Raw genomic sequence first — 53,186 nt, 5'->3', positions numbered from 1 at the left:
ATTGAGGCTCACAAAAGGGAAAAATCGCTACTTAACGTGGCGATTTTTCTTTTTATAGGGTGCTAATCCGGTGATAGGACGGGAATAAATAACTACGGGAATGATTCTTATCGTTTTTCTGTAAAAAAATACCTGCAGAGCTACAGGTATTTTGTTTACTATACTTGTTCTTCTAAACTTGGAAGGAAAATGGTCCGTTTGACCCCATCCTTATCTACAAGTCGAACAACTTTGCTTGTTGCATCATATTCGAAAGCTTCAAAAGAAACTTTGTAACGGTCTGAGAGCGTGACCAGACTTTTTTCAAAGGTTTTGAAGTCCATGCCAAACTCTTCTGCTCTTCGTTTTAATTCTTCTGTAAACTCGTCAATTTCCTCAGTTTCTTCAGAAATAATTTCTTCATCACTTTCTTCCATCTCTGTTTCTTCTGTTGATTCAGATGGTGTACTTGGTGTAAATACTCCCCAGCTATCGTCTGAAACAGGGCGTTCTTGTGGATTAGTCATGTAGTATTTAACCGTTGCTAGGAAATCTTCTAGACTATACCCTTCAGGACTTCTTGCACTGTCTTGGTCAAACCATTTAAAGGATACATAGTGATAGTGATCTTGATGCGGAATCACTAGAGTCCCGTTGCGTACTTCGGTCGCATAGCCAGCATTGTAGGTCAGTGCTTCAAAAGGAACGACTTTCTTCGCTTCAACTCGGTTGTAAATTTCCTCTGCTGTTTCTTTGGCAACTTGTGGCTGTTCTGGCGTTGTTGTCTCGCCTGCAGTTGTTCCTGTTTCAGTTGGTGCAGGTGTTGACGGTGAACTAGAATTAGATTTCTCACGTTGAGCTACCATAGCCTCTGCTGGGATCAGCTCGCTTAAGTAATTCAAATCACTCTTGTTAATCCGACGGTAACCATCTGTAATCACACGTGGGATGCGATAGTTATCCGTACCTATTTTCACTTTTGGATCTAATAGGTCTGCCGGGTCAAAAATATAGCCGTCTTTCGTTGTATATTTTCCTGCTGCCTTAGCTTCTGCCAATTCTTCTGCCGAGTGAACAATTTGCCAATTTTTCAAACCTGCACGTTTCTCAATTGGTGTGACATTTTTAGCCAATTCTTCCGCATCTCGTTTGTCAAGAAGAGCTTGAACAGCCTCCAATTCTGCCTTGGACAAATCTTTCTTCGACACTGAACGGAGTGAACCACCCGTTGCTCTTGGTAAGCTAAAGGCTTGACTAAAGACAAAACTTGCTGGATCCAAGACGTCTTCAGCTGTAAAGATATACCCATCATTGGTTGCAAATTTTCCTTGAGCACGCGCAGCCATCACTTCTTCTGCTGTATAAATAATTTGCCAGTTTTTCAAACCTACACGATTGGTTTTTGGTGTTGCATTTAAAATAGGCGGTACAATGTCTGTTGCTTCTCCATCACCATGTCCACTTGATGTCCAGGCGGACGGACGAATGTCAGGATGTTGCATGATATAACGGATAGTAGCAATTTGCTCTTTGCTGAGCCATGTGTAAGGCAGGACATGTATGTGGTCGATGTGTGGAATAATAAAGGATTGACCCGTATCATAGGTTGCATTAGCACCTTTCATCGGAATGTGATCCATACTAACCAACATAGCCGGTTTAAGATCTCCCTCTGCAAGCGGTGCAACATCAAATACATACTGCTTATCTTTTTCTGCCAATGTTAATTCAGCAAATGAAATGTTCATTAAATCCAATTCATTTCGAGAATATGAGTAGGTTTTGCCATTTAACTCCACATCATAAATCACTTTTTCATCTTGACTGCGTTTCGCAATGACATGCTTGTATTCAAACGCCGGTCTATCTGCTTGTATTGTATCATCAGGTTTTACAGGAGTCTCTTGAATAGGCGTTGAGGGCTTAGACTCATTTCCTTGAGCAGAATCCGTTGGCTTAATGTTACCACTAGCTTGTTCAGTAACCTTGGTCGGATTCTGTTTCCCAGCTTTCTCATTTACCCATTCTTCTACCTGCTTGATTTCGAAATCTTCTAGCTCTCCAAATCCAACATAATGGAAATGATCACCATGACTAGCCACCAAACCTTGGTCATCAACTGAGGTAATAGATTTTTTACTAAAGACATAACCGTCACTAGTGAAATATGACTTACCATCCAACCCTTTCCCATAAGCAGGAATCTGGCGTCCCATGTAAGAAACCATTTTCCCTGTTGTCTGCTTGGGTTTAGTTGGTGATACTGGTAATGTTGGAACCGTCCCAATTGGTCTGACTGGATTGGTTGGTTGTGTCGGTGTATGCTGAGGCTGCCTTGCTTGTTGAGTAGAAGAAACCCCTGATCCATTTAATCCAATCATTCTGGAAATTTTCTCCTCCAGAGGAGACATCTGGCTATAGGGAACAAAATGATAATGGTCGCCATGTGGAACGATAACACCTGTTGCTGTTTTCTTGGTGATTACTCTCGGATCAAAGACCAGGCCATCAGCCTCTACATGGCGCTGAGATAAAGGTGTGGCATCTAATTGAGCCAGCAAACTAGACAAATCTTGTCCTTGCACCACCTGAGTGGTAGCAATCTGCTCTTGTTGACGACTACCCCCACCATATTGATGACCACGAGCTGTATTGACAGTTCCCTTTTGATTCCAGAAGTCTTGAGCAGCCTTTAATTCCGATGCAGAAAGATCCTTTTTCGGAATGAAATGAAAATGGCTTCCATGAGGAACAATAAATCCATCACCTGTATCCTCAATGACATCCGTAGGGTTAAAGACATACCCATCATCGGTTCTATAGCGACCATCCGCACCAGCCTGACCTGTGGCTTGTTTTTTACTATCTGCTGACGAGATTCCCTTTTGTCGCTCTACTTCCTCCTTACTACGGACATTTTTATGCTTGTTGGCATCTTTCAAATAGAGGTAATACTTCCCATCAACTTTTATAACATAGCCATCTTGCACTTCATTGACAATGTGACGATCTTGAAGGACATAATTTGGATCCTTCATCACCAATTCTTCACTAAAAATTGCATCGAAAGGAACCTTTCCATTATAGTAATGAAAATGATCTCCATGTGACGTCACATACCCCTGATCAGTAATCTTAACAACAATCTGTTCCGCATCGATATTTTCCTTGGCAGAAATTTGATCTGGCGTCAGATCTTCCGCAACCGTACTTTGTTCACTCTGACCACCTTCAACATAGGCCACTCGGTTCTTCTGTTCTTCCATAGCTTGGAAACGGCCAAGCTGATAACTACACAGACTCATCCCTAAAACAAGGGTTGCAACAGAACCAACAACAACTTTTTTCTTCATATTCTCCCCTTTCGGTTATTTAAATCTCTTATTTCAACTCCTTAGCCAAAGTTTCTAAAACCTGCTCTAAATTTTCTAAATACGTCGCATTATTTTCAGGATCTGCTTCAAGAGGATCCAATACTTTCAAATCCACTCCAGTCGAACTGGCCAATGCTTGAGCAAGCTTATTTGAAACACCTTTTTCCGTAAAAATCGTTTTAACGTGGTAGGTATCCACAAATTCTTTGACTTCTGCCAGCTGTCTTGGACTCGGTTCTTCCTCTGAAACACCGGCTATTCCCAACTGATTCAACCCAAAACGTTGTGCAGTATAAGAGAAAGCCGTATGTTGGGTTACAAATGTTTTTGAACTTGCTTTAGAAAATACAGTAACATATTTATCAGCTAACTGTTGAGCCTCTTTCTCTAAATCCTTAGCATTTTTTCGGTAATAATCTGCATACTCAGGGTCACTTTCTGCTAACAGTTCCCCAATCGCAACAGCTTCTTGTCCCACCAAAACGGGATCCAACCAAGTATGTGGATCATATAGACTCGCCTCATCAATCCCTTGACCAGCTTCTACATCTTCCAAGCCTGGAACCTTTTTCAAGGGTAGAGTTGTTGAAGCCTCTAAGACTTTGACGGATGACCCTTGTAAATTCGGTTCCAACCGATTCGCCCACGACTCCAGAATCCGTGAGTGATAAATAAAGACATCGGCGTCATAAATAGCCTTAATATCTGCTGCCGATGGTTCATAAGAATGAATCCCCTGCCTTGAACCAATCATTCGGATATCATTCCTTTCACCAGACACTTCCTTAACCAGTGAATAAATTGGGTAAAATGAAGTGACAACCTTCAATCCAGACTGAACCTGACTTGACTCCTTCTGCACTGAACAAGCAACAAGAAAAAAACCAAGTACCATTAAGATACTGCAATGGATTATTTTCTTTATCATAATCTCCTCCTTTTTATTAACCAGTTAACTATACCACAAGATAATTAACCAGTCAAGTATTTGTTTGGATTTATTTACATCAACCAATCCAACATCAAACTATTGCTCAAGAACGAACAAGCCCAGTATTCCTATCCCTTATAGAAACAAGTTAGATCAATTTCATTCCTATTTGCAAACGGTATTTCCTAACTCTCTACAGTTTCCCAAATCATGACCACCCGTCAAACGGGTGGTTTGAACAAGGGCTATAAGCCCACATCACCAGCCAGCGCCTAAAGACGCTGGCTTTCACTTTGTTCAAGCCTCACTGCTTTTGACTCGTCACTAGCCTCTTAAAGAGGCATTCATACTACTTGCCATTATCCCTAAAGGGATCTTCATACTCTTTTACACTTAACTTATCAAGTGCTATATCATGTTTTTCCTGTTCTTGTATATATTTCTTAATTGTGGCTTCATTAAGTCCAACTGTACTTACATAATATCCCTCTGCCCAGAAATGACGATTGCCAAATTTATATTTGAGATTGGCGTGTTTATCAAACATCATAAGAGCACTCTTGCCTTTTAAATAGCCCATAAAACTTGATACACTTACAAGGAATATAAAGCAAATCCTTCTGATAAGGCATTTTTTGAGGAGCATAAGGCTGAAATCACACGCTACGAAACGGCTCTTGCAAAACTAAAAAAGTCCTATTCAAAGCTACCTGATTCAAAGGATATTTTAGATAAACTTGATAAATTGCAAGAAAAAAAGAATACCCTAATGCAAGAGTATTCTTCTACAAAATCTACTATGGACGAGCTTTATAAAATACGAAAGAATTATGGAATTTACATGGGTAAGGAGATGGAGAGATAGTGTTCTCTCCTCTTTTTAAATTTATAAATTTATTTTCATAACTATTTTTTACGAACTCTCATTTTCTTTAGTATTCTATGTGAAATAAAACAGCAACCAATATTTACGATTATGCTAATCAGCAATTCCATAACTGGTGTTTTATATAGTCCCGATAAAACGAATACAGATGATATTGGATATATGGCTCTTACAACTTCCTTTGAGGCAAAGAAAATTCCTATAAAGGAGTATATTTCAGCGATAATCAGAGCTATCCAGTAGCTTCTTTTTACAAGTCCAACGAATGCAATAATTGGAGATATTGCCATAAAAACACCTATTCCAGTTAATACATATACAACAAAATAATGAACTACTTCACTCATGTTTACCGCATTTAAATGCAATACCGCTTCTATAATTAAAGATACCATAAACAATATTAGATAAACAAAAATGCTACCCAACAGAGTAATTACCATTTTTGCAGTAATCATATTACTTTCATCTATCGGTATTAACTTTAATGATTTGAGTACATCTTCTTGTTCCTCACGACAAATAATATATCCTCCAAACAATGCTATCAAACTTGGCAATACAAAATATGTTGTTAAAGACTGCACTTGTAAAATATACCATCCAAATGTGTCTATATACTTTTTCCCACCAAATGAAAATTGTCCTTGAAGAAATACAACTCCCAAAGTCATCATGAGTGCAAATACAAGCAAAAATATCAATTTTGATCTGTGAAGTTTTTTATATTCAGCTAATAAAAGGGTCTTCATTTACCATCCTCTCCTTTTCAATAATAATTTTGTAACTATTGTAAATCCAACTACCCATCCTCCTATACAAAGAAGAGAATAAACTATATTTATATCTTGATTTAATACTATTCCCGGAACATCTCTCAAAACAATTGCTGTAGAGCTCGATAATGGGTGTACATACATATTAACCATCAAAATTACAAATCCCGAAAAAGCATAAACAATCGTCAAACAAATAGGTAAAATATATTTTTTTGTCAAAAATGCGATAGATAAAATGGGAAGCATAGAAACTGCTAAAAGTACACTAATCTCAAAACACTTTCTAATAAGAAAAATACACAAAGAGTAATCTATCTCTATATGATGAATAAATTTCCCAAAAAGAAGTGTAAAGAAAATTGACAAACTCATAAATACTAAAGTGTAAATAAGCATAATTACAAATTTGCTAATCAAAAGCTTCGTCTTTTGTATAGGAACAATCCACAATATCTTAAAAGTATCATTCTCATACTCTGCTGACACAATCATTGTGGAAAATATTCCTAATATAATTGGCAAAATCAGCCATAAATTATAACTAAAGATTGTCCATTTGAAATATTTCATTGCATTATCTGAAAGATCTATATTCCCAAAATATATAGTGGCAAGCAATGGCATTAAGAGTGTTGCCAGAAACATCATCCAAACAATCTTTTTCCTTTTCAATTTAAGAAACTCTACTTTAACTAAATTAAGCAATTCCCTCTCCTCCGGTTATTTTCTTGAAGTAATCTTCCAAAGACTCATTGCATGTTTGTGATGAAATCACTGATATTTCATTCATAACCAACAACTTATTAATTTTTGCCATATCTAATCCATGACTATATATCCTTATATGATTATTATCTTCAACGGAATAATTTGTTATTCCAAACTCTTTTTCCAAAATAGTCGCAGCTTTTGATACATCTGATACTTCCAAAATAATGTACTTTCTATTTTTCTTATTTAATTCTTCCATACTGTTTTCTTCTAATAAAACTCCTTTATCTATAATGCCCACTGTATCAGCAAGGAGTGTTATTTCAGATAGAATATGACTGGAAATCAAAATTGTTTTTCCTTTTTTTACACTCAAATCTTTTATAAAATCTCTAACTTCTGCTATACCTATTGGATCTAATCCATTTGTCGGTTCATCTAAAATTAAAACCTCAGGATCATGTAAAATTGCATTAGCTATTCCCAGTCTTTGTTTCATTCCTAAAGAATAATTTCCAAAGAGTTTTTTATCTTTATATGGCAGACCAACTACTTCTAAAGCATTTTTAACCGCATTAGGAAAAGCCGTTCCTCTTAACATTGCAAATATTTCCAAATTTTCTGTCCCTGTAAGATTAGGATAAAATCCGGGTGTTTCAATAATTGCACCAATTCTTGGATAAATCTTTTTCTCGTTACCTTTTATGTTTTGATTGAAAACACTTACTTCACCATTCGAAATATCCGTAAGACCCAATATCATCTTCATAATGGTTGTTTTACCTGCTCCATTTCGACCTAATAACCCATATATGGAACCTTTTTTGATGTGCAAATTTACCGAATTTACAGCCTTTTGTTCTCCATACACTTTTGTTAAATTCTTTGTTTCAATAATATAATTTTTCATTTTATTTTTCTCCTTAATAATTTTGTCTTTTCATAGATTTTATAGAGAACACAAAAAATAGTGTTCCAATTGTTAAAATAGGTAACAAACAACTAAACTGCGATACATTTAACGAATATCCACCGATACTGTTTTCTACCATTTCTTTGGCAGCCGATGATACATTTTGATAAACCCCTAATAAACTTGCAAGCGGATGTATATGAACTAATATCGAAGCTCCAAATATCCCAATTCCTAAATAAAGCAAGCACATAGAAATAGGTAAAACATAACTCTTAGAAAAAGTAGCAATGTAAATCACTGGAAGCATTGCAATCGGAATTAACAAAGCTGCAAGCACATATAATATTGCTGCCTCTTTTAATGTAATTAAATTAAAATCTATAAAGCCTCCACTTATTACTGCACCAAATACAGATGATATATATGTTAATATCATTAAAAATATAGTTAATAACTCAATCAGAACAAATTTCACCAAAAATACTTCAAATCTACTAACCGAAGTTATTAGTACATTCTTTAAAGTATCATTCTTTTTTTCATCGAAAAATAACATAGTGGAAATTATTCCAATTACGATTGGCAAAAATACAAAGGTTAAATTCTTAAATGCCAAACAATATAAGTCCCCAAAGCTATCCATGATGGGACTTTCTCTTGAAATCGCAAATGCCCTTTCAATTGCAAACAAATTTAAGATAGCAGTTAATATAATAATGCCTATCAAAATTTTGTTTCTCTTCCATTTTTTTATTTCAGCTTTTATTAAAAACATTTTGCACCTCCTTAACAATAAATACTATAAATGATTAACCTTGCCATAATCTTGCGACACCCTTGTTTTTATCTTGTTTCAATAAAAAAAGCCCCAAAAAGAGGCTTTCTAAATCAGCTACTTACATTGCAAACTCCACAGTAAAGACAGTTTTTATGTTAGGTATACTACTTACCCTTATTTTGGCATTATTCACTCTTAACAATTCTTTAGCAATTGATAAGCCAAGTCCCGATCCTTTTGTTAATCTTGAACTATCTGCCTGATACATTCTATCAAATATATATGGTAAGTCCTTTTCACTTATACCATTTCCATTATCTAAAATCATCAAAGTAGCTTTTGTATCCGATTCTTCTAATTTCAAGTGTACTCTATCACAATTACTGTGAATAATAATATTGTTTATAATATTGTTTAAGCTCCTAAAATAGGCATTTTCATCTATCTTTATATAGAATTCCTGTTCCGGAATTTCAATTTCATAACTTATATGTTTTTCTTCAAAAATAGGAATCCAGTCGCTTATCACATTTCTTGTTAATTCATTCAGGTCTTTATCTACAAAAGAAAACTTCCATTCTCCTGAATCCAACTTTACCCAATCAAAGAGTTTTTCTACAAAATCCTTCAAGTAATGTGCCTTACTTAAAGAAATTTTTATATAATCATCCTTCTCATCTCCCGTAACAATTCCCTCTTGCACTGCTTCTAAATATCCAACCAAAGAAGCTAATGGTGTTTTCACATCATGAGACAAACTTGTCATAAGCGATTTATACGCCTGTTCTGACTGCTTTTGTTCTATTAGCTTGTTCTGACTTTGTAGAGTTATCTCATTTATATCATGACAGATCTTTTCTGTAGTTTCATTTTTCTTAATTAAAATTCTGCGATTGTAATCACCATTTTTTATATCAACGAGTACTTCCTGAATCCTGTTTATTTCTTTTTTTATGTTCGTAATTTTTTTTAACAAACAAAAAATTACAAATATCAATAATAAGATTATGATGATTTTTACATCCATATATCATACCCCCTTACTAAAACGATAACCCACGCCCCTAACTGTCAAAATATAAATTGGTTCTTCAGGGTTAGGCTCTATTTTTTTTCGAAGCTTACTGATAAAGGACATGATATTACTATCATCAAAAAGATAATCTTCTTCCCAAACATTCGTATATATTTGTTTTTTTGTAAAAATCCTCCCTTTATTAGACGCAAGAAAATACAATAAATCAAATTCTTTATTTGTTAATTCTATGTTATTATCACTTATTTTTACAGTTCTATTTTCCTTATCTATTTGCATACCATCTATTGTGAGTATATCAGACTGGTCTGTGCTTTTCTGATTGAAATCTATATATCTACGAACCATAGCTTCAACTCTTGCCTTAAGTTCATTTATATTAAATGGCTTTGTCAGATAGTCATCAGCACCTTGTTTAAGTCCATAAATTTTTGAATCATCATCAGACTTCGCAGTCAGCATTAAAACCGGAATAGTGCATTCTTCCCTTATCATCTCCAGAACTTGAAACCCATCAAAATCAGGAAGCATAATATCTAATAAAATCAGACACAAATTATTTGCATTTCGTATTTTCTTATATCCGTCTAATCCATTATTGGCAATATCAACAGAATATCCATCAGTACTTAAACACTTTTTAATTAAATTACATAATGCAATATCATCATCTATAATTATTATCTCTCTCATATCTCATAACTCCATACTTCTTATTCAATATAATTATCATCAAAGGAAAATACATCATTCGGTGTACAATCTAAAGCCTTACATATTTTTTCTAAGTTTTTAAGTGTTATAGGCTTATTTTTTCCCATCTGTGCCATAACATTAGTGGTAATCCCTGCCATAACTATTACATCTGTTTTCTTCAAACTTTTCTTCGCCAATAGTATCCATAATGGTTTATAATTCAATGCCATACTAATCCTCTTTTCTTTGTAACGATTCTCGAAGTAATTATATCACTTTCATTGATTATATTCAATTTTTATTTGATTTTTAAAAGATTGCTTACAACCATTTTTTACATTTTGTCTTTATACAGACTTAATAAACTGAACAAAAAAAGAATACCCTTATGCAAGAGTATTCTTCCTCAAAAAACACAATGGACGATCTTTACAGGATACGAAAAAACTATGGAATTTATATGGGCAAGGAGATGGAGAGATAGTGTTCTTTAGTTTTAATCTGTCTTGCAACCATTTTGTAACTGCCTGATAAGTTCTTTTTGCATCGTAGTAATTACGGCAAAATATCTTAAAATCATCAGCATACCTTACAATGTATATTTCTTTTAGGTTGCTTGTTCTTAAAGCTCTGTAGGTATGGCTTTTTATCTCTGTTCCTTGACTGTTCGTTCTCTGTTTATATGGATAATGCGTGGGCATTGTCAGCCACTGGGAGGACACCCACCAATCTAATTCGTTCAAGACTACATTAGATAATAGCGGTGATAATATTCCGCCTTGTGGTGTTCCCTTTGTCGGTGTAATTACCTTTTTATCGGGCATAACAATATCTGCTTTCAACATTTCCTTAATGATACAAAGTAACTTTTTGTCTTGGATTCCTAAATTCCAAAGTTGCCTTATGAGCTTTGCATGATATACATTGTCGAAAAATCCTTGTATATCAATATCAACCACATAATGTAAGTGCTGTATCTGCATTAGTCTTGCACATTCTGCGATTGCATGTTCCGTACTCCTGTTAGGTCGAAACCCATAGGAGCTGTCATGAAACTTGGCTTCACATATCGGCTCCAATATTTGCAAGATACATTGTTGTACAATTCTGTCTACAATAGTCGGTATTCCTAAAGGTCTTATTTTCCCGTTAGGCTTTAGTATCTCCACTCTCTTTACAGGACGTGGTTTATACCAATGAAACTGTTTTTGTATGAGAGAAATGTATTCTTCTTCATTTAGCCTTGATATTCTCTCTTACTATACTTACTCTTATTATTCTCTATATAGTTAGAGTCAAGATTTTGAACTTCCTGAAGTTCATTTTCTTTACTTCTGAGGTTAAAATCTTTTACTTCTGAAGTTAAGTTTTTTGACTTCTGAAAGTCATTTTCTTTTACCGCTAATATGCTCATAAAGTCTTTAACATATATGACATTCGGCTTACCAAGCCCAAGCCTTACTCTTTCAATCAGTCCGATTCCTTTCTTCATATCGAGTTCATCTAATGTTTTTATAGCTGTCGGCTTTGAGATATTTCTTCTTCTCATAATTTCTTCAACAGTAAAATAGATAAATACCCTGCCATCTTTGTCTATCCAGTTATTCTTAAAAGACATTCCTGTCCGTTTAAGAAGCATTGAATAAAGGATAATCGCTTCAGCGGATAATCCCTTAAATTCTTCTCCGTCTACCAATATTTCAGGTACTTTTAGAAAGTTAAATCTTTCTGCTTCTCTATTATAGAAATAGTCAAAGTCCATCGCTTCACCTCCCTCCTTAAAAATTGGCAAAGAAAAAGACGATAGTTTTTCTTCTATCGCCTTTGGTAACCATTTGTATGAATTTTTTTAGATTGATTTTATTGCTTCATTGATTCCCTGAAGGAATGCTATAACAGCTGCTCCGACCATCGGTATTCCATAAGGACTTAACAAAAATCCTAATACCAATGCCTCAATGCCAAGTGATATATCTTTTTGCATAAATGATCCTATTGCAGCAACTATACACATCAGCATTAAGAAATACAGAATAGTTGTTCCAACGCCAAGTAAAAATGTTAGAAACGCTGTAAATATGCTCAATAGCAGACTTATTGGAAAAAGGATTATTTTTATTATCCATCTCATTTATTTTTCACCATCCTTGCAAAAGGGAGTCAAGATATAGTTAACTCAATCACTTTCTTATATCTTGTGAAACCTCCATTTCTCTTTCTTCTATAAATTTTAAAATAGGGATACAGTGCTGAAAGCCCCGAATTATCAAGCTTTTTTCTCTGTATCCCTATTATATCTCAAGCCCACTTTGTATGTGATAAACTATGTGCCTTTTGCGCCATATTTTTCTCCTTTCGCTTTACAATAGGCTTGAACACCTTTATTGTATCGCGTTTGGAGTTTTTTTGGTATAACCTTCGTCGCGCACCCGCATAGCGGGTGGTTAATTTGTCACGCACCTTACGGAGCGTGACGGACTAAAAGTCACATAATAAAAAACCCGACCATAGGTCGAGTTTTATCATAACCAATTATTTTACAGTTGCAGTGCTTGTGATCACTTCTACTGCTTTCTTCACAGCGATATCGTGTTTAAGCATTTCTGATGAAAGCAAGTTGCGAACTTGTTCCACTTCCATGTTGTATGTTGCTGCCAAGTCTTCGATTTCTTTGTTGATTTCTTCTTCAGTTGCTTCAAAGCCTTCTGCTTGAGCTACTGCTTCAACAACCAAGTTTGTCTTAGTACGTTTTTCAGCATCGGCTTCGTATTGTTTATGCAAGTCATCTTGAGTTGTACCAGTGATTTGGAAGTACATATCAGGTGATATACCTTGTTGTTGCAAACCACCTAAGAATTCGTTGATTGCACGATGAACTTCTTCGTGAATCATTTCTTCTGGCAATTCAACGATTTCAGCGTTTTCAACTGCCAATTCAAGAGCTGCTGATTCAACTGCATCATCAAATGCAATTTCTTTTGCTGTTTCTAATTCTTTACGGTATTTCGCTTTCAACTCATCAAGTGTTTCAACTTCTTCGTCAATATCTTTAGCTAATTCATCGTCTAAAGCTGGAACTTCTTTTGCTTTTACTTCATGGATTTTTGTTACGAAGAGTGCTGGTTTACCTGCAAGGTCAGCTGCTTGATAGTCTTCTGGGAAAGTAACTTCAACATTTACTTCTTCACCAGCTGCATGACCTACCAATTGTGCTTCAAATCCTGGGATGAATTGACCTGAACCAAGTCCAAGTGAGAAGTTTTCACCTTTACCACCGTCAAATTCAACACCATCAACAGAACCAACAAAGTCGATGACAACAGTGTCACCTTCTTCAGCAGCACCTTCTTTGATGACCAATTCTGCCAAGTTATTGCGTTCACGTTCGATTTTCGCATCTACTTCTTCATCAGATACTTCTTTAGTTGCTTCTACTGAAACTGTCAAGTTTTTGTAGTCACCCAATTTTACTTCAGGTTTTGTCACAACTTCAGCATTAATAGTCCAGTCTTGACCTTTTTCCATAGATACAACGTCGATTTTTGGTTGTGCAACGACTTCAAGACCAGCTTCAGTAACTGCTGCTTCATAAGCTGCTGGTAAAAGAGCGTTAACTACATCTTGGTAAAGTGCTTCTTCACCAAATTTTTGGTTGAAAACGGCACGTGGCAAGTGACCTTTACGGAAACCTGGAAGATTGATATCTTTCTTAACTTTGTTGAAAACGCGGTCCAATTCTGGTTTAATCGCATCTTGACCGATTGTGAAAGTCAATACACCGCGGTTTGTTTCTTTTGCTTCAAATGATACAGACATTCTGTCATTCTCCTTAAAATTTTATTGCATACTCTTCATTATAACACAATTAGCAAGGATTTCAACGATTTTATAACGGACTTTTGGGAAATGGCAGAGCTGGGAGCTAATCTGGTTGTTGTCCGTCATGGGCCAGCCACTTGCAGTCTGTCAAGCTCATTTCGGAGAAGACCGCTTCAAAAGAAGAATCTTCTGGCGAGCAGGCATAAATACCGAAATGGATTTTACCACTGCCTTCATGTAAGTGGCAAATCCGCATCTGCTCAAAATGGACACCGTCTTTAGAGTTTTCAATGCAGAAATCGCTACCTCGTCGGCTCAAACGGTAATAGATAGACTTGACAGAAGCAGGAATTTCCTGAGTTGCCCAGTCTGAAAAACCGTGATTGGTCACGACACTGCCCAAGTGCTGAAAGTCTTCATTTTCATACTCAATCGAGCCCTTAATCCAGTTTTCCGAGTCCTGATAGACCACGACACCACACTGGTCAAAGCGGGTATGACTATTGGAAAAATCCGTCTTAACAGTGAAGGAGAAATACTCTTCCTCCGTATCCATCAAGAGCAGGGGAGCATTGTCATTGACAAAATGGTAATAGGTCTTCTGCCACAAGTCCGTATGAGCTTGGGTTGTGATTCTGATTTCCTTATCTGAAATCTGGTAGTTTTCTGGTTCTCGTACCCAGTAAAAATTCTTGGTGTTCATTTGATTTCCTTTCATTTTTAGACCATTATACAGGCAAAAGAAAAAGAAGACAAGTAACTCAATCAACTCTTTCAAGAGCAAGCTGGGGTGATTTTGGGGACTTTGCAGGCCTTGTATCGTCAAGAGTAGTTGGTACTATTCCTCCAAAAAGGCTATCAAGGCTGTTGAAAAGGCCTCTGCATTTTGGAAGATAGATCCGTGACCCGCATTTGGATAGATGATCAGTTGGCTGTTTTTGATTTTCTCATGCATGATATAAGAGTTCTCAGTCGGAACTTGCATATCCTTGTCACCGTTGACGATCAGCGTTGGTTGCGTGATAAAGGCCATATCTTCTTGAGGAACTCTCCCCCAGCGTTTGATAGCCTTCAGCTGGGTTAAAAATCCTGGAACATTCATGTCATTGTCTGCATACTCAGCTTTTCTTTCTCCCATACGACCCAGAACTTTTTCAGCTTCCAGTCGGCCTGCTTCATCATGATTGTAGAAGATGTAGCGTTTTGGATCCACGCGCTCCAGACCTGCCTTCAGCATATAGCGGAAGGTTTTTCCTGTCACCTTATCCACTTCAACACCGCCACGAGGTCCTGTTCCTGCTAGAATCAAGCGGTTAACCATTTGACTATCAAGACGAACGATTTCTTGGGCGATAAAACCACCCATAGAAAGACCGAGAAGGTTTATTTTCTTATATCCGAGAGCCTTGATAATGGCAACTGCCTGCTCTGCCATTCCTGGAATAGTAGGAGCTACCTTGCCTTGACTGGCTCCGACGCCAGGCAGGTCAAGAACAATGACATGCTCTTTTTCAGCTAGTAAATCTAGCAATTTGGGATCCCAGTTATCCAAGGTTGCGGCCAAATGGACCAACATGACCAAGGGAAGTTTGGACTTACCCTTGCCTAGTTCACGGTAGGCAATCTGATTGCCTGCGACAGTAATGTATTGGTTTTTGGTATCGATATAAGACATGACTTCTCCTATTTTTCAAAACAGAGGACAGTTTTTCCTCGTGAGCGACCGTTGGCTACCTTGTCCAAGGCTGCGTTGACTTCTTCAAATGGATAAACGGTATCGATAGACGGTTTGATTTCCAACTTGCTGAAAATATCTGCTACTTCTTGTAGCTGTTGACCATTACTTTCAACGAAAATGAAATGGTAGTGTACGCCGTAGCTTGCCGCCATCTTGTCAAACTTGCGTCCGACTTGACCAAATAGGATTTGTTTGCATTTTGGCAGGTTCATGCGTTTGGCAAATTCGCCATTTGGCATGGCACGGAGGGAAACCAGGTGACCACCTTTTTTCATGATAGACATCTGTTTCTCAGTTTCTGCACCGCCAAGTGTGTCCAAGACATAGTCGATTTGGGAAAGGGTTTGGGTATAATCTTCTGTCTTATAGTCGATAAACTGGTCTGCTCCCAATGCCAATACTCGCTCTGCATTTGCCCCGTCACCGTTGGTAATAACGGTCAAACCCATGGCTTTAGCAATCGGAATAGCCATACCACCGACACCACCAGTACCACCTGAGATGAAAATGGTCTTGCCAGCTTCTGCACCCATGAGGCTTAGTGCCTGCATAATTGTCAAGGCTGTCAGAGGAACAGCTGCCGCTTCCACATCCGTCAAATAGGCAGGAACTTTGGCAAGGGCAGTAGCCTCCACCGCTACATACTCGGCAAAGGCACCAATATTGTCGAGAGGAAGACGACCAAAGACACGGTCACCAACCTCAAACTTGGTGACACTTGAGCCGACTTCTTCCACCAAACCAACGATTTCATTTCCCGCTGTTTGTGGCAATTTGTAAGGGACAATCATCTTGACATCTCCACGAGAAATCATGTTATCTAGAGGATTGACACCTGCCGCGGTCACTTTGACAAGAACCTGGTCTGGTTTGATGTTCGGTTTAGCAATGTCAGTTAGGTTAAGTGCGATATTGTTTTTGTTATAAGATGTGTGTTGTGCTGCTTTCATGGTTTACTCCTTTTATTTGTAGACTTGTATCTAATACAAGTCTAAGTTATGCTAAATAGAAACTGACTTGTGAAAGTCAGTTGGATTTTTTTGCCTCTTGATACAAGTTAGCAATGACCTGGGCCAAGCTTTCTTGGGATAATCTGTCCTGCAAATCCTGCTCAATGGTCGCAAAGATTGGTTGGACAGCTCCTGCAATGTGCCGACCAACTGGGCAAGCTTGATTGGCGTGTTGGTGCTGTTGAAAGAGCTGGATATGCGTGACTTCCTGGGTGGCATAGTAGATGTCCAGGAGGCTGATGTCCGCCGGATCCTTGCTCAACTCATAGCCAGCCTTGCCCTGCTGGGACTGTATGATGCCTGCATTCTTCAAGAGAGCGATGACCTTGCGGATATAACTGGCATTGGTACCAACACTTGTTGCCAAGGCCTGCGACGTCATGACATCACTACTCTCGCTAATCATGGTCAAGATATGCAGAGCTACTGAAAATTTGGTATCCATGGAAATCCTCCTTCTGAACTTGTATCAACCACAAGAACAAGTTTGGCATAATAAAATCTACTTTGCAAGGATTATATTTTCAAAAAAATCACAACCATTTGGCTGTGACTAATTTTTCCGTATCTGATCTTCCTGATAAGCCGCACGGGCTCCACCAATCAATTTTGGTCGGCTAGCAAGTGCCGTAACATGGGCTTGTCCAATTTCACGAAGGCTTGGTCTAACTGGAACCTGCACATGTTTGACATGCATGCCGATAGCCGTATCACCGATATCCACGCCCGCCTGAGCAGTGATAAATTCCACTTCGACTGGATCCTTCATATACTTGAAAGCTGCCAGCTGTCCAGAACCACCTGCATGAAGATTAGGCAAGACATTGACTATTTCCAAGTCTTTCTGAAACGCCAATTCCCTTTCCACAACCAAGGCACGATTGAGGTGTTCACAACCTTGGACTGCTAAATAAATCCCCTTCGGCTCCAGGATGTCCAAAATCGTTTCAACAATCACCTCACCGACCTCCAGACTGGAGTTTTTGCCGATATGCCCACCGATGACCTCACTAGAAGACAAACCTAGTACAAAAATCTGACCCTTTTGAAGATTGCTGAGCTCTAAGACTTCCTCCACAATTTGCTGGGTTTGCTGTTTAATTTCGTTTAAAGACATGATTTACTGCACCAATTCTTTCTGCCGCCTGAGCTAGTAAATACCCCAGAACGAGACCTACTACATTTTGCAAGATATTTGCTACAAGACCCGTTACAGCATCTGCAACATTATACATTAAACTAGATGCTACAAAATAGCCACCGACCATGGATACAGTCGCCAAAACAAGACCAAGCAGCTGTTTCTTGCCTGTCCAACCAGCAAAGTAACCTTGTGCACCGTGAAAAACTAGACTAAAGAAAGCCCACTGGGGATAGCCCAACAGAAAATCGATTAAGAGACCTGACAATCCACCAACAATTGCTCCTTCTTTCTTGCCCAAGTAAAAGGCTGTAAAGAAAATACCTACATCCAATAGGGTAACAAAGCCTGTCGGAGTTGGCACATGAATAAAGGCCAAAACCAGGCTAAGCGCCGTCAAAATCGCTAACAAAACGACATCCTGTGTTTTCTTATTTCTCATATTGAACCACTCCATAATCATCAGACGTCTCGATTGCCCGGAAGACAAACTCTTTCGATAACCGAACAGCCTCTAAAGAATCCTTGCCAAGTAACAGTTGACTGGCAATGCTTGAAGCAAAGGTACAGCCCGCACCGACATTATTACTGGTCAAAATTGGTGATTCCAACACCTCAATCGTTTGCCCATCATAATAAACATCAATCGCCTTATCTTTATCTAAACGATTACCACCCTTAATCACCACATGTTTAGCCCCTAACTCGTACAAATCACGCGCCGCTTGCTTCATCTCTTCGACAGTTTTAATGTCTCTTTGGATCAATAGCTGAGCTTCTGCCAAGTTTGGAGTGATAATGGTCACATATGGGAAAAATTTCAAGAGTTCGTCACGCAATTGGCTAACCTCTGTATCATGCGTTTCCTTGCAGACCAAAACAGGATCTAGCACCACAGGAATATCTTGGTGGGCTTGAATGACTTCCAAAGCCTGCTCTGCAATTTCAACATTTGGAAGAAGTCCAATCTTAATTGCTGAGAACGGAACGTTCTTCAAGCTAGTAAGCTGATGAGCGAAAATAGTCGAATCCGTAGGAAATACTTCGAATCCCTTCTCTGTCATAGCTGTCAAACAGGTGACAGCAACAAAGCCATGCAATTTATGAACAGTATAGGTTGTTAAATCTGCATGGAGTCCACCACCGCTGAAAATATCATTACCTGAAAGCGCCAAAATATAATTAGTCTTCATAAATAATCTCCTTTAAATATAAGCCATTACCAGCAGCAGTAGGTCCAGCCAAATCGCGATTTTTTTCTTCTAAAATTCTCTTAATTTGGTGAACAGGCATGCGACCATTCCCAATTTTTAGGAGGGTGCCCACCATATTTCGAACCTGCTTATATAAAAAGCCATTGCCCGAAAAAGTAAAAATCAAAAATTGTCGTCGCTGGTCATATTCTAGTGTTGCAGACGTGATGGTTCGCACCTTATTTTCTACTGAAGTCCCAGAAGCTGTAAAACCAGTGAAATCATGCGTCCCCTCTAAGTCTTTGATGGCTTCTCTGATCAAAGAAAGGTCCAGATCATAAGGATAAAAGGTAGCATAATGCCGCATCATGGGATTTTTAGGTCGACCGATATCCACTAGAAATTCATAAGTTTTACTATGTTTGGCATAACGACAATGAAAATCATCCGCTACCTGCTCCACCTTGACCACATCGATATCCTCCGGAGTTTGCGTATCTAGGGCAAAACGAAGCCTTTCCTCATCTCGAGTACCCAGCAAGTCAAAATGTATGACCTGGCCATAAGCATGCACGCCTGCATCTGTCCGACCTGCACCATGCACTGTTACTGAGTGACCACTGTTCAACCGTTTCAAGGTTTTCTCGATTTCTTCCTGAACTGTTCGAGCATGAGGCTGACGTTGAAAACCAGAAAAATCATGCCCATCGTAGGAAATAATTGCTTTATATCTTGTCATGTTCTGATTGTAGCATAGGTGTATAGGATGAACAATACAGAAAAAACTCAACTGTCCTATCACAGATTTAATCCCATCTATTTTGACTTTTCTAAAATACGCATAATAATGAAGTCAAAAGAATGACATACCGTTCATCAATTTTTCCTGATACCTAGGTACCTCTGTTGAACAACAAATCATAACACTTCAAGAACCCCGCATTACAATAAATTAGGTGCTCACTTCGTCCACAACCGAGTCCATCGTTGACACCTCTTGTAAAAAGGATTATAATGAAATTGCACTTGATTAGAATTATTCTTAAAAAGAGGAGGAGGTACGAATGGAATTACATTCTCATCTTAATGCAGAACACCAGACCGCCTTTGAACATGTTATTCAACATCTGAAAGAAAAGAGAATTCGGATAACCGAAACCAGGAAAGCTGTTGTTGCCTATATCATTGAAAGCGACGATCATCCTAGTGCGGAGATGATTTATTCGGATCTTTTACCTAACTATCCGAATATGAGCTTAGCGACAGTATACAATAACCTCAAGGTTTTGTTAGAAGAAGGTTTTGTTACTGAGCTGAAACGTGCGAATGACACTACTACCTACTATGATTTCATGGGACACGAACACCTCAATGTTATTTGTGAAAAATGTGGAAAAATCACGGATTTTATGGATGTGGAAATTCCTAGCCTCAAGAAAGAAGCACATGAGCAAACTGGCTATAAAAAAACTAAAGAAGTCTTATCTATTTATGGAATTTGTCCAGAATGCCAACAGCTTAAAAAATAAATAGTGAAGTGACCGTATCGCACTTCTCATTCAGACAAGCATTGTAATGATGTTTGTCTTTTTGTTTTCACCAATCATCTTTGCCAAAAATCTTAGAATTGTCAAAATTTTGTTATTTAGAATTGTTATAATTAATCTTGACAATTTAATTATAACTGTTATAATTAAATTATAAATAATAATTATTCTAATTAAGGAACTACGATTATGAAACTAGTAACCCTTTTTAAAAACAATATACATATTCTAACGACCAGTCTTTGCCTACTCTTTATTTTGATTGGTGTCTTGTTACTTCATATTGGTCTAGAACCATTTGCTGCACCAGCATTCATTCTAGCTTTTCTAATTGGTGGGTATCAGTCCGCCAAAGATGGTCTTTCCGAACTCATTTTTGATAAACATTTATCAGTTGATGTTCTGATGATTTTAGCTGCTATTGGATCTGGGATTATTGGTTACTGGATGGAGGGGGCCCTTCTCATCTTTATCTTCTCTCTTTCAAATACTTTGGAAGAATTGGCGATGGAAAAAAGTAGAAATGCCATCGCTTCACTGATGAACATGACACCACCCACAGCTCGTAAAATCGAAGAAAATGGGGACATTACAGTTTTAGAAACAGCAGATATTCACATCGGTGATTTCTTACAGGTTCGTAAAGGGGACACTGTTCCCTTGGACGGACGGTTGATGAGCGGTCAATCTATTTTTGATGAGTCAATGATCACTGGTGAGCCTTTGCCTGCTGAAAAATTGATGGGCGCCACAGTTATCGGCGGAACCATTAACCAAGGTCCAACTGTAACCATTCAAGTAACAGCTGAAAAAGGTGATGCTTTGTTTGACAAAATTGTTCAGATGGTTGAAAATGCACAGGAATCAAAGTCCAAAACGGCTACCTTCATTGAAAATATGGAAGATACCTATGTCAAAGTTGTACTCGTAGCAGTTCCCATTTTTATTCTCTTTGTACACTTTGCATTAGGATGGGACTGGTTGAACTCCTTCTATCGTGGTATGATTCTGTTAACCATTGCATCCCCATGTGCACTAGTCGCTAGCTCTTCACCTGCGACACTTTCTGCCATCAGCCGTGCGGCGCGCAAGGGCATGATTATCAAAGGCGGTGATATTGCGGATAACATTGCCAACTTAGAAGCTATTGTTTTCGATAAAACAGGTACATTAACCATTGGGAAACCAGAAGTTGTCGGGGCAACCTATCTTGGCGATGAAAAGCTAATCAATGAAATTGTTCAAGCAGTTGAAAAACAATCTAGCCATCCTATCGCTCAAGCTCTTCAGAATTATACCGTTGACAGCTCTGCTATTGTCCTCCAAAACCTTAAAGACCTAACTGGTAAAGGTTTGGAAGCCGAGTACGAGGGAAATCGCTGGAAAATCGGTAAATCTGGCTTTGTGGTAGAAACGCTGGTCAAACCACTTTCTACTGACTTGATTGCACACATTGATCAAGCAGAAGGCACGGGTAAAACCTTGGTCTATGTCAGCCAAAACGATCAACTAATGGCTATCTTTTTCATTGAGGATCGTGTAAAACCAGAGACTAAAACCCTGATAAGTCAATTGAAGGACATGGGAGTAACGCCTATACTCCTAACTGGGGACCAAGAAAAGACAGCCCGATATGTAGCTAGTCAAGTCGGTATCGAACGCGTCATTGCCAATTGCCTACCAACCGATAAGGCCTCAATCATCCAAGAGTTGCAAAAAGAGTTTGCTTCCGTTGGTATGGTTGGAGATGGGATTAACGATGCCCCAGCTCTTGCTCAAGCTAATGTCAGCTACGCTATGGGAAGCGGTACAGATATTGCGATGGAATCAGCGGATATTGTTCTCATGGAAGACTTGACTCGGATTCCGTATTCTGTCCGCCTATCTAAAAAAATGCGTGGAATTATCAAACAAAATATCATTTTTGCCCTCTCAGTCATCGCAGTTCTCATCATCTCTAACCTCTTCCAATCAATTAATCTCCCACTCGGAGTAGTTGGTCATGAAGGCTCCACAATTCTTGTGATCTTGAATGGACTGAGACTCCTGTATTTTAAATAGCTTCAAACCGCCAGGTAGTTGGCGGTTTTCTTATTATTCTTTTTTTAAAAAAACGCTTGCATTCCAAAAATTATTGTTTTATAATAATTTTGAAGATGATATTATCATAAAACAATAATAATTGGAGGTTTGCTATGAAAACCAATCTACTCAAAACAGCTGGACTATTAGCTGGTTGTGTTCGCTATTTCTTCTATTTCACGATTGCTCTTTATACCATCTTTACATTGGCTGGTCTTGGAGGCGACTCATTTGTGATAGGCTCTTGGGAATACACCTTTAACAAACCCATTGACCAGATTAGTGTTTGGCTCATTCTTTTAACGACTGGATTGATTCTAGTTGTCTTAGTAGCACTCAGTCATATTGCCTACCTGATTCAAAAGCTATGCAAGTTATTTCTGGAAGAAGATTATTTCGCTTCAGCTAGTCTGGAACTTTATCAGAAACTCTTCATCAGTTTGCTCGTCCTGACTGCTGGGCAATTTTGCCTAACCAGCTTGATCGCCTTGACAAATGCTGCTGGAGCAAACAACTTCCTCAATCTGCGTTGGTCAGATTTCATCCTCAATGCCCTCTTTATCTTCCTGACATATTTTGTCTGGACCTTAGTACAAAAGGGGCAACAACTTGAAACCGAGAACAGTGAGTTTATCTGATATGGAAATGATTCGCGTAAACTTAGACAAGGTCCTCAAAGATCGGCAAATGACTTCCAAGGACCTAGCAGAGCAAGTCGGCATCACCGAAGCCAACCTGTCCATTCTCAAGACAGGCAAGGCAAAAGGTATTCGTTTTAATACCTTGATGAGCATCTGCCGCATCCTAGATTGCCAACCAGGAGATATTTTGGAATATGTGAATGAGGGGGAATAGCATGAACAAAAAGATATTTTTCAACATCGTCATACAGTTGCTAACGTTTATTCGTTATGGATTGATTGCCTTAACGGGACTGATAATGTTGGCACTTCTTATTCTACTTATAGGCGGGAAACCTATTCAAAATAGTCTACAATTAGATGTCCCCTTGCCTATCATTGTTATTATTCTAATCATAAGTATCCTATTGGTAGCCTGCTTTATCTACATGGCCACCATACTCAAAAAATTGCTCATCAACTTTCAAACCGGAACTATTTTCTCAACTGAAAATGTGGTCTATACAAAGATAATTTTAGGAACCTTAATCGTATGGACGAGCATACAATTTGCAAGTGCTTTTTTCCTATCTTACCTAGATTTAAAGAATGTAAGTGATCTATATGATTTTTCACTTAGTGACTACTTCATAAATGGTGTGCTGATTATTATTGCACTACTAGCAAAGATGGTGTTGGAAAAAGGTGTGCTTTTACAAGCTGAAAATGATGAAATTATATAAAGGAGCCCATGATGAAAAAGTATATTTCCCTCATTGCACTCTGCATGATGATACCTTGCTTAAGTGCTTGTCACTCTGTCACTTCAGAAGTGAATAAAGAAGTGCAAAACGAGCTAACAGCAGCTTCCATTGAAACAGAAAAAGCTCTAAAAACAGATGAACATCTGGCTAAGATTGAGAACTTTCAGCAAATTTTCGAAATCACCGCATCCAAAGGAGAGTTCTCTCTTGAATCACTTTTCTCTGGTAAGGTCTATTTAATGGCAACAAAAGAAAATCTTGAGAAACTCTCAAAAGAAGAGTTTACTCTGAATGAAAAGAGCTTCTCAACTATCGATGCTGGTAGTAGCAGCGATTTTAATATCCGCTACAAAAATCAAACTTACTTTACTGTTCAAAGCTTATCCGTGCAAGATCTGGAGGATTTCGAATACACCAAATCCTCTTCCACTTCTGCTATTCTTGTCTTCTATCCAGACTAGCAAAAATTCCTCGGTTCTCTTGAATCGAGGAATTTTTTTAATAAGTCACCAAGCGTTTTTCTAAATGAACTTGCCCAACCGCATAAAGGGTACAAATTAGCCAGTAGATAAGAGCCACACAGATATAGACTGTCATATAATCAGACTTGGCTCCTCCGACAATTTTTGCCTTATTGAAAATCTCCGGAACCGTAATCATAGCAGTTAGGGAAGTACTCTTCACCATGTCTAATAAAACATTACTTAGAGGCGGAAGAGCAATCCGAAAGGCTTGAGGAATGATGATTTTTCGGTAAATCACATTTGTTCTCAAGCCAAGCGACTTCGCTGCCTCCCATTGTCCTTTATCTATTGCTGAAAGAGATGCACGAATAATTTCAGAAATATAGGCACTAGACATTGAGGTAAAGGCAATGATAGAGGCAGAAATTGCATCCAATTGTAGTCCCATAAATGGGAGACCAAAGTAAATGAAGAAGAGAAGAACCATAAGTGGGATGCCACGCATGAGTGAGATATGCAGCATCGCTAACCAGCGTAATGGTGTAATCTTGGACATTCGTAACAATGCGACGAAAAAGCCACAAAAAGTCCCTAATGCAAATCCAATCAATGACAGGGAGAGTGTATAAGGTAAGCCTTCCAGAATCTGAGGGATTGCTTCCCATGCAATTTCTGCATTAAATACTGCCTGCCAATTGATAGTCATCTTTTCCTCTCTTTTCTTAAAACCTTAAACTGAAACTTAACAATGACCAACATCGACAAGATTGTTGAAGGTTAGCTACTTTTGCTTTTCATTGGGCATTACTCTACATCAATAACTGGCAATTCATCCGCATTTTCAACTGGCACTGTCAAGTCTTGACCACCATAGTATTTCTCAGAGATAGATTTTAAGGTCCCATCTGCTTTCATAGCCTCTATGGTTTCATCCAGTTTTTCTTTCAAACTATCATCTGATTTGCTCATCACAATCCCTTGTTCTGTTGGGTTGTATTTGGCATCTCCCATTTTTACTTTAATGTCCGGGAAGTTCGATTTCACCCATTGAATCGCCATAACCTGAGTGAAGTAGTCATTTGGAATAAAATCTGTACGACCTGTCGATACATCGCGGAGATACACATCATTTGTCACATTGTCATAAATAACTGGCTCTGCACCTTGTTTTTCAGCAATTTTCATATACTGAGTACCAGCTCCACCACCTGCTTTTTTACCAGCCCAGTCACTTAAGTCTGCAGCTTCAATACCAGAAGATCCATCTTCACGAACGATGTAGCCGCCAACTGAATACTTGTAAGGGATAGAGAAGTTGTACTTTTCCTTACGTGCTTCTGTCATATCAAAGTTATTCACAGAAATATCAACCTTACCACTATCTACAGCAGTGAATGCTTCTGCTACACCAATTTCTTGATATTCGATTTCAAGATCCAATCGCTTACCGATTTCGTTGATCATGTCAATTTCATAACCAACTAGTTCCTTATTATCATTATAGTATGACGTTGGGAACAAAGTACCTGGTGTTGCTACTTTCAATACACCAGCTTCTTGCACTTTTTCCCACTGCATTTGTTCAGCAGAGGAACTATTTGTGCTCGAACTACTACTAGAGCATGCTGACAATGCTAGAGCAGAAACCAGAAGTACTGAGGCTAAAACTTTTTTCAACATAAATAATCTCCTTTGGAGCCATTGCCCCTATAATCTTTTTTGGTGTTACCTCACCAACTTTTATAGGTTAACATTAAGAAATTGTTTTTGCAAATAATTGAACCGAAAAATGTATTCCCTTACATTTCCCAACACTTTGAGACCTCCAGAGTTTCAGCCACTTGAAGTAAGATATCTTCCCTTCCTTTTGCAGCTGTCAATTGAACACCGATTGGTAGCCCATTTTTAGTGTGGTAGGTTGGTAAGCTGATTGATGGTTGACCTGTAATATTGGCTTGTTGGGTAAACGGTGTCCAAGCTAAACTATCCTCGAACATGTCCCAAATTAACTGTTGTTGTTCCGACATTGATAATTCCTGCGAATGCAATAAGCGATTTACCATCTGATCTGTGGGAATAAATTGCTCTAAGGTTGGTGCAACATCTGCCACTGTTGGTGTCAACAATAGATCATAGGATTCATGAAAAGTTGCCATTTTTGCACTGTATTGGTCCCAATCTTGTAAGACTTTAGAGTAAAGTTTTGCTGGAATAGTTTGTCCACTTTGATAGATAGCCCATGTCATTGGTTCCATATCCTCCACCGTTATCTGCCGTCCGATAAATGCTTCAATATCGTCAAACATTTGGGCAGTCTCCACGCTATTCATGAGATAATAGGCTTTCATCACCTCAATGCCATCTAAAATTGGTGTTTTTAGCTCTTCCACCTCGTATCCAAGCGCCTCTAATTGTGGTAAAAGCTGGATAACAGCATTTTTTGCATCGTTTGAAACCAACGTTCCAATTGGAGATTGAAGGCTAAAAGCGATTTTAATTGGCTTTGTCATCGGACAAAACAGGGAATCTTTGACTAAAGGAGCAAGTGGAAAGGGAGCCTCAACCTGATAGGTTTGTAAGTGAAAAAGAAGACGCTTGGTATCTCTTATGGATTTGGTCAATGCAAAATTGCTGGAAGCACCCTGCCAACCACGATAGGAAGAAGGTCCTACAGGAACTCGTCCTCTACTTGGTTTGAGCCCAATCAAGCCATTAAATGAAGCAGGAATTCGAATGGATCCTCCTCCATCAGAAGCTGCCGCAATTGGGACCATTCCTGAAGCAAGTGCTGCCGCTGCACCACCACTTGACCCTCCTGCATTTCGGGTCCTATCAAGTGGTAACCTTACAGGTCCATGAAGGCTTGAATCAGAAATATTTTTAAAACCAAATTCAGGTGTATTTGTGCGCCCCAAGATAAGGAACCCCATGTTTTTAAGGGCTTGTACAAAATAATCTGTTTGGCTAGCAATGCTAGCTTTAAACAATCGTGATCCAGATGTAGAAGGTTGACCACTTTCATTTTGCCCCAAATCCTTCAATAGGAGAGGAACACCCAAGAATGGTTTATCTTCACCACCATGACGATCAAGGTTATCTGCTTCAGCTAAGGCAGTTTCATACTGTTTTGAGACAACAGCATTATAAAGAGGATTTAATTTCTCAATGGTTTGGATAGCATCCTCAACTAATTCTCTTGAAGAAATTCGTTTTTCTCTAATTGCTTGGGACATGGCTGTCGCATCTTTAAATTCCATTTGTTACCTCACTTCTCCCTTTAAGGGTAACATGGATAGAAAAAATCAGCAAGTAATCCTTACTGATTTTTCCAATTATAATTCATCAAACGCATCTTTTACTTTATCAAAGAAGCCTTTTTTCTGTGGTTTTACATCAATATTCCCAGCTGTAGCGAATTCTTTTAGAGCGGCTTTTTGACGATCGTTTAATCCTGTCGGAGTCACAACATTGACGGTAACATACTGATCGCCCATCGCTCCACCACGAATGCTAGGCGCACCTTTTCCTTTTAGACGGAATGTTTTACCAGTCTGGGTACCTTCTGGAATAACCATGTCAACATCACCGTGAACAGTTGGTACATGAACAGTGTCACCTAAAGCTGCCTGAACAAAGTTCAGATTCAATTTATAGTGAATCGTTGTTCCCTCACGCTCAAACTTGTCTGAGGCTTGAACCTGGATAACTACATAAAGATCTCCATAAGGACCTCCATTAAAACCAGCTTCCCCTTGACCTGCCAAGCGAATACGTTGACCTGATTCAACACCCGCAGGAACTTTAACTGTTACAGTATGAGCTTGTTTTTCATGACCAGTACCATGACAAGTTGTACAGGGGTCTTTGATTTGTTTCCCTCGACCGTGACAGACATCACAAGTCATTTGGCGACGCATGGTTCCAAGAGGCGTTTGTGTATCCACATTAATAACACCAGAACCATGACAGCGACCACAGGTTACTGGACTAGTTCCAGGTTTTGCACCAGAACCTGAACAGGTCCGGCAGGTTGCTTCACGATTGTAGGAAACTTCTCGTTCCACACCAAAAATCGCTTCTTCAAATTTCAAGTTGACTGCATACTGCAAATCATCCCCTTGACGAGGTGCATTAGGATTACGGCTTGCGCCGCCTCCACCAAAGAAGCTTGAGAAGATATCTTCAAAACCGCCGAAACCAGCTCCATCAAATCCACCAAAACCACCTGCTCCACCACCGAAGCCACCATTGGCTCCTGCAGGACCATATTGATCATAGGCAGCCCGTTTTTGAGGATCGCTCAAAGTTTCATAAGCCTCTTGAACTTCCTTATATTTATCCTCCGCACCCGGATCCTTATTAATGTCTGGATGGTATTTTTTTGAAAGTTTCCGATATGCTTTTTTTATCTCGTCCTGAGAAGCATCCTTAGAAACCCCCAGACGATCGTAAAATTCAGTATTGTTCATATAAGATACCAAGCCCGTTAAAAGCAAAGTGAAAATAGGAAATCGGCAGAAAATCCCGATTTTCTAGACGATTTATCTTTTTCACACAGCTTTTAGGGCGGGTTCAATTCCTTTCGTTAAAAAATAGACGAAACTCAGAAAGTAGCCCGTGTTCGATTACGAACACTTTCCTTTCTATGAAGATATTAAGCCGTTAAGCGACTCAAAGAAAAATAGGGAGTGAAAGTGTCCGGTGGGACACTTTCAGCCCTGTCGCACAAAAATAACGAGCGACAGGTATTCCTCAAAAAGTCTATCCCAAGACTTTTTGACTTTTTCACAGAGTCGTAGGCGTATTCAATTGCACCAATTTAGTCATGCAAGAATACTGCATATTAACGCCCGTGTTCGATTACGAACACTTTCCTTTTTATAAAACTTAGACCAAGTGAAAATAGGGAGTGAAAGTGCCCAGTGGACACTTTCAGCCCTGTCATACAAAAACAATAAGCGACAGGTATTTCTCAAAAAGTCTATCCCCAGACTTTTTGACTTTTTCACAGAGTCGTAGGCGTATTCAATTCTGTAAAAGTTAGAAGGCTATTTACCCAAAAACAGAGGCTGGGTTGCAACCTCTGTGATTTTAAAACCATTTATTGTTCTTGTATTTTTTATAATCGGATAGTAATCTACCGCCTTCTGAATCTCCTTTTTGAAGAAGACGACCACCTAAACTTTTTACAAAATCATCTTTTTGATTATTTAAATCAATAGCATAATCTCTTTCAAATTTAAGTTTGCTATTTTCTTCCTTTAACTGCTTAATTTGACTATCCCTATTTTGTTGATCTAAAACTGTAGACATTGAATCAGCAATTTCTAATAAAAGATTCAAAATACCCATCTTCTGATACCTAACTTCCTACTTCTCCGTAAACTCGCCGTCTACCACATCATCACCTGCGTTGTTAGCTGTTTGGGCACCTTCTTGACCTGCGGCTGCTTGTTGTGCTGCTGCAGCTTGCTCGTAGAGTTTCACTGCAAGAGCTTGAGCTTTTTCGTTGAGGTTTTCAAGTTTAGCCTTCATGTCGTCCAAGTTGTTAGCTTCTTGAGCTGCTTTCAACTCATCAAGAGCTGCTTGGGCTTGGTCGCGTTCTGCGTCAAAGCCTTTGCCTTCAGTTTCTTTAAGGGTTTTCTCAGTCGCAAAGATTGCTTGGTCAACATCGTTACGAAGATCCACCTCTTCCTTACGTTTCTTATCTGCTTCAGCGTTTGCTTCTGCATCTTTCATCATGCGGTCGATTTCTTCATCTGTCAAACCTGAGTTAGACTGGATAACGATGGTTTGTTCTTTTTGTGTACCAAGGTCTTTAGCTTTTACAGAAACGATACCGTTCTTGTCGATATCAAATGTTACTTCGATTTGTGGAATACCACGAGGTGCTGCAGGGATGTCAGTCAATTGGAAGCGACCAAGTGTCTTGTTGTCCGCTGCCATAGGACGCTCACCTTGAAGTACGTGGATGTCAACAGCTGGCTGGTTGTCTGCAGCAGTTGAGAAGACTTGTGATTTAGAAGTTGGGATAGTTGTATTACGGTCGATGAGTTTTGTAAATACGCCACCCATTGTTTCAATACCAAGTGATAATGGTGTTACGTCAAGAAGGACAACGTCTTTCACATCACCAGTAATAACACCACCTTGGATAGCCGCACCCATAGCAACGACTTCGTCAGGGTTTACTGATTTGTTTGGCTCTTTACCTGTTTCAGCTTTAACAGCTTCTACAACAGCTGGGATACGAGTTGAACCACCGACAAGGATTACTTCGTCAATTTCTGACAAGCTAAGTCCTGCATCTGAAAGAGCTTGACGAACAGGTACTTTTGTACGTTCTACAAGATCGTAAGTCAATTCATCAAATTTGGCACGAGTCAATGTCATTTCCAAGTGAAGCGGACCAGCTGCACCTGCAGTGATGAACGGTAAGCTGATTTGAGTTGAAGTGACACCTGAAAGATCTTTCTTGGCTTTTTCAGCTGCATCTTTCAAACGTTGAAGAGCCATTTTGTCTGCTGACAAGTCGATGCCATTTTCTTTCTTGAATTCTGCTACCATGTGGTCGATAATCTTTTGGTCAAAGTCGTCACCACCGAGCTTGTTGTCACCTGCTGTTGCAAGTACGTCAAAGACACCGTCACCAAGTTCAAGGATAGATACGTCGAAAGTACCACCACCAAGGTCGAATACCAAGATTTTCTCGTCTTTATCAGTCTTGTCCAAACCGTAAGCAAGGGCTGCTGCAGTTGGTTCGTTGACGATACGTTCTACTTCAAGACCAGCGATTTTACCAGCGTCTTTTGTTGCTTGACGTTGGGCATCGTTGAAGTAAGCTGGAACAGTGATAACAGCTTTGGTTACTTTTTCACCAAGGTATTCTTCAGCATAACCTTTCAAGTATTGAAGGATCATTGCTGAGATTTCTTGTGGTGTGTATTCTTTGCCGTTTGCTGAAACTTTTTCAGAAGTTCCCATTTTTGATTTGATAGAGATGATGGTATCTGGGTTGGTTACCGCTTGGCGTTTTGCCGCATCACCAACGATGATTTCACCATTTTTGAAAGACACAACAGACGGAGTTGTGCGGTTTCCTTCTGGGTTTGCGATGATTTTTGATTCAGTTCCTTCAAGAACTGCAACTGCTGAGTTTGTTGTACCTAAGTCAATACCGATAATTTTAGACATAATAATGATACCAAGAACGCCGAAAATGCGACTGAAAATTAGGAAACCAACGTAGCATTCGATGAATGCAAGGCGGTTTATCTATTTTCCGAGCATTTCGTTCGGGTTCAAATCCTTTCAAAAATTTAATTTTCTTTATTTGATGCACATTCCTTGAACTGTGCCGTTTTTGCAAGCTGTTAACTCGCATTTTTCTTTTCAAGTAGTTTAACGACATTTCGGTCAAGTTTTCTTTTTTGGGAAATAGCAGAGCGACCTTAGTGTTTCAGTTTGCTTTTAGTACTAGGCAACGAGCCGAAGACAGTACTGGAGTACGGCAAGGCGAGTTAACGAAGTAATTAAAGATAAACTGGAAAACTAAGTTATTCTGATACCACCACCATAGCAGGTCTCAGCAAGCGTTCATGCAACTTGTAGCCTTTTTGGAAGACTTGTGCGATGTGTTCTGCTGGGCAATCATCTGTAGCTGGGACTGTTTGAATGGCCATGTGAAGATTTGGGTCAAAGACATCGGTTGCGACTTCTTCCACCCCTTCTTCTTTAAGGGCTTGAATCAAGCTTTCCTGCACCATTTCCAAGCCTTTTTTGACATCATCAGTCAAACCTTCGACTTGAAGGGCACGTTCCAAGTTATCCAAGCTTGGCAAGATTTTCTTAGCTAAATCTTGCGAACGGTAACGTTGAATGGTTTGGCGTTCCTCGTTGGCACGACGTTGGATGTTTTGCATTTCTGCATGAGCTCTCAGATATTTATTTTCAAAATCGTCTGCACGCTCATTTGCTAAGTCCAATTCTGATTTTTCAGGCGTTTCAACAACATCTTCTGTTGTTTCCACCTCCTCAACAATTTCTTCGTTTTTGATTTCTTCTGACAAGTTATTTACCTCTTCATTTTCTATTATTACTTTGACAAATAATAAATCGAGTTCGGGCTAGAAACTCAGAAAAAAGATAGATTTCCTTGTGTCTGATGACACCGCGTCAATCTCCTTTTTTCAATCGTTTCCTTCACGCCCTCACATCTTAATTGACTTCATAATGATTACTGCTCAAATATCGGTAGTAATCGGTTAATTTCATAAATAGGACGCGGCTGATGATGTTGATTAAGCTCATCTGCCTGCGATAGTCCATGTCAACAGGACCAAGCAAACTCATCTGAGCCATGCCCCGATAAGGGATAGGAAAGCGATGATGAATCACCGTTATGTCTGCTAGAGCTGGATCTCTGTGCTCGGCTATCACAATACTGGACTGCTGATTCGGTGCCAATCCTTGTCGTAGTTCTGGCGCCAGAAGTTGTGGGCTATCCAATAATTGGTAGGTAGCAAGATTTCCATAAGTTAGCGAAGCAACTTTGCCACTAATAAAGACTGTTTCTTGAAATAAGTTGGAAAAAATGTAATCCATCAAATCTAATACATTGTCAGTTGTAGTAAAGTATCGCTGTACCACTTGAGGTACTTCCGTCCGCAGTTTATAGTGAATAGACAGAACTGTCTGTCCAACAAATCGTTCATCAACTAGGCGTTTTAGTACTTCCAAATCCCTTGATAAAAAGTTCTTCGGAATCGCAAATTGGACAGTGACTGGCTTGGACTGATCTAGTGTCAAAACTGCCAAAGCATCGTGATTACTTAGCTGTACTATGTCAAAGGAAGTCAACTGTTGACTGGTCGGCTCCACATCTAAAATAACTGATGTGTATTCTGTCAAATCTGCTAAAACCTGACTGGCCCGCTCCAATATATCTTCTAGTTTAAAAGCTTCAAAATCGAAAGCTTTAACTACCTGATAGACATCTTCCTCGTCAATATACTCTAAATTCAGTGAATGATTTACAAAATATTGAAAGCCAGCTCGACTCGGTATCCGTCCACTAGACGTGTGTGCTTTTTCCAAAAGGCCTAATTGCTCTAACTTAGCCATATCATTTCGAATCGTTGCTGAGCTAGAAGAAATCATCTCCTGCAGAGCTTTAGAACCAACGGGCTCATGATGGCGCGTAAACAATTCAACAATCAAGTTTAAAATGTCATTCTGACGTTGGGTAATCATCTTCGCTCCTTTCATGAGAATGATATGTTCGTTTTTAGCACTCTCTTACAACGAGTGCTAAACCATATACTCTCATTATACGCTGAAAAATTGGTTTGTCAAGAGAAAAAGACAAAAAATTAGCACTCTTTTGCTTAGAGTGCTAAAAATCGGTCTGAGGACCTAGTTGTTTTTTACAAGTCGATAAAAACGGTATCCAATCAACAGCACGAGAGGGATATAGATAGCGGAAAAAACAAGCGTAAATGCATCATGATGCTCATTCAGATTCATCCCTATCAAAATGAAATAAAGTCCTAAGGATAGTAGAAAACGTCTTTGGATGATTGTTTTAACAAATACCAGCTTGCTTTCCCTATCACCGTATATCTCAAGATCTCCCTTTACAGCTGCCTTCCTAAAAATAACAAAGCTTTGGCATGATGTGACAAATTCCCAACCATAGTCCTCGTACATGCGTAGATAGGATTCTCTATCCTTGTTTTTTCTTTCTTTAAAATCAACTTGGTAGGCGACATCTTCTGGCTCACATTTTTCAAAATGATAAAAGAAGCTCCAACGAATTTTAGTTAGCCTCCACCCTTTCCGATGCATTTCAGTCAGATACTGCGCCTGCTGATTGAAATCCGTGATAAAAAATACTTTACACTCTGTCTTAGTCTCCATAACTTTCCCCCTTACTATTTCGATAGAGCCGTTCAATTCGAGCCAATTCTATGTCTAGAATTTCTCGACCTGTTGCTGTTATTTGGTAAAACTTTCGCTTGTCTTCTTCTCTGACAAAGGCAATCAAGCCATCTTTCTCCATTTTCGACAGGGTGCCGTACATGGTCCCAGGGCTAATCACGACCTGACCTGCCGTGACTTCTTTGGTCTTCTGGGTAATATCATAGCCATGCCGTTCTTCCTGTAAATGAAAGAGAATATAGAAGGCAGTCTCTGTCATGGGAACATAGACGCGTTTTAACTTATCATTCATAAAACTCCTTTCGCACTACGATACATCGAACTTCGATACGTTTATTGTATCGCAACTCGATACACTTGTCAAGAAAAAAATCAGAGATGAAACTCTGATTCTTTCGTCATTTCCCTTGGGCAATCAACTCTGCTCCTCGTTGGCGATAGGACATGTCTCCAAATGATTCAATGGTGAATGATCCATTCTCATACTTGAGAATTGTAATTGAGCCATTATCCAACACAACATTTGCCCCCCTCTCAGGGTCGAGTAGATGAGCGAGTGTGGCTATCGTCATACCATGACTAACAACCAAGGCATTGCCTCCACCTTGCTTTTCCAAGTCTAGAGCAATCGATTCAAAACCTGTCAAAATACGATTGCTGAGCACTTCCCATGATTCAGACCAACCAGCTGTGTCTGCTTCTTGAATCCCTGCCGCTATTTCTGCAAATGACATTCCATTCGTATCCACAGTTCCTTTCAAGCGAGGAAGAACTCCTTGAAATAGTTCAGCATCATACATACCCTCAAAACTACCAAAACACCATTCACGAATGCGTTTATCCTGATAATATGGAATTTTCCCTAATTTTTCCAATTCCCGCAAAGCAATGGTCATCGTTTGAACTGTTCGTCCTAAGTCGCTTGAAACAGCTAATTTGAAATCAACTCCGGTATCTTTCAGTCCAAGCCCTAACTCACGAATACCTTCTTCTCCCTTTTTGGTAAGAGGCGTATCACACCAACCTTGTACCCGACCAATTGTATTAAACATCGTTTTTCCATGACGGGAAATGTATAATCTTACGTCTGCCATAGTATTCTCCTTGTCATTTCTTACTATATAGTATAACAAAAAACCGACTGCTTGGGCAATCGGTCTACGTTTTTTAATTCTTAAAACTATGAATTGGCGCAGGAATCTGACCACCTCGGTTGATAAAATCAACAGAAGATGCTTGGTTGACTTTCATAACAGGAGCTGTTCCTAGAAGACCTCCAAATTCGATCATGTCACCTTCCTTACCCAATGGAATAATACGGACTGCTGTTGTTTTTTGATTAATTACCCCAATGGCTGCCTCATCTGCAATCATTGCTGCAATGGTTTCGGCTGGAGTCGTTTCTGGAATGGCAATCATGTCCAAACCGACAGAACAAATGGCAGTCATAGCTTCTAATTTTTCAAGATTGAGCGATCCACTTTGTACCGCTGCAATCATCCCTTCATCTTCAGATACAGGAATGAATGCGCCTGATAAACCACCTACTTGGTTACAAGCCATAACACCACCTTTTTTCACCGCGTCATTTAGTAAAGCAAGTGCAGCTGTTGTTCCATGTGTGCCAACGGTTTCCAATCCCATTTCCTCCAAGACACGCGCAACAGAGTCCCCGACAGCAGGTGTTGGAGCAAGTGAGAGGTCAACGATACCAAATTTGACACCCAAACGTTCGCTCGCCATATTGCCCACTAGCTGACCGATACGAGTTATTTTAAAGGCTGTTTTCTTCACTGTTTCAGCTACTACATCAAAGCTTTCCCCGCGGACTTTTTCCAGAGCACGCTTTACTACACCTGGCCCAGAAACACCCACATTAATAACGACATCTGCCTCACCAACACCATGGAAAGCGCCAGCCATAAACGGATTATCTTCAACCGCATTCGCAAAAACCACCAACTTAGCAGCACCCATCTCAGAAGCTTCGGCTGTTTCCTTGATGATTCTTCCCATATCTCTCACAGCAGTCATATTAATACCGGACTTTGTCGAACCGATATTAACCGATGAACAAACCTTTGAAGTCTGTGCTAAGGCTTGTGGAATGGAGTTAATCAGAATTTCATCACCTTTTTGATAGCCTTTTTGAACAAGGGCTGAAAAACCTCCGATAAAGTCAATTCCGATTTCATTAGCTGCCTTGTCCAAAGCATGAGCCAATGGGAGATAATCTGTCGCATCAGTCGCCGCGCCAATTAAGGCAATCGGCGTTACAGACACACGTTTATTGACAATAGGAATCCCTAATTCTGCTGCTATTTCATCCCCTACCGAAACCAAATTTTTTGCCTTGGTCACAATTTTAGAATAAACTTTCTCAGCAGCTTTTTCAATGTCAGGGTCAATACAATCTAAAAGAGAAATTCCCATAGTAATCGTCCGAATATCGAAGTGCTGTTCCTCGATCATGGCAATCGTTTCAGTTACCTGTCTAATGTCCATATAAAAATTACTCTCCTTATAGATTGTGCATCGCATCAAAAATTGCTGCACTTTGAATATTGATTTTAACGTTTAAAGCCTCACCATAAGCTTCCAATTCTGCTCGAAGCTTCGTAAAGTCCTTCTTTTCTTCGGCAGATACCAAGGCCATCATAGTGAAATACTGGTCTAAAACAGTTTGAGAAATATCATCAATATTCAGTCCTAATTCTGCAACTTTTCCTGCTACACCAGCTACAATACCCGATTTGTCTTTACCAACAACTGTAATAATTGCTTTCATTTGTTTACCTCGATATAATTTTTTATTATTCTACCACAAATCTGATAAAATCGAAAGAAATGTTAAAAAAAAGGACAGAATATCCGTCCTTTGCTAACATTCATCTATTTTTTAGAACGTTGACCGTACAACTGCCAGTCAATACCACGTGCTTGACACCAATGTTGTACAGATGCAGGCAAGATAAGATCTGTCTTCCTCAACGATGCAATATCTTTTGCACCTAGGAGAGTCATAATATCACGAATTTCACCGTTCATAACCGACAAATCATAAAAAGCCTTCTCCATTTGGTCCATTTTACCATCTTTTACATATTGTAAGATACGGTTAGATAATCCGACTAAATCAGCTCCCAAGGCAAGTGATTTCACAATATCAAATGGATTTTTTATTCCTCCAGACGCTATAATTGCTGGACGCTGTTCGATTGGAAGACTAGCTGCTTCTATCAACGATTCAACCGTAGACTGACCCCATCCTTCCAAATATGTAAACTCATGAAAAATGCGGCGCGCATTCTCAATCTTAGCAAAGTTTGTCCCACCTGTACCAGAAATGTCAACTGTCTCGACTCCAACTGACTTCAATTGCGCTATGGTTTCACGACTCATACCGAAGCCAACTTCTTTAACAATAACAGGAACCTCTAAGTCTCTTACAAGCGATTCAATATTCTTCAACCACATTGAAAAATCACGATCACCTTCTGGCATAATTATCTCTTGAGGAGCATTGATATGAATTTGAATGGCATTAGCTTCTAAGAGATCAATTGCGCGTTTAGCACTTTCAACATCATGGTGAGCACCTAAATTTGCAAAGATAATACCATGTGGGTTTTCACGACGCAAGACTGAAAATGTCTTTGCTACACTTGGATCCTTAATCGCTGCACTCACTGACCCAGAAGCAATTGCGATTTTACTGACATGTCCAATAATTCCCAGCAATTGATTGATTTGACCTGTTTTTTCACTCCCGCCTGTCATGGCATTAATAAAAAATGGTCTGTCAAACTCTAAGCCCGCTACCTGTGTCTTTATTGAAACGTCCTCAATCGCCATTTCAGGTAATGAATGGTGAACAAATCGTGTTTGGGCAAAATCCGCTGCAGATGTATCATTATATTGCAAATCAGCTAATGCAACATGCTGATCTTTACGGTTTAATCCTTCAATTCGTTGATAGATCATATTCTCTCCTTATTTCTTTCTGCAATCGTTAAGGGAAGTGGAAAAATTCCTGCCTGCTCCCAAATAATTTGGATAGCTTCTTTTTGCTCTTGGCTGTCAACTAAACAAATACCACAGTCGCCACCTCCCGCTCCTGATGACTTTGCAACGGCACCATTTGCTTCTGCACTATCACAAAGTTCCGTCAACAAAGGAGTTTCAATGGTTAGACTCATATCTTCCGAAAATTTTCGCAATAAATAGCGATTGCGAGTAACAGCCTGTTTTATACGAGGTATATCTTTATTTTGGCAAGCCCATACCAACTGCTCTACACATACTTTGGAATCATTCAAAAACTGGGAATGAATTTCTTCCTTAGACTGCTGCGTTTTTTTGCTCTCCATATGTGATACTAGGTGCGTTGTCGAGGCAGCAGATCCTGTCCAACCAACTAGTAATTCCAATGGTGCTGGCAACCCAATCTGCTTAATCTGCAAATCTTTCCAATCACTTGCAAGAAGATTACTCAAACCTTGCACAGACATCTGCTCCGATAACCAGGATTTATCAAGGGAATAGTATGCGACAAGTCCGCGAAAACTAGACGCCGCCAAATCGCCATGCGAGCCCGTCATGTTCAATCTTGCCTGAGTCAAAACAGACAATTTGAAAACCAATAAAGGATCCAATTCGTAACCATAATAAAGCAGTATGGCTTCAACAGTAGCAACCGTTACTGCACCTGATGAACCTAGACCATATTTAGTCCCAGAATCTTGGTCATCCAATTCTGATTGAATCGTTACACTGTAGTAGCCCTGACATGGTATCCCTTGTTCACGCAGAAATTCTTCTGATACTTGTAAAGCTGTCGAGACAATCTGATAAGGATTTTCTTCCGAAACAAGAATCTGTTCATTTGTGCGGTGCCATGTTAAAAACATATCAGACTGCTGGGTAGAGTGAATCATTCCACTTTCAGCCGACTCAATACTAACCGTTAAATAACGGTCAACTGCTGCTATCACTGCTGGGTTTCCTGACTCAACCACCGCATATTCTCCAGCCAAAAACAATTTACCTGGAACCTTGGTCACTACCTTCATGTTCTAAACTCTTTTCAAAATTTTTTTGTGATGCGTGCCACTCTTCCTCGCTTAATATATAGGCAGCAGGACCTGGCTTACTGGTAATGATTTTTTCTCTTGGAAAAATCTGAGATAGTTCATTGACAAATTCATCCATCTCACTTTCACGGCAGAGAACTTTAACATTTGGTCCAGCATCCATCGTCATATAAGCTGACAAACCAGTCTTTTCACGAACCTGACGAACAGCCTCTTGAGCAAGCAAACTATCTGCCGTCCAATAGGTAAAAGGGGGATTCGCGGAAAGGGTTGTTGCATGCATTTTCATACCATTGTGTTCTGTAATTTGACCAAGTTTCTCAAAATCACGATTAGCAATGGCCACTTTGATATCTGCCAAATCTGATTGGGCGGTCTCCACCCAAGCGGAATAGAAAGGCGAAGTAGCTACTGTATGATCCATTCCTTCTCGACTTGCAATTTTTTTAGGTCCGGTATTTACAGCCAAGACAATCATAGCAATGTCCCAGTCAGCATCATCAATTGGGTGAGCCATGGAATCTTCGGATCCAGTACCCATATCCCACTCGACAAAGCCACCAAATAGGCTACGTGTGCTTGACCCAGACCCTCTCCTTGCAAAGGTTGAAAGCTGAGCTGGTGACAAATCAAGATGTAAAGCAGTTGCCGTTGCAAGTGCCAGAGCCGCAAAGGCCGATGCAGAACTTGCCAAACCAGCAGCAGTTGGAACAAAATTTAGACTTTCAACTCGAGCAAAGTTCCCTTCACCTATATATTCGCGAAATAAATCCAAAAATCGAGAAATTTTTAAAATTTCTTTTTCATTTTGTACATTTCCATTGAGATAAAACTCGTCACCTGTCAATTCTGAGTCAAAAACAACTTTTGTATCCGTATAAAAAGCATCCAGTGTCAAAGACAAACTGGAGTTCATAGGTAAAAATAGCTCCTTATCTCGTTTCCCCCAGTATTTAATCAAAGCGATATTTGTATGGGCGCGGGCAATTCCTATATTTTTAGTCATTGATTTCTCCTAAATATTGTATCCATGTCTGGCGAGCACCAGCTTGGTCTAATGTTTGAGCTATTTTTTGAGCGTCTTCTGCATTTTTTGCCAATGCAATCATGCAACCTCCTCGACCACCACCAGTTAATTTAGCCCCAAGTGCTCCGGAATCTTGAGAAATGCGTACTAGCTGATCAAGACTGGGATCAGATACACCTAATTCTTGCAGAAGGACATGAGCTTGATTCATTTTACTTCCTAGAAGCTCTGCTTGGTCAGTGGCTAAATCTTCTCTAGCCTGTTTCGCTAAGCTTCCGAGTTCCTCAACAAACTTCATCGCCTCTGGCTTTTTCTTCAATAAATCTGCGACATCTGAAATAGCTTCTAAGGTATTTCCTGTCACACCAGTATCTGCCACTACTAGATAGGCACTGAGTTTGAGTTCTAGTGGCTCTATAGGTTGATTTTTAATAAAAAAGACAGGTGACTTACCACTTGTGGTTGCTGCGTCTATTCCCGACGGATTTCCATGAGCTATTTTTTCCGAGGATTGAACTATTTCCCACAACTCCTTATCGGTCAATATTTTTTCATAATGCGCAAATAGAGCCCGTGCTACAGCAACTGCCACCGCTGCACTTGAACCCATTCCTCTTTCAGCAGGAATAGTCGAGCTAATTTTAATGTGAATGGCCGGATCTGTTGGCGCCCCGATACGATATAGTGAAAAACGTATAGCGTGTTTGAGGCTTTCCCATATTTTGGGCATCTTATGGACAAGGCCCTTATAAAAATCACAGTCGACACTCAGAGCCTCTCCCTGAGCTGTCACTTTGGCAATAATTTCTACAGCAGAAAAAGGCATCGCAATCGCCGGCTGTCCATAAACCACTGAATGCTCGCCCATCAATATAATTTTCCCAGATGCTTTTCCTATTGCCGACATTTTATTCTCCTTATACAATCAGTTCTATTATACCATTTTTACAAAAGAATTGAAGACACGAAAACAGCCGACCATCGTCGACTGCTTTCTAGGAGATTATATGAAAAAGAAAAGTTGTTTGCTATTTCTAGCTTGAAGATAGTATAGCCCTCATAACTTAAACGGAACTGAAAGATTTCTTATGTAAACCTTAAAGATTGCTCGATTTTTTCAAACAACCTAAGACACGAAAACAGCCGACCATCGTCGACTGCTTTCTAGGAGATTATATGAAAAAGAAGTTGTTTGCTATTTCTAGCTTGAAGATAGTATAGCTCTCATAACTTAAACGGAACTGAAAGATTTCTTATGCAAACCTTAAAAAGCAAATCATCCTGTGGAGTATCGGAAGCGAACATATAACAAACTTGCTCGAAAGGCATTATCTACTATAGTTGCAAGCCAAATACTAGGCAAGCCTAATTGATAATTTTTTATTAGAAAATATGCTAGACCTATTCGAACCACCCACATGCCTATACCGGTCGCATAAAAAGGTAGTCGAGCATTGCCCATACCTTGCCAAAGTCCTGTAAAGACAAGAGTTGCTGCTGTAAAAGGTACCCCAAGGACAGAATAGAACAAGACTATCTGACTAGCTTGTGCCACTTGAACATCCATCGTGAAAAGACTAATTAGAAAAGGCCCCGCTAAGTAACTAATGCCTCCTATTACGAACATAAAAATCAGCGAGAGTCCAAGACAAATTCGATAAATCCGTTGAACAGCTAACGAATCTTGCCTACTCTTTGCAGTCATAATAAGCGTTGCTACTGAGATTCCTAAGGTGGGCATATAGTTAAATTGAGTAATGGTTTCTCCAATTGCATTTCCAGCAACAACAGCCGTTCCCAAACCAGTAATCATTCCAACTATGACTACATCACCTGCTCTCATCATCAACCGTTCGCCAATAGCAGGTAGAGCAAGCCTAACTAACTCTTTATCTACAGACCAAGTACTTGGTTTAATAGAGATTGATAGGCGTGACCAAAGTAGACCGCACCCGACTATTCTTGACAATATCGTTCCAAAAGCAACTCCGGCAACCCCTGTATGGAGTACAAAAACTGCAATGGCCGAAAATACGGCATTAAGGAGATTTGAAAATAAACTAATATACATTGGATAACGAGGTTGACCAAGAGTTCTCAGGATTCCACCTAAACAGGTCATAAGTCCCAATAACAAAATACTACCCCCAACCAAGATCAAATAGAGACCACCAAGTTGAGCTACCTCACGTTCTGCCCCCAAGCTAGTCAGCAATGTTGGACCTAGTATAACCGCTAAAATTCCCAGAAATACGCCTACATAAACAGTCAGCTTGACACTATCTGTGACAATGGCAGTAATCTGTACTCCTTTCTCTTTTCCTATAACATGGGCCAATTGGGATGAAACGGCTGCAGCTAACGCAATAAAAACCGCCTGATAGACGGCTAATAGATTATTCGCAATCGATACGCCAGATAATGCTACGATTCCAAGACTGGCGACTAAGTAGGAATCCACCATCCCCATCATCATTTGAAGAAGGTTTTCTCCCATTGCAGGAAAGGCAATTGATAATAATTCTTTGTAAATCTTTTTGTTCATATTCTCCAGTTCATTTTTGTGGTATCAACATCAACTCAATTAATATTTTTTTACTTTAAAAAACAAACTGTCTTATAAACAGTTTGTATAAAAATATCTATACATTAAACACCCAAATATCGTTCTACTTCTGCTTGCATATCCGCAGCTGCAACAACGGTATTGTGGCGAACCGGTGCAGTCTCCAAACCATCTACAGCTGGAGGCAAGGCTACACCTGAAATCTCATGTAATTTTGCAAGAGCTTCAAAGTCAGTTAAACCTGACTGACCAGTCACAGCTTCAACCGCAACCACAGGGAACTTATACGGACTAGCTGTTGAAGCGATTACTGTTGGAGTCTGGTCACCAGTTTGCTGTACATATTTCTTATAAACTGCAGATGCTACAGCCGTATGTGGGTCTTCAATATAGCCTGACTCGTCATAAACACGTTTGATTTCCGCAGCAGTTTCTTCTTCTGTCGCAAAGGCAGCAACAAAGAAAGATAAGATATCCGCGTCAGCCCCCTGAATATCATACTGACCAGCTGTGTTCAAGGCTTCCATTAGCTCCGCTGTTTTGACAGCATCATTACCAAAGAGGTGGAAAATCAAGCGCTCCAAGTTAGATGAAACCAAAATGTCCATAGATGGACTAGTGGTCACGCGGAAAGTACGGTTCTTGTCGTAAATGCCAGTTGAGAAGAAGTCGGTTAGGACATTGTTGTCGTTGGACGCACAGATGAGCTTGCCAACTGGCAAACCGATCTGCTTAGCATAGTAAGCCGCCAAGATGTTACCGAAGTTGCCTGTCGGAACGGTGAAGTTGACCTTGTCGCCCGCCGCAATCTCACCAGTTTTAACCAGCTGAGCGTAGGCATAAACATAGTAAACAATCTGTGGCACTAAGCGACCGATGTTCATGGAGTTGGCTGATGAAAACTGGAGTTTCTTAGCCACCAACTTGGCACGAAGATTCTCATCATTGAACATGTGCTTCACATTAGTCTGAGCATCGTCAAAGTTACCATCAATGGCCACCACGTGGGTATTAGCCCCCGTCTGCGTAGTCATCTGCAATTCTTGGACTTTAGATACCCCGTCGCGTGGGTAGAAGACGATGATTTGTGTACCTGGTACATCCGCAAAGCCGGCCATAGCAGCCTTACCTGTATCACCTGACGTTGCAGTTAAAATGACAATCTCATTTTCCAGACCATGTTTTTTAGCCGCTGTCGTCATCAAATAAGGCAAGATAGACAGGGCCATGTCCTTAAAGGCAATAGTTGAGCCACGGAAAAGTTCCAAGTTGTACTGGCCTTTTAGTTTGACAACTGGGGCAATAGCTGGCGTGTCAAACTTGCTATCGTAGGCATTGTTGATACAGTAGTCCAGCTCATCTGCCGTAAAATCATCCAAAAAAGCCGACAAAATCAACTTGGCAATTTCTTGATAAGAAGCATCTTTGAGTACAGAAAAATCCAACTCAACCCTTGGCATGGAAATAGGGGTAAACAACCCACCATCAGTAGCCAACCCTTGTAAAATGGCTTGACTTGCTGATACGGTATTCTTGGCATCACGTGTTGATTGATATACTAATGTCATGGTATCCCTCGTAAAAAATCTATTTTTTCTATTCTACCATAAATTGACAGAAAATTGGCAAGATATGAGAAATTGTTCCTTCATTTACTAGAATTTCTTAACGATGAAACAAAAAAATCCAAAATCGCATTGATTTTGAATTTTTATATCTATTTTATCCTAAACGTTGTCTAGCATCAGCTGCACGTTGGAAAGCTTGACCGACATAGTTGATACAGAGCATCATCACAAGGATGAATATAGCTGCTGGTAGCCAAATCCATGTCTTATTCTCTAAAATATCTGCATTACGAGCATTGGCAATCAAGGTCCCCAAACTTGGTACTGTCGATGGTAGACCGAAACCAAGATAAGTCAATGAAGTCTCAATACCGATATTCCCAGCAAAGTTCAAGGTCAGGTTGACGATAATCAATGAACTTAAGTTTGGCAAAATTTCACGGAACATAATCATGAAGTCGCTTGTTCCCAATGTTTTAGATGCATTTACATAATCCAAACTTGCCTCTGACAAAGTCCTTGTACGGAAGAGACGAGCCTTAGCTGTCCAGTAGAATGCACTCATTATTAAAATGAAATGATAAATAGTATAATCTTTGATTACAGTTACGAATACAATAATAAGCATTGTAACAGGTAGAATCATAATGAAGTCTACTATACGCATTAAGAAACCGTCAAGACGACCACCATAATAACCTGAGATAACCCCAATTGAAATACCAATTATACTAGTAATAATCGTAATTGCAAAACCAATAACAATAGAATTGCGAGCTCCTATAATTAACTGACCGAAGATATCTTTACCACCTTCATCAGTCCCTAAAATATAACCGTCAACACCTGGTTCCAAGTAGCGCCCTAAAAGGTTTACTTTCATAACTTGTTCTTGATCCAATACTAAGGCACCTATAAAGACAGCCATAAGAACCACTACTAAGATAATAAGTGAAGTTAATGCGAGTCTATCTTTTACAAACTCCCGCGCAATGACACGGAAACCACCTGGAGGAGTTGAATTTGATTGAACTTGTTTTTTCTTTTCTTTACTCATCATACCCCTCCTTCTATTTCACACGGATACGTGGATCTACAATACTCATGATAATATCTGAAATCAATGTCCCCAGCAAGGTACCCATCCCAAAAATTAACAAGAGAGCCAAGATGACACTATAGTCACGGCTTGAGATAGAGTTGAAGAACAATTGACCAATACCTGGATAGGTAAAAATATTTTCAATAAAGATTGAACCACCAATCAAACCAGTCAATTCATAGCCTAAGAATGATGCAATCGGAAGGATAGAGTTACGGAAAATATGGCGGTTATAAACCACTCTCTCCGGAACCCCTTTAGCACGCGCTGTACGAACATAATCCTGACTCTTTGCATCAATAATTCCTGTACGGAGATATTGGATAGTAACCGTAGTTGACAGGATTGCCATTGTAATTGCTGGGAGAATCATATGGTGTAGACGACTCAGAATAGCTGCAAACCCTTCTACGCCACCTCCAATCGAGCCTCGTGTTGGGAACCAACCTAGACTAAAACCAAACAACCACAGCATAAGAATGGCAAATACAAAAACTGGAGTCGAGAAAGTTAAGAAGTTATACACACCAATAATTTTATCCGCCAATGAGTTTTGATAACGACCAGCAATCATACCTAATGGAAGGGCGATAAGATAGGTCAAAATCATGGTTAAAAGCGACAACCAGATCGTGTTATTCAAACGTTGCATAATCACATCGATAACAGGTTGTTTGAAGAGGATACTTTGACCAAAATCACCTTGCAACAAATTACCGACCCAACGGAAATACTGAATATGGATTGGATCATAATATCCAGCTGCAATACGTTTTTGTTCAATAATTGCAGGATCAATATTGGGATCAATCATACCCGTAAACGGATCCCCTGGCATCATCTTAGCAACAAAGAAAGCAATGACACTCAGTATGATAATCTGAGGAATCATCATGAGTAAACGACGTAATATTGTTTTCCACATCTTAGTTTTTACCTCCTTCTGGAAGGGCTACTTGATGAGTTGCCGAAAAAGCTTTCAAATCATACACACGACCGTTTTCATCATAGTACTGACCTTGTTTCTCTTGATATTCCTTTTCTGCAGCCAAACGCTTCTCTTTATTTTTCAAACGATTCACTGGATCAATCGATGGAATAGCTGACAAGAGACGTTTAGTGTAGATATGCTGTGGATTATGATAAATATCATTTTTATTCCCTGTTTCAACAAAACGACCACGATACATAATGAAGAGCTCATCACACATGTGTTGTACAACACCAAGATCGTGGGAAATAAATAGATAGCTTAGTTTGAATTCATCTTGGATGCGTTTCATATAGTTCAATACTTGCGCTTGAACAGATAAGTCCAAGGCAGAAACAGGCTCATCCGCAATAATTAATCGAGGGTTACTTGCCAAAGCACGTGCAACACCAATCCGTTGGCGTTGACCACCTGAGAATTCATGAGGATATTTGATGAGCGCTTCTTCATTTAAACCAATTGTGTCCAACAATTGAAGAACTCTCCTCTTTTCTTCATCTGGAGATAAACGATCAAAATTGCGAATCGGCTCTGCAATAATATCCAAAATCCGTTTTTTGGGATTAAAACTGGAAAGTGAATCTTGGAAAATCATTTGAACATCGCGGTTAAAGTTGCCTTTCTTACCACGAGATTTATTCGTTACATCTTTTCCTTCATAGAAAATCTGACCTGAGGTCGCACGTTCCAAACCAATAATAGCCTTACCAATGGTTGATTTTCCTGATCCTGATTCACCAACTAAACCATACGTTTTACCTTCATCAAACTCAATATTAATACCATCTACAGCATAAACATGGTCTGTAACACGGTTGAAGAAGCCACTACGAATTGGATAATGGACTTTCAAATCTTTTACTTCAATAAATCCCACTATTAGGCCTCCCCTTCAAAATAGAATGTCTCATGGCAGGTGCAACGAACAAAATGATTCGGACCTACCTCATGCATGCTAGGATTTTCTTCATGTGCTTCCGCACCAATCCATGGAATGCGTGGAGCAAAGCGGCAACCTGTACGAAGCATTTTTGTAATTGGTGGTACAATTCCTTCAATTACATGGAGTTCTCCACCCTCGCTACCTGTTTGTGGATTTGATTTCAAGAGTGAACGAGTGTACGGGTGTTTCGGATTTGTAAATAATTCCTCAACAGGTGCAACCTCTACAAATTGTCCACCGTACATAACAGCTACTCGATCAGCAGTCTCTGCCACAACTCCCAAATCATGGGTAATCAAAATGATACCTGAACCTGTCTCTGCCTGAATGTCATTTAAAAGATCCAAAATTTGTGCTTGAATCGTAACATCTAATGCAGTTGTTGGTTCATCCGCAATGATAATTGGTGGTTTACAAGATAATGCCATAGCGATAATTATCCGCTGACGCATACCACCTGAAAGTTCATGGGGATATTGTTTAAATGTCCGCTTTGGATTTGGAATTCCAACTTGAGCCAACAACTCTAGCACACGTTCCGTGCGGGCATTTGCATCCAAATCAGTATGATAGAAAAGCGCTTCATCTATTTGTGCCCCAATTGTCATCAATGGGTTTAGAGAAGCCAAAGGATCTTGGAAAATCATTCCAATATCATTACCACGCACTGTATTATACTCAGCTTCATCCATTCCAATTAATTCCATATCATTGTACTGGATGCTCCCTGTAATTTTGGTATTCAAGGGATTGTGTAACCCCATAATTGTTGTTGCTAAAGTTGATTTACCACATCCTGATTCCCCAACGATTGCCAAAATTTCATTTTTTTGCAATGAAATATCAACACCATCAACGGCATCAAAATAGTCATCTCCAATACGGAAACCGACATGCAGATTTTTAATGTCCAAAAGCTTTTTTTCAGTAGCCACGCTTTCTCCTCCTTTTTTCATCAGCTAACCAAACCTATTCAATACTAATACTTACAAAATTCAATTTCCTGAAGAATATGGTCAGCCAATTTGATAACAAGTTATACTAATCAATCAAGTGTTTCATTAAACATGTAAACGGTTACCTTCGCTCAAAAAACGAAACGTTCGTATTTAGTATACCTTATCTACTATACCATAACTATCTGAAAATTCCAATAGTTATCTGAAAAAAGCCAAACGAGTTGGCTTTTTTTCAGATTATTATTAAAACTCAACCTTATTTAGCTGCTACACCTTTATCGGCTGTGAGTTCAATGTTCTCAAGAGCAATACCATTTTCTGACGCGGAACCATAGTTAGTGTCAAAGTTTTTAACACGCTTATTCACTGCAGTAATCGCTTCTGATTCAAATGTTGGAATAGCAAACGCTTGTTCAGCAGCATATTTTTGCCATGCTTTGTAGTTCTTCAAGTTTGTTTTTTCATCAAATGAAGCATCAGAACCAATCGCATCCAACAACTCAGTATTCTTTTCATCTACAAAACGTGACATGTTAAATGGTGCAGTTTCTCCCCAAAGTCCATTAGGGTTTGGATCGTAACCAGTTGACCATCCACCAGCATACATGTCAATAGACGCATCATTAGCTTGGATTGCATCATAGAATGTGTTGATTTCTACAGTTCGACCAGTATACAGTTCAACATTCAAACCAACTTCTTTCCACCAAGCAATGTATTGTTGAACAAGTGCTTCGTTTGCCTCAGTACGTTTACGAGCAGCAAATGTAATCTTGAATTCTTTTCCATCTTTGCCTTCACGAATACCATCACCATCAACATCTTTATAGCCAGCTTCATCCAAAAGTTTATTCGCTTTATCAGGATCGTATGAATAGCCTTCTAATTCAGAATCATGAAGATCACCAAAGAATGAAATAATGAGTGAGTTAGCTGGGTGATATAGACCATTGTATAGTTTCTCCCCTGCTGTTTTCGTATCAATCGCATACGCAATCGCTTGACGAAGTTTCACATCATTCATCTTAGCATTTTCATCCATAACATTCTTTTCAGATGCTTCATCATATTTTCCAAGATTGAATGAGATATATTCATATGAAGATTCTAGAGATCCAACCAGGTTAAGGTTAGAGGCATCTTTGTAAGAATCCAACTGATCAGCTGGCATTTCTGCAATGTCGTAGTTACCAGCTTTCATTTCAGAAACAATTGTATCAGGTGACACAATATCAATCTTCAATGAACTTGTTTTTGGTGTTGTCCCTTTGAAGTAGTATTCATTTGGAACATAAGTGATTGACTCACCATTAACGATTTCTTTGATTTTCCATGGTCCCATACCGACAAGTTTTGCAGTACGTGAGTACTCACTGCTTTCCCATTCTGCAACTGGAATATCTTTGTAGATATGTTCAGGTTGAACATACGAAGGAACATCACCACCAGCATACATCATTGAAGGTGTCATTTCTTTGACAGTCAATTCTACAGTGTAATCGTCAACTTTTTTAAGACCTGAGATATCTGAAGCAGTTCCAGCAACAAATTCATCCATACCCACAATGTTCAAGAATTTATCATCAAAACGAACACCTGTGTAATCTTTGCTTGCCATTGCTTTAATTGTGAAAATATAGTCATCAATTGTAAATGGTTCACCATCTGACCACTTATAGTCTTTACCAGTCAAGCTAACAGTGATTTTCTTACCATCAACATCAAATTCCGCTTTCGCAAGACCAGAATCATCTAATTTACGCTCCCCATCCCAACCAAACATTGAAATATCTACCATACCACCAAAGGTTGAGTCAGTAGTATTTTCAGTCAATTCATCAATCAACAGACCTGAAGAAGTTGATGCTGACACCCAAGCATATTTCAATTGAGCGCTCGAATCTGCTGTACCATCTTGTTTTACTTCTGCTGGGAAAGATAACTCCGCTGTCTCAGAACTTGAAGAAGATTTAGAACCACACGCAGCAAGCACAGATGCCGAAAGAAGCGTTACACCCGCTAGAGCAAATAATTTAGTCGTCTTTTTCATAGAACACCTCTGTTTCATATAATTCGACATTTAGTATAATGTCTTATGGAATTATTATATCATAAAATTTTCTTAAATCACGTCTTTTTGTCAGAAAATTTCACAAAAAACAGATTTTTCAGTATTTTCTAATCTTTTTCTATATATTTTCAGATTTTTTCTCACAATTCTTGTGATATAATGGTAAGGAAATGAGGTTAAAGGATTCATAATGCGTAAAATATTTTTAACACTGCTAACAATGTCAACTCTTTTTCTTGGAATCACCCCTGTACTTGCTGAAGATTTTTCAGTTGCTGCCAAACATGCTATTGCAGTAGAAGTTTCAACAGGCAAGGTTTTATATGAACAAGATGCCCAAACACCTGCTAGCATTGCTTCCATCAGTAAGTTGCTGAGTGTTTACTTGGTTTATGAGGCTTTAGAAAAAGGGGAGATTCAATTAGATACTATGGTGGATATATCAGACTATCCATATAGCTTAACTGCCAACACAGAATTGAGCAATGTAAACCTTGATGCCCGCTCTTATTCTGTCAGCGATTTGCTGAATGCATCTCTGATTACTTCTTCTAATAGTGCGATTATTGCGTTAGCTGAGAAAATTGCTGGTAGCGAAGCTGCATTTGTTGATAAAATGAAAGCTAAGGTCGCTGAATGGGGAATCACCGATGCTACCATTGTCAACGTTTCTGGCCTAGATAACTCGGATTTAGGAGATAATATCTATCCAGGGTCCAAGCCTGAAGATGTCAACTTGTTTTCAGCACAAGATGTTGCAATTATTGCACGTCGTCTCATCCTGGACTTTCCACAAGTATTAGATATCACTTCATTGAATGCCTATGATTTTGGTGGATATACCTATTATAGTACTAACCAGATGCTAAGTGAAGGTACACATGCCCGAGGTGGTGTAGATGGATTAAAGACAGGAAATTCTGATTCAGCAGGGTCAAGCTTTGTTGCTACAACAAATCAAGCAAATATGAGGATCATTACAGTTGTTCTAAATGCTACTGATGGGTTGACAAATTCAGATAATCGCTTTGTAGAAACAAATAACCTGATGAATTATGTCTATAATAATTACTCAGCTATTACTCTCGTAAAAAAGGGGGAAGCTTTTGAGAATAGCTCTGTTAAACTATTTAATGGTAGTAAATCATCCAGTCCTGCCGTTGCAACCGCCGATTTGCTTGCTATTCAAAAAAATAACTCTGAACAACCAGTGACCGCTACTTTTACTGCAACTCAATCAGAATTTGATGCACCTATCACTTCTGGAACTGTAGTAGGACAATTAAAATTAGTAGATAAAGATTTAATTGGAGCTGGGTATCTTGATAACCTTGCTCAAATAGATATGATTATACCAGATACTCTGAAAACCGCCCCATGGCCTGTCTCTTGGTGGAATCAATTTGTGAGATATGTCAATGAAAAATTGTAGATAGTGAAAATATTTCTAAAGCCTTCATAATAATTTCGAACGATGACTTTTTAAACGTTTGGTATAATTACGAAAACATCAATTGGTCCAGATAATCATCTTAGGAATATTGTTCTTTAAGTTTACTTTTTCTCAGGCAATGTACCACAGGCATAGCTGAAATTAGACAAGGTGAGTAAACAAAGCGATAATCGACAAACGTGATGATAATAAAAGAAATTCAATTTCTATTTAATAAAGTCTATAATAAAACGAACAAAGGACAAGACCCTTGTTCGTTTTATTGTAGTCAAATGAATTATATTCAATGAAAATCAAATTCAGACTAGCTCTAATGGATTGGGGAACCTTTGGAGGTTGGAAATCAGACTTGCGAAACAAGTCGCTTTCCTAGAGTACTGCAAGCCGAAAGTAACTACGTATCAAAACAAATTTAAATATGCACATTTTGCAATCCACCATCCACTACTATACATTTAGCGATATCTTAGTATAGTCGAATGAATTAGCTTTCAAACAAGGAACTGAGGCGAACAGCCTGAAGGCTGTTCTAGGTTGGAAATAAGACCTGCGAAGCAAGTCACTTTCGTAGAGTACGGCAAGGCGAAAGTGACGATGTATCAAAGCTAATTAAAATGACTATACCACCACTAATCTCCTTAGAAAAGTCGGCTACATATCATGTGAACAACAAAAAAAGACTAGCCTCAGCTAGTCTACTATGCGGAGAGTGGGACTTGAACCCACACGACCTAAAGCGGTCACAGGATCCTTAGTCCTGCGCGTCTGCCAATTCCGCCATCCCCGCTCAACACAAGAACTAGTATAACATGAGGAGGTGGCCTTGTCAATACTTTTTAATTATTTTTTGAAATCTTTTGAGCTCGCTAAATTCTCAAAGTAAGTTCTAGTCTAACACCAAAACTGGAAATTAGACTGAGACAAAAAAATAAGGTAGAACTTACTATGGGACAAGTTGGTAACTGACAATGAAAAACAAACACTTAACTCTCTCTGACCGCAATGATATT

At 39.2% G+C, this 53,186-nt stretch carries 50 protein-coding genes, 1 tRNA gene and 4 pseudogenes; 8 read left to right on the top strand and 47 right to left on the bottom strand.

Annotated features, from left to right (window positions below; all coding sequences use genetic code 11):
• Positions 1-158: 158 nt before the first annotated feature.
• The 3 genes and pseudogenes from K6V43_RS05370 to tnpA all read right to left on the bottom strand — a co-directional run.
• Positions 159-3,332 carry a pneumococcal-type histidine triad protein gene (locus K6V43_RS05370; RefSeq protein ID WP_222382093.1) on the bottom strand — a complete coding sequence of 1,058 codons (3,174 nt, stop codon included), beginning with the start codon at positions 3,330-3,332 and terminating at the stop codon, positions 159-161.
• A gap of 28 nt (positions 3,333-3,360) precedes the next feature.
• Positions 3,361-4,281 (bottom strand): metal ABC transporter solute-binding protein, Zn/Mn family, encoded by a 921-nt coding sequence (locus K6V43_RS05365; protein ID WP_222382090.1) that lies wholly within the window; start codon positions 4,279-4,281, stop codon positions 3,361-3,363.
• Positions 4,282-4,633: 352 nt separating this feature from the next.
• Positions 4,634-4,882 (bottom strand): annotated as a pseudogene (gene tnpA / locus K6V43_RS05360) (IS200/IS605 family transposase); the annotation flags it as partial.
• Here tnpA and K6V43_RS05355 point away from each other — a divergent pair.
• Positions 4,880-5,149 (top strand): annotated as a pseudogene (locus tag K6V43_RS05355) (relaxase/mobilization nuclease domain-containing protein); the annotation flags it as partial. The pseudogenes tnpA and K6V43_RS05355 sit on opposite strands and share 3 nt — an antisense overlap.
• A gap of 41 nt (positions 5,150-5,190) precedes the next feature.
• Here K6V43_RS05355 and K6V43_RS05350 read toward each other — a convergent pair.
• The 19 genes and pseudogenes from K6V43_RS05350 to truA form a co-directional block, all read right to left on the bottom strand.
• The gene (locus K6V43_RS05350) at positions 5,191-5,922 is read right to left on the bottom strand and encodes an ABC transporter permease (protein ID WP_009644461.1); all 732 of its coding nucleotides are present in this window, start codon (positions 5,920-5,922) and stop codon (positions 5,191-5,193) included.
• Complete coding sequence (locus tag K6V43_RS05345) at positions 5,923-6,654, bottom strand: ABC transporter permease (protein WP_024403494.1); 732 nt, start codon at positions 6,652-6,654, stop codon at positions 5,923-5,925. It abuts the gene before it with no gap.
• On the bottom strand, positions 6,647-7,570 hold the full coding sequence (locus K6V43_RS05340) for an ABC transporter ATP-binding protein (protein ID WP_009644465.1): 924 nt from the start codon (positions 7,568-7,570) through the stop codon (positions 6,647-6,649). The genes K6V43_RS05345 and K6V43_RS05340 overlap by 8 nt, the downstream gene beginning before the upstream one ends.
• Positions 7,571-7,583: 13 nt before the next feature.
• Positions 7,584-8,351 carry an ABC transporter permease gene (locus K6V43_RS05335; RefSeq protein WP_099810467.1) on the bottom strand — a complete coding sequence of 256 codons (768 nt, stop codon included), beginning with the start codon at positions 8,349-8,351 and terminating at the stop codon, positions 7,584-7,586.
• A gap of 121 nt (positions 8,352-8,472) precedes the next feature.
• A complete protein-coding gene (locus K6V43_RS05330; RefSeq protein WP_099810468.1) occupies positions 8,473-9,381 on the bottom strand; it encodes a sensor histidine kinase in 909 nt (302 codons plus the stop codon).
• Between the two features lie 3 nt (positions 9,382-9,384).
• Positions 9,385-10,083 carry a response regulator transcription factor gene (locus K6V43_RS05325; RefSeq protein ID WP_024403497.1) on the bottom strand — a complete coding sequence of 233 codons (699 nt, stop codon included), beginning with the start codon at positions 10,081-10,083 and terminating at the stop codon, positions 9,385-9,387.
• Between the two features lie 20 nt (positions 10,084-10,103).
• Positions 10,104-10,316 (bottom strand): helix-turn-helix domain-containing protein, encoded by a 213-nt coding sequence (locus K6V43_RS05320; RefSeq protein ID WP_024403498.1) that lies wholly within the window; start codon positions 10,314-10,316, stop codon positions 10,104-10,106.
• A 261-nt stretch (positions 10,317-10,577) separates the two neighbouring features.
• Positions 10,578-11,342: pseudogene (locus tag K6V43_RS05315) on the bottom strand (reverse transcriptase domain-containing protein); the annotation flags it as partial.
• Positions 11,333-11,848: pseudogene (locus tag K6V43_RS05310) on the bottom strand (replication initiator protein A); the annotation flags it as partial. The pseudogenes K6V43_RS05310 and K6V43_RS05315, both read right to left, overlap by 10 nt.
• A gap of 87 nt (positions 11,849-11,935) precedes the next feature.
• A complete protein-coding gene (locus K6V43_RS05305) occupies positions 11,936-12,217 on the bottom strand; it encodes a CD1845 family protein (RefSeq protein WP_024403500.1) in 282 nt (93 codons plus the stop codon).
• A gap of 401 nt (positions 12,218-12,618) precedes the next feature.
• Entirely contained in the window at positions 12,619-13,902 is a 1,284-nt protein-coding gene (tig, locus tag K6V43_RS05300) for a trigger factor (RefSeq protein WP_222382088.1), read from the bottom strand.
• 106 nt (positions 13,903-14,008) lie between these two features.
• Positions 14,009-14,608 (bottom strand): DUF1349 domain-containing protein, encoded by a 600-nt coding sequence (locus K6V43_RS05295; protein ID WP_136671852.1) that lies wholly within the window; start codon positions 14,606-14,608, stop codon positions 14,009-14,011.
• Positions 14,609-14,743: 135 nt separating this feature from the next.
• Positions 14,744-15,580 (bottom strand): alpha/beta fold hydrolase, encoded by an 837-nt coding sequence (locus K6V43_RS05290; RefSeq protein ID WP_024391074.1) that lies wholly within the window; start codon positions 15,578-15,580, stop codon positions 14,744-14,746.
• 8 nt (positions 15,581-15,588) lie between these two features.
• Positions 15,589-16,593 carry an NADP-dependent oxidoreductase gene (locus tag K6V43_RS05285; RefSeq protein WP_222382085.1) on the bottom strand — a complete coding sequence of 335 codons (1,005 nt, stop codon included), beginning with the start codon at positions 16,591-16,593 and terminating at the stop codon, positions 15,589-15,591.
• Between the two features lie 76 nt (positions 16,594-16,669).
• The gene (locus K6V43_RS05280) at positions 16,670-17,098 is read right to left on the bottom strand and encodes an Rrf2 family transcriptional regulator (RefSeq protein ID WP_044677141.1); all 429 of its coding nucleotides are present in this window, start codon (positions 17,096-17,098) and stop codon (positions 16,670-16,672) included.
• 108 nt (positions 17,099-17,206) lie between these two features.
• Positions 17,207-17,770 (bottom strand): TIGR01440 family protein, encoded by a 564-nt coding sequence (locus K6V43_RS05275; protein ID WP_222382082.1) that lies wholly within the window; start codon positions 17,768-17,770, stop codon positions 17,207-17,209.
• A complete protein-coding gene (locus tag K6V43_RS05270; protein WP_024397066.1) occupies positions 17,751-18,236 on the bottom strand; it encodes an ECF transporter S component in 486 nt (161 codons plus the stop codon). The genes K6V43_RS05275 and K6V43_RS05270 overlap by 20 nt, the downstream gene beginning before the upstream one ends.
• Positions 18,226-18,987 (bottom strand): bifunctional hydroxymethylpyrimidine kinase/phosphomethylpyrimidine kinase, encoded by a 762-nt coding sequence (locus tag K6V43_RS05265; protein ID WP_222382080.1) that lies wholly within the window; start codon positions 18,985-18,987, stop codon positions 18,226-18,228. The genes K6V43_RS05270 and K6V43_RS05265 overlap by 11 nt, the downstream gene beginning before the upstream one ends.
• A complete protein-coding gene (truA, locus tag K6V43_RS05260; protein WP_024397064.1) occupies positions 18,977-19,726 on the bottom strand; it encodes a tRNA pseudouridine(38-40) synthase TruA in 750 nt (249 codons plus the stop codon). Before truA ends, K6V43_RS05265 begins: the two co-directional genes overlap by 11 nt.
• Positions 19,727-20,051: 325 nt before the next feature.
• Here truA and perR point away from each other — a divergent pair, with 325 nt between their 5' ends.
• The 6 genes from perR (at position 20,052) to K6V43_RS05230 (ending at position 24,461) form a co-directional block, all read left to right on the top strand.
• Entirely contained in the window at positions 20,052-20,516 is a 465-nt protein-coding gene (perR, locus tag K6V43_RS05255) for a peroxide-responsive transcriptional repressor PerR (RefSeq protein ID WP_222382077.1), read from the top strand.
• A 207-nt stretch (positions 20,517-20,723) separates the two neighbouring features.
• Positions 20,724-22,595, top strand: a complete 1,872-nt coding sequence (locus K6V43_RS05250; protein ID WP_222382075.1) for a heavy metal translocating P-type ATPase — start codon at positions 20,724-20,726, stop codon at positions 22,593-22,595.
• Positions 22,596-22,729: 134 nt separating this feature from the next.
• Entirely contained in the window at positions 22,730-23,254 is a 525-nt protein-coding gene (locus K6V43_RS05245; protein WP_160863715.1) for a hypothetical protein, read from the top strand.
• A gap of 1 nt (position 23,255) precedes the next feature.
• The gene (locus K6V43_RS05240) at positions 23,256-23,471 is read left to right on the top strand and encodes a helix-turn-helix domain-containing protein (protein ID WP_024397039.1); all 216 of its coding nucleotides are present in this window, start codon (positions 23,256-23,258) and stop codon (positions 23,469-23,471) included.
• Between the two features lies 1 nt (position 23,472).
• Positions 23,473-23,979, top strand: coding sequence for a DUF2975 domain-containing protein (locus K6V43_RS05235; RefSeq protein ID WP_024380098.1), 507 nt, complete (start codon positions 23,473-23,475; stop codon positions 23,977-23,979).
• Positions 23,980-23,987: 8 nt separating this feature from the next.
• Positions 23,988-24,461 (top strand): hypothetical protein, encoded by a 474-nt coding sequence (locus K6V43_RS05230; RefSeq protein ID WP_261311783.1) that lies wholly within the window; start codon positions 23,988-23,990, stop codon positions 24,459-24,461.
• A 37-nt stretch (positions 24,462-24,498) separates the two neighbouring features.
• Here K6V43_RS05230 and K6V43_RS05225 read toward each other — a convergent pair whose 3' ends face one another.
• The 24 genes from K6V43_RS05225 to K6V43_RS05110 form a co-directional block, all read right to left on the bottom strand.
• Positions 24,499-25,170 carry an amino acid ABC transporter permease gene (locus K6V43_RS05225; protein ID WP_222382072.1) on the bottom strand — a complete coding sequence of 224 codons (672 nt, stop codon included), beginning with the start codon at positions 25,168-25,170 and terminating at the stop codon, positions 24,499-24,501.
• 98 nt (positions 25,171-25,268) lie between these two features.
• Positions 25,269-26,144, bottom strand: coding sequence for a transporter substrate-binding domain-containing protein (locus tag K6V43_RS05220; RefSeq protein WP_222382071.1), 876 nt, complete (start codon positions 26,142-26,144; stop codon positions 25,269-25,271).
• A 119-nt stretch (positions 26,145-26,263) separates the two neighbouring features.
• On the bottom strand, positions 26,264-27,721 hold the full coding sequence (locus tag K6V43_RS05215; protein ID WP_222382070.1) for an amidase: 1,458 nt from the start codon (positions 27,719-27,721) through the stop codon (positions 26,264-26,266).
• Between the two features lie 75 nt (positions 27,722-27,796).
• Positions 27,797-28,933 carry a molecular chaperone DnaJ gene (dnaJ, locus tag K6V43_RS05210; RefSeq protein ID WP_222382068.1) on the bottom strand — a complete coding sequence of 379 codons (1,137 nt, stop codon included), beginning with the start codon at positions 28,931-28,933 and terminating at the stop codon, positions 27,797-27,799.
• A 622-nt stretch (positions 28,934-29,555) separates the two neighbouring features.
• Positions 29,556-29,816, bottom strand: a complete 261-nt coding sequence (locus tag K6V43_RS05205; protein WP_105120420.1) for a hypothetical protein — start codon at positions 29,814-29,816, stop codon at positions 29,556-29,558.
• Positions 29,817-29,834: 18 nt separating this feature from the next.
• Positions 29,835-31,658, bottom strand: coding sequence for a molecular chaperone DnaK (dnaK, locus tag K6V43_RS05200; protein ID WP_002943084.1), 1,824 nt, complete (start codon positions 31,656-31,658; stop codon positions 29,835-29,837).
• 362 nt (positions 31,659-32,020) lie between these two features.
• Positions 32,021-32,557, bottom strand: a complete 537-nt coding sequence (gene grpE, locus K6V43_RS05195; protein ID WP_256773449.1) for a nucleotide exchange factor GrpE — start codon at positions 32,555-32,557, stop codon at positions 32,021-32,023.
• Positions 32,558-32,681: 124 nt separating this feature from the next.
• Positions 32,682-33,716, bottom strand: coding sequence for a heat-inducible transcriptional repressor HrcA (gene hrcA, locus K6V43_RS05190; protein WP_105147853.1), 1,035 nt, complete (start codon positions 33,714-33,716; stop codon positions 32,682-32,684).
• Positions 33,717-33,878: 162 nt separating this feature from the next.
• A complete protein-coding gene (locus K6V43_RS05185; protein WP_172103838.1) occupies positions 33,879-34,382 on the bottom strand; it encodes a DUF2812 domain-containing protein in 504 nt (167 codons plus the stop codon).
• Complete coding sequence (locus K6V43_RS05180) at positions 34,372-34,695, bottom strand: PadR family transcriptional regulator (RefSeq protein WP_053867349.1); 324 nt, start codon at positions 34,693-34,695, stop codon at positions 34,372-34,374. The genes K6V43_RS05185 and K6V43_RS05180 overlap by 11 nt, the downstream gene beginning before the upstream one ends.
• Before the next feature lie 106 nt (positions 34,696-34,801).
• Entirely contained in the window at positions 34,802-35,497 is a 696-nt protein-coding gene (locus K6V43_RS05175; protein WP_170239374.1) for a histidine phosphatase family protein, read from the bottom strand.
• Between the two features lie 73 nt (positions 35,498-35,570).
• Positions 35,571-36,908 carry a PFL family protein gene (locus K6V43_RS05170; protein WP_024391417.1) on the bottom strand — a complete coding sequence of 446 codons (1,338 nt, stop codon included), beginning with the start codon at positions 36,906-36,908 and terminating at the stop codon, positions 35,571-35,573.
• Between the two features lie 16 nt (positions 36,909-36,924).
• Positions 36,925-37,191 (bottom strand): ACT domain-containing protein, encoded by a 267-nt coding sequence (locus tag K6V43_RS05165; RefSeq protein ID WP_024397024.1) that lies wholly within the window; start codon positions 37,189-37,191, stop codon positions 36,925-36,927.
• Between the two features lie 104 nt (positions 37,192-37,295).
• Positions 37,296-38,387, bottom strand: coding sequence for a type 2 isopentenyl-diphosphate Delta-isomerase (fni, locus tag K6V43_RS05160; RefSeq protein WP_222382067.1), 1,092 nt, complete (start codon positions 38,385-38,387; stop codon positions 37,296-37,298).
• Positions 38,384-39,475 carry a phosphomevalonate kinase gene (locus K6V43_RS05155; protein WP_222382065.1) on the bottom strand — a complete coding sequence of 364 codons (1,092 nt, stop codon included), beginning with the start codon at positions 39,473-39,475 and terminating at the stop codon, positions 38,384-38,386. The genes fni and K6V43_RS05155 overlap by 4 nt, the downstream gene beginning before the upstream one ends.
• The gene (gene mvaD, locus K6V43_RS05150) at positions 39,447-40,502 is read right to left on the bottom strand and encodes a diphosphomevalonate decarboxylase (protein ID WP_222382063.1); all 1,056 of its coding nucleotides are present in this window, start codon (positions 40,500-40,502) and stop codon (positions 39,447-39,449) included. Before mvaD ends, K6V43_RS05155 begins: the two co-directional genes overlap by 29 nt.
• Entirely contained in the window at positions 40,495-41,430 is a 936-nt protein-coding gene (gene mvk, locus K6V43_RS05145; protein WP_222382061.1) for a mevalonate kinase, read from the bottom strand. Before mvk ends, mvaD begins: the two co-directional genes overlap by 8 nt.
• Positions 41,431-41,799: 369 nt before the next feature.
• The gene (locus K6V43_RS05140; protein WP_222382059.1) at positions 41,800-43,068 is read right to left on the bottom strand and encodes an MATE family efflux transporter; all 1,269 of its coding nucleotides are present in this window, start codon (positions 43,066-43,068) and stop codon (positions 41,800-41,802) included.
• 104 nt (positions 43,069-43,172) lie between these two features.
• Complete coding sequence (gene thrC, locus K6V43_RS05135) at positions 43,173-44,657, bottom strand: threonine synthase (protein ID WP_222382057.1); 1,485 nt, start codon at positions 44,655-44,657, stop codon at positions 43,173-43,175.
• Positions 44,658-44,811: 154 nt separating this feature from the next.
• Positions 44,812-45,714, bottom strand: a complete 903-nt coding sequence (locus K6V43_RS05130) for an ABC transporter permease (RefSeq protein ID WP_222382099.1) — start codon at positions 45,712-45,714, stop codon at positions 44,812-44,814.
• Positions 45,715-45,727: 13 nt separating this feature from the next.
• A complete protein-coding gene (opp4B, locus tag K6V43_RS05125; RefSeq protein ID WP_222382055.1) occupies positions 45,728-46,684 on the bottom strand; it encodes an oligopeptide ABC transporter permease in 957 nt (318 codons plus the stop codon).
• A gap of 1 nt (position 46,685) precedes the next feature.
• The gene (locus K6V43_RS05120) at positions 46,686-47,627 is read right to left on the bottom strand and encodes an ATP-binding cassette domain-containing protein (RefSeq protein ID WP_337250527.1); all 942 of its coding nucleotides are present in this window, start codon (positions 47,625-47,627) and stop codon (positions 46,686-46,688) included.
• Between the two features lie 2 nt (positions 47,628-47,629).
• The gene (locus K6V43_RS05115; protein ID WP_222382054.1) at positions 47,630-48,649 is read right to left on the bottom strand and encodes an ABC transporter ATP-binding protein; all 1,020 of its coding nucleotides are present in this window, start codon (positions 48,647-48,649) and stop codon (positions 47,630-47,632) included.
• Positions 48,650-48,908: 259 nt separating this feature from the next.
• A complete protein-coding gene (locus K6V43_RS05110) occupies positions 48,909-50,702 on the bottom strand; it encodes an oligopeptide ABC transporter substrate-binding protein (RefSeq protein WP_222382052.1) in 1,794 nt (597 codons plus the stop codon).
• Positions 50,703-50,913: 211 nt separating this feature from the next.
• On the opposite strand from K6V43_RS05110, the gene pbp3 reads away from it, so the two are divergent.
• Positions 50,914-52,155 (top strand): D-alanyl-D-alanine carboxypeptidase PBP3, encoded by a 1,242-nt coding sequence (gene pbp3, locus K6V43_RS05105; RefSeq protein ID WP_222382050.1) that lies wholly within the window; start codon positions 50,914-50,916, stop codon positions 52,153-52,155.
• Positions 52,156-52,877: 722 nt separating this feature from the next.
• Here the strand turns inward: pbp3 and K6V43_RS05100 are convergent.
• Positions 52,878-52,963, bottom strand: a tRNA-Leu gene (locus tag K6V43_RS05100).
• Between the last annotated feature and the right edge of the window lie 223 nt (positions 52,964-53,186).

It is taken from the genome of Streptococcus suis (assembly GCF_019794615.1).
Classification (GTDB): Bacteria; Bacillota; Bacilli; order Lactobacillales; family Streptococcaceae; genus Streptococcus; species Streptococcus suis_AI.
The sequence above is the reverse complement of the archived record's forward strand: the minus strand, read 5'-3'. Positions and strand labels throughout refer to the sequence as shown.

Excerpts from the sequence above, each read along its gene's own strand:
- K6V43_RS05350 (WP_009644461.1), bottom strand. The coding sequence starts at position 5,922 with ATGAAGACCCTTTTATTAGCTGAATATAAAAAACTTCACAGATCAAAA.
- K6V43_RS05275 (WP_222382082.1), bottom strand. The coding sequence starts at position 17,770 with ATGTCTTTAAACGAAATTAAACAGCAAACCCAGCAAATTGTGGAGGAA.
- K6V43_RS05290 (WP_024391074.1), bottom strand. The coding sequence starts at position 15,580 with ATGTCTTATATCGATACCAAAAACCAATACATTACTGTCGCAGGCAAT.
- K6V43_RS05235 (WP_024380098.1), top strand. The coding sequence starts at position 23,473 with ATGAACAAAAAGATATTTTTCAACATCGTCATACAGTTGCTAACGTTT.
- K6V43_RS05320 (WP_024403498.1), bottom strand. The coding sequence starts at position 10,316 with ATGGCATTGAATTATAAACCATTATGGATACTATTGGCGAAGAAAAGT.
- K6V43_RS05295 (WP_136671852.1), bottom strand. The coding sequence starts at position 14,608 with ATGAACACCAAGAATTTTTACTGGGTACGAGAACCAGAAAACTACCAG.
- K6V43_RS05335 (WP_099810467.1), bottom strand. The coding sequence starts at position 8,351 with ATGTTTTTAATAAAAGCTGAAATAAAAAAATGGAAGAGAAACAAAATT.
- hrcA (WP_105147853.1), bottom strand. The coding sequence starts at position 33,716 with ATGATTACCCAACGTCAGAATGACATTTTAAACTTGATTGTTGAATTG.
- K6V43_RS05110 (WP_222382052.1), bottom strand. The coding sequence starts at position 50,702 with ATGAAAAAGACGACTAAATTATTTGCTCTAGCGGGTGTAACGCTTCTT.
- fni (WP_222382067.1), bottom strand. The coding sequence starts at position 38,387 with ATGATCTATCAACGAATTGAAGGATTAAACCGTAAAGATCAGCATGTT.
- mvaD (WP_222382063.1), bottom strand. The coding sequence starts at position 40,502 with ATGACTAAAAATATAGGAATTGCCCGCGCCCATACAAATATCGCTTTG.
- truA (WP_024397064.1), bottom strand. The coding sequence starts at position 19,726 with ATGACAAGATATAAAGCAATTATTTCCTACGATGGGCATGATTTTTCT.
- K6V43_RS05340 (WP_009644465.1), bottom strand. The coding sequence starts at position 7,570 with ATGAAAAATTATATTATTGAAACAAAGAATTTAACAAAAGTGTATGGA.
- K6V43_RS05230 (WP_261311783.1), top strand. The coding sequence starts at position 23,988 with ATGATGAAAAAGTATATTTCCCTCATTGCACTCTGCATGATGATACCT.
- K6V43_RS05175 (WP_170239374.1), bottom strand. The coding sequence starts at position 35,497 with ATGGCAGACGTAAGATTATACATTTCCCGTCATGGAAAAACGATGTTT.
- K6V43_RS05365 (WP_222382090.1), bottom strand. The coding sequence starts at position 4,281 with ATGATAAAGAAAATAATCCATTGCAGTATCTTAATGGTACTTGGTTTT.
- pbp3 (WP_222382050.1), top strand. The coding sequence starts at position 50,914 with ATGCGTAAAATATTTTTAACACTGCTAACAATGTCAACTCTTTTTCTT.
- K6V43_RS05155 (WP_222382065.1), bottom strand. The coding sequence starts at position 39,475 with ATGAAGGTAGTGACCAAGGTTCCAGGTAAATTGTTTTTGGCTGGAGAA.
- K6V43_RS05225 (WP_222382072.1), bottom strand. The coding sequence starts at position 25,170 with ATGACTATCAATTGGCAGGCAGTATTTAATGCAGAAATTGCATGGGAA.
- K6V43_RS05130 (WP_222382099.1), bottom strand. The coding sequence starts at position 45,714 with ATGAGTAAAGAAAAGAAAAAACAAGTTCAATCAAATTCAACTCCTCCA.
- tig (WP_222382088.1), bottom strand. The coding sequence starts at position 13,902 with ATGTCTGTATCATTTGAAGCAAAAGAAACAAACCGCGGTGTATTGACT.
- K6V43_RS05325 (WP_024403497.1), bottom strand. The coding sequence starts at position 10,083 with ATGAGAGAGATAATAATTATAGATGATGATATTGCATTATGTAATTTA.
- perR (WP_222382077.1), top strand. The coding sequence starts at position 20,052 with ATGGAATTACATTCTCATCTTAATGCAGAACACCAGACCGCCTTTGAA.
- K6V43_RS05245 (WP_160863715.1), top strand. The coding sequence starts at position 22,730 with ATGAAAACCAATCTACTCAAAACAGCTGGACTATTAGCTGGTTGTGTT.
- K6V43_RS05370 (WP_222382093.1), bottom strand. The coding sequence starts at position 3,332 with ATGAAGAAAAAAGTTGTTGTTGGTTCTGTTGCAACCCTTGTTTTAGGG.
- K6V43_RS05220 (WP_222382071.1), bottom strand. The coding sequence starts at position 26,144 with ATGTTGAAAAAAGTTTTAGCCTCAGTACTTCTGGTTTCTGCTCTAGCA.
- K6V43_RS05265 (WP_222382080.1), bottom strand. The coding sequence starts at position 18,987 with ATGAAGACTAATTATATTTTGGCGCTTTCAGGTAATGATATTTTCAGC.
- opp4B (WP_222382055.1), bottom strand. The coding sequence starts at position 46,684 with ATGTGGAAAACAATATTACGTCGTTTACTCATGATGATTCCTCAGATT.
- dnaJ (WP_222382068.1), bottom strand. The coding sequence starts at position 28,933 with ATGAACAATACTGAATTTTACGATCGTCTGGGGGTTTCTAAGGATGCT.
- K6V43_RS05205 (WP_105120420.1), bottom strand. The coding sequence starts at position 29,816 with ATGGGTATTTTGAATCTTTTATTAGAAATTGCTGATTCAATGTCTACA.
- K6V43_RS05330 (WP_099810468.1), bottom strand. The coding sequence starts at position 9,381 with ATGGATGTAAAAATCATCATAATCTTATTATTGATATTTGTAATTTTT.
- K6V43_RS05250 (WP_222382075.1), top strand. The coding sequence starts at position 20,724 with ATGAAACTAGTAACCCTTTTTAAAAACAATATACATATTCTAACGACC.
- K6V43_RS05170 (WP_024391417.1), bottom strand. The coding sequence starts at position 36,908 with ATGGACATTAGACAGGTAACTGAAACGATTGCCATGATCGAGGAACAG.
- dnaK (WP_002943084.1), bottom strand. The coding sequence starts at position 31,658 with ATGTCTAAAATTATCGGTATTGACTTAGGTACAACAAACTCAGCAGTT.
- thrC (WP_222382057.1), bottom strand. The coding sequence starts at position 44,657 with ATGACATTAGTATATCAATCAACACGTGATGCCAAGAATACCGTATCA.
- K6V43_RS05280 (WP_044677141.1), bottom strand. The coding sequence starts at position 17,098 with ATGGATACCAAATTTTCAGTAGCTCTGCATATCTTGACCATGATTAGC.
- K6V43_RS05215 (WP_222382070.1), bottom strand. The coding sequence starts at position 27,721 with ATGGAATTTAAAGATGCGACAGCCATGTCCCAAGCAATTAGAGAAAAA.
- K6V43_RS05165 (WP_024397024.1), bottom strand. The coding sequence starts at position 37,191 with ATGAAAGCAATTATTACAGTTGTTGGTAAAGACAAATCGGGTATTGTA.
- K6V43_RS05140 (WP_222382059.1), bottom strand. The coding sequence starts at position 43,068 with ATGAACAAAAAGATTTACAAAGAATTATTATCAATTGCCTTTCCTGCA.
- K6V43_RS05240 (WP_024397039.1), top strand. The coding sequence starts at position 23,256 with ATGGAAATGATTCGCGTAAACTTAGACAAGGTCCTCAAAGATCGGCAA.
- K6V43_RS05285 (WP_222382085.1), bottom strand. The coding sequence starts at position 16,593 with ATGAAAGCAGCACAACACACATCTTATAACAAAAACAATATCGCACTT.
- K6V43_RS05185 (WP_172103838.1), bottom strand. The coding sequence starts at position 34,382 with ATGGAGACTAAGACAGAGTGTAAAGTATTTTTTATCACGGATTTCAAT.
- K6V43_RS05115 (WP_222382054.1), bottom strand. The coding sequence starts at position 48,649 with ATGAAAAAAGGAGGAGAAAGCGTGGCTACTGAAAAAAAGCTTTTGGAC.
- mvk (WP_222382061.1), bottom strand. The coding sequence starts at position 41,430 with ATGTCGGCAATAGGAAAAGCATCTGGGAAAATTATATTGATGGGCGAG.
- K6V43_RS05305 (WP_024403500.1), bottom strand. The coding sequence starts at position 12,217 with ATGAGATGGATAATAAAAATAATCCTTTTTCCAATAAGTCTGCTATTG.
- K6V43_RS05180 (WP_053867349.1), bottom strand. The coding sequence starts at position 34,695 with ATGAATGATAAGTTAAAACGCGTCTATGTTCCCATGACAGAGACTGCC.
- K6V43_RS05270 (WP_024397066.1), bottom strand. The coding sequence starts at position 18,236 with ATGAGAAATAAGAAAACACAGGATGTCGTTTTGTTAGCGATTTTGACG.